Genomic DNA, 57,149 nt, shown 5'->3' with positions numbered 1-57,149 from the left:
CAAGGTTCGCTATTTCGGCCTCTCCGAAGCTGGTGTTGCCAATATCCGCCGCGCCCACGCCGTCTATCCCGTGTCGGCCGTGCAGAGCGAATATTCACTCTGGGAGCGCAATCTCGAAGCCGACGTCATCCCTGCTTTGAAGGAGCTCGGCATCGGCCTCGTGCCCTTCAGCCCACTCGGCCGCGGCTTCCTGACCGGGGAGGTCAAGCGTGCCGAAGACTATCCGGAAGGCGATTTCCGTCGCGGCGATCCGCGCTATCAGGGCGAAAATTACGATGCCAATGTCCGCGCAGCCGAGGCCGTCCGCTCGGTTGCATCCTCGCTCGGCGTCAAGCCGGGCCAGATCGCGCTCGCCTGGATCCTGCACAAGGGCAGCGACTTTGTGCCGATCCCCGGTACCAAGCGCCGCACCTACCTGGAAGACAATATCGCCGCGGCCGCCATTTCGCTCAATGCTGAGCAGATGAAGGCGCTCGATGTAGCGCTTGCCCCCGGCAGGGTTTCGGGCAAGCGCTACAACGACACGATCATGGCGACGATCGACCGCTGAGGGTGGCTCACGCGTCGATGTCGGTCGACAGCGTGATCTCCTTTTGCGCCTCCAGCTCGGCAAGCCGCTCGTTCAGAGCTTTGCGGATCGACTGATATGTCGTGCTGCCGAGCGCAAGTCTTTTGGGCGCCGGTTGTTTTTTGGCCGCCGCGATCATCGCGTCGGTCATCTTCACGGGGTCGCCCAGGATCTTGAACGAGCCGTCGGCAATGGCTCTGCGCACCTGGCCGGCCGGCGTTTCGTCATAGACTTCCATCTTCGGCGCCCTGACGAGGCCCTTGCCGAAATCGGTCCCCGCCGGCCCCGGCTCGGCAATGGTGATGTCAATGCCGAAGGGAGCAACTTCCTGCGCTACCGCCTCGATAAAACCTTCAATCCCCCATTTGGTGGCATGATATAGGCTGAAATTCGGATAGGCGATCTGGCCGCCTTCCGAAGCGACCTGCAGGATGCGACCACCGCCCTGCTGACGCAGATACGGCAAGGCCGCGCGGATCACCTGAATGGAGCCGATCAGGTTGGTATCGATCTGATGGCGGATCTGCGCATCGCTCACCTCTTCTGCTGCGCCAAACAGGCCGTATCCGGCATTGCTGACGACGACATCGATGCGCCCCATCTGCTCAAAGGCGGCGTCGACGACTGCATGAACGGCGCGGTCGTCGGTGACGTCGAGCGTCGTGACCCAGAGCCGGTCGCCATATTGCGCCTCGAGGTCAGCCAGAGCCTCCCGCTTGCGGAGAGTGGCGGCCACGCGATCGCCGCGCGCCAGCAATTTCTCGGTCATGATCCGGCCGAAACCGGAGGATGTGCCTGTGATGAACCATGTCTTTGTCATCGTCTCTACCTTTCTCACACCGCTGGATCGCGGCTTGATGACAGCAAAGATAGAGGTGATTATTGATGTGATAATCCATTCAAATCTGCATGAGCTGTTGAAAAATACCCATGAGTTATCGGCCGACACTTGATGACCTCAATGCCTTTGCGGCAATCGTCACCCACCGCAGCTTCCGCAAGGCGGCCGGCGAACTCGGCCTGTCGCCTTCGACACTGAGCCACATGATGCGCAATATGGAAGCGCGCATGGGCGTGCGCCTGCTGCATCGCACGACACGCAGCGTCGCAGCCACCGAAGCCGGCGAGATGCTTTTAGATAGGCTGAAACCGGTCCTGCGCGATCTCGATCTGGCGCTCGATGCCGTCGGCGAATTCGGCCGGCAGCCGAGCGGCACGCTGCGCATCAACGCCAGCGAAATTGCCGCCCGCGTATTGTTGAATGCCGCCATTCCTCTCTTTCTCGAGCGCTATCCGGAGATATCGCTCGATATCGTCACCGAAAACCGGCTGGTGGATATTGTCGGCGAGGGCTTCGACGCCGGCATCCGCCTGCGAGAATCCGTGCCGCTTGATATGATAGCGGTCGAATTCGGCGGCGAGGCACGTTTCCTTGCGATTGCCTCGTCAGCTTATTTGAAAGACCACAAGCAACCGAAAACGCCTGAAGACCTCAAGCGCCACCGCTGCATCCGCCTGCGTATGCCGAGTGGCAAACTCTACCGCTGGGAGTTCGAGAAACATGGCCAGGAAGTGACGATCGAGGTATCGGGCGCCCTGACGCTCGATCATGTAGAACTGATGGCGGAGGCGGCGGTCAAAGGACTTGGCATCGCCTATGTGCCGGAAAGGGTCGCCAGGCCCTACCTTGCCAGCGGCGATCTAATCTCCGTTCTCGACGACTGGTGCCCGTCGATCCCCGGACTCTGCCTTTATTATCCCGGTCACAGGCATGTGCCGCAAAGCCTCAGGGCCTTCATATCCGTGCTGACGGAAGTCGAGCGGCAAGGCGCTTAGGCCCCCCACTCATCACCTCTGCCCATTCTGTCTCGCCTGTTCCGCAGCGCGAAAGCGCGATGGCGTCATGCCGCGTCTTGCTTTGAAAGCCTTGCCGAATGCCGCTTCGGATTCATAACCGACCTCTGCAGCGATATCTGCAACAGTCCGGCGGGTCCTGAGCAACTGGTCGCTCGCCAGCATCATTCTGATATCGGTCAGGAATGCGCCAACCGTCATTCCGGCGCGCTCGCGAAATTGCCGGGCATAGGTGGCACGCGACATTGCCGAACGACGGGCAAGATCATCGATCGTCCAGTCAAAGGCCGGCGAAGACATCATTGCCACAATGGATTTGCCGAGCCTGGCATCCCCAAGCAATTGCAGCAGCCCCCCGGATGCGACGGGCGAAACCTTGCCAGCCCTCACCGCCATGATGAAAAGCGAGAGACAGGTCGCGGTAATGATCGCCAATGCTCCCGGTTTCTCCTCAGCCGTTTCCCTGTAAAGCATGGCGACCAACGTCTTCAGCAGCTCCTCCGTTTCCTCGGCGAGCGACACGTGAAAGACATCAGGCAGGCTATCGAGCAGCAAGGCGGACGATCCCGGGGCACAATCGAAATGGCCACAGAGCAGGTCGACATCGGCCTCGCCTTCACCGTTTTCGCGCAAGGGCAACATGCCACCCTTAGCGATGCGCAGAGGCTGTACTTCGCCACGTGGCCGCAAGCCGACGATCGTATGCGCATCCCCGCGCGGCAGCAGCAAGAAATCGCCGGAGCGCAAGGTGATTTGACGACCGGAGCCGAGGCGAATGAGGCAATCGCCGCCGAGGATCAAATGAAACGGTAGCGTACCTGTTGCAGCGGGTTCGTGGTCGATATGAAATGCGCCCTGCAGCCGGCAGCGAATGTCGAGCGTCGGCTGCAGGCGGGCAAGTTCGATAAGGCGGCTTAGAATATCCATGAGACGATCGAGCTAGAAAATGACTTTTTTGAGCATTCAAACTATCGACCTTCAAAGTCATAGTCACTTCCAACAGCCGAGGCAATCACGCCATCGCTGATGTGAGAAGGAATGATTTTCATGTTGGATTGGAAGGAATATCGCGGCGAACTCCTGGGTCGGATCGGCGAAATCGCCAAGATCGTGCCAGAGACGATCAAAGGCTATCAAACCCTTTCGACCGCCGGACAGAAGACCAATCATCTCGACCCCAAGCAGCGTGAACTGATCGCGCTTGCCGTGGCCGTCACCGTCCGCTGCGATGGCTGTATCGCCGTACATACGACCGAAGCCCAGAAGGTCGGCGCTACCAAGGAGGAAATTGCAGAAGCCCTCGGTGTCGCGATCTCGGTAAATGCCGGTGCTGCTCTTGTCTATTCGGCGCGCGTGATGGACGCCGCCGACGCCGTTGCAAAATAGAACATCCAACGTGAACCGCTTGCCGCACTGGCAGGATAAATGATCCTGCCGGACCAATTCGGAGAACCGAAATGTCGCTCCCACGCATACCCGCTGCATTCTTTGGCATTGTTCTTGGTGTTGTCGGGCTCGGCAACAGCTGGCGCGCCGCCGCTGCCATCTGGCCGGTTCCGGCCGGCGTGGGCGAAACCATCAGCCTTCTTGGCTTTGTGACCTGGCTCGTCCTCATCCTCCTCTATGCCGCGAAATGCTTTGTCGCGCCGAAGGAGGTGATGGCGGAACTTCAGCATCCCATCCAGTGCTGCTTCGTCGGACTGATCGGCGTCGCGACCATGCTGGCCGGACTTGCAATCCTTCCCTATTCGCGTATCACAACTGAAGTCTTGGCTCTGGCGGGGTTCGCTATCACCCTGCTTTTCCTGCTTTGGCGAACCGGTCTGCTCTGGCGTGGCGGGCGTGATCCGGTCACCAACACGCCGGTTCTTTATCTGCCGACTGTTGCCGGTTCTTTCGTCACCGCCATCGCGGCAGGCACGCTTGGTTATGCCGACTGGGGTCAGCTCGCCTTCGGCGCCGGTTTCTTTTCATGGCTGGCAATCGAATCCGTATTGTTGCACCGGCTGCTAATGGCGCCGGAGCTAGCCGCACCGCTGAGGCCGACTCTGGGCATCCAACTTGCCCCGCCCGCCGTTGGCAGCGCCGCTTATCTGAGTGTGACGACCGGCACGCCCGATATGTTCGTGCATGCCATGTTCGGCTACGCCATCCTCCAGGTCCTGATCATCGGCCGCCAGCTGCCCTGGATCATGCAACAACCCTTCGCCGGCTCCTATTGGGCTTTCACCTTCGGCCTTACTGCGCTTTCCACGACAGCACTGCGCATGACGGCGCGCGGCGACACCGGCGCGATCAGCGAGCTTGCGCCTGTTATCTTCGTGCTCGTCAACATCGCGCTTGCGATTATTGCAGTTGGCACGCTCTGGCTGCTGGTGAGAGGCAAGCTCCTTCCTGCTCCTGTCCGGGCCTGAAAGCCCACAGGGCGCTAAACACTTGCCACTTCCTGCTGTAGATCGACCACCGCCTTGATCGGCAGGTGGTCGGACGCCATGCGCGCGAGCGGGGTGTCATGCACCTCCACGGAAGAGATGATCCCTTTCCGGTTGGCAATGATGCGGTCGAGCGCCAGGACCGGCAAACCGGCAGGAAAGCTCGGAACGGCGGGCGGCAGCGGGCCGAAGGCCATCTGGAAAGTATTGAGGGACGAGCGGTCGCCGAGCCTCCATTCGTTGAGATCGCCTAGCAGGATGGTCGGCATTTCGTGACGGTCGCTGATGAGATCGACCAGCGTCTTTGCCTGTTGCGCCCGAGAATGGCGCAGCAGGCCGAAATGGGCGGCGATGATGCGCAGCTTCCCACCAGCTTCGAGCTCAATTTCCGCAACCAGGGCGCCACGCGGCTCCAGCCCCGGCAGCTTCACCTGGTGCACATCATGCACCAGGCCCTTTCGGACGAGCACCACATTGCCGTGCCAGCCATGTGCTTTTACCGCTCCCGAGATCGGAACAGGCACAAGGCCGGTTTCGCGTTCCAGCCTCGGCAAATCAAGGATGCCGGTGCGCTCGCCGAAGCGCGTATCAGCCTCCTGCAGGGCGATCACATCTGCGTCGATCTCGTGGATAACGCGGCTGGTACGCTCGGGATCGAAACGCCGGTCGGTGCCGACGCATTTGTGGACATTATAGGAAGCAATCAGCGTGCCCTCGCCCCGCGGCGCCGGCCCGGCGCTCCAGGTCTCGACGCGTTTCCTTCTGTTTTTGATGGAAGCGAGGATATTGGCGGGGAGACTATCTTTCTTCTTGGCTTGCATCGGAAGGAACGTCGGCTCCATTGCTCGAAAGCTCTTTTTCTTGCATTATAGGCAGCGCAGCAAAACTTGCCATGCTGCAATCACGAAATCCCGCTCAAAGATAGGGCGAACCCAGCCACAACACCTTTTCGAGAAGCCGCACCAGGAAGGGCCGCGACCAAAGCCCTTCAAGCGTAACCGGCGTTGCGGATTTGATGGCATCGTCGACGCGCTCGTCGATCTCAGCAGCAAAGCCGGCATTCAGCACTTCGAGATCGACCTCGAAATTCAGGCGCAACGAGCGCGGGTCGAGATTGGAAGAGCCGACATAGGCCCAGGTTCCGTCGATAGAGAGCAGCTTGGAATGGCTGAAGCTGCCGGTCGAACGCCAGATGCGGCAGTAGTTCTTTACGATCTGGTCGAATTGCGCCGTCATCGCCCGGTCGACCAGGACGAGATTATTGGCGGCAGGCACGACGATATCAACCTCCACCCCGCGCCGGGCCGCCGTCGTCAGTGCACTAATCAGCTCCCGATCCGGCAAAAAGTAAGGTGACATGATCCGGATCGACTGGCGCGCGATGGAAAATGCGCCCATCAGCATCTTGTGGTTGGTCTCCACACTCCGATCAGGTCCGGAAGCGACGACACGCAGGAAGACTGGATCGCCACGCCTGCGCTCCAGTCGATCGATGCGCCAGGCCTCGCCGTTCAGGACCTCGCCTGTCGTGAAACGCCAGTCCTCGGCAGCGACGTCGAAGAGATCGGCAACCGCCGGGCCGCTGATGATGAAATGCGTGTCATGGGCGAAACTCCCACCGACCGCTTCCTCGCTGAAACCTTCGCGGATATTCATACCGCCCGTCAAGGCAGTTTTTCCATCCGCAATCAGGATCTTGCGGTGGGTCCGCAGGTTGGCATAGGGCAGCCTCAGGCCCATGATGACGTTGCCGTTGAAGACATTGACCGTCACCCCGCCGTCCTGCAGATAGCCGAGAATGCTCGGCACCGAATAGCGCGCCCCGACTGCATCGATCAATACGCGTACCGCGACGCCGCGCTTGACGGCCGCAATCAGTGCGTCGGCGATGCGAAGGCCGATCCTGTCGCGGTCGAAGATATAGGTTTCGAGCAGGATGCTGCGCTCGGCACCGTCGATCGCCGTCTTCATCGCCGCATAGGCTTCGTCGCCATTTTCCAGCATATCGATGGAGTTGCCCGTCGTCAGCGGGTAACGCGTGACGCGATCGCCGAGCGTTTGCAAGGCGGCAAAACGCCGGCCGAATTGGCTGATGACGGCATCGGTTTCGGCGTCGAATTTTTCGAGCTCGTGCAGATCGGCGGCAGGCAGCAACACGTCGCGGCGAAGGCTGAGCGACTTGCGGCGGATGCGATTGATGCCGGCGATCATGTAAAGCAGCGCGCCAATGATCGGCGAGAGGATGATGACGCCCACCCAGCCGGTCGCGGCGCGGACCTCTTCCTTGGTCATGGTGGCATGGATCGCCGCCGCTGCCCCCATGGCAATGGAGATGACGAAGAGGATATGCGGCCAGTAGGTCGACAGCAGTTGAAACATCGCGTCCAGAAAGTGTGAGTGCCCTGCATCAATGCACGAAACCGGCTAAGTAGCGGTATTAACGCACCGATCCAGCGATGTGACGCAAAAATATCCAGGAAGTGCGATTTTCCATAGCTATTTGTGGAGGTCGATTTTTGCCGCCCTATCTGCGTCGGCCCTCGCACCGTCAGTGCTGTGCGGCGGCCGACCCCTCGCTGCCAAACTCCTGCTCACGACAGGTATAAGCGTACATGAACTGAATTCCGAATTCGAGCAGAAGCTCCGCCGTCTCAAGCTCGCATTTGGAAAGATCGTTCCCGCAGCCGCGGATCGTACAGGCAATCGCCTTCGAGTCTCGAGCAAACCGCTCGTCGCCGCCGTTTTCTGCTTCTTCCGCGAAAGCCTCGAGGGCTTCTACGACGACATCGGCCATATTGGTGCGTTCCTGCAACGTCATGTCTGCGAGCGACCTTGATAAAGTCTGCATGATTTAACCTCTTCTTTCGCGCGCATACAAAACACAGCGTTAAGCTGTCCGCCGCGGCGATGGAGTGGAAGACAAGGGAATAGATTTACGCGCTTATATGCAGCTCTCGGGCGACCGGCGCAATCACCGAGCTCTGCCAATTGGTCAAAGCAGCATAGAGTTATCTGCAGAGTATCGAAAACAGCGGAAGGGTTTTCAGGTTCGATAGCCGGCCCAAACTTTTCGTGTGCTGGCGCGTTAGCTTTCCCAGTCGGAGGATCCACTATGAATACGATGCCACAGGGATTTCGTTTCGACCTGCTTGCCAAGAGCGGCTATACCGCGCGCGGCATCGTCTTTCTTCTTGTCGCAGGCCTTGCCCTGTTCTCGGGCGTGTCGGGCGGCCGACCGGAGACGAAGTCGGCGCTGTCAACCCTGCTGCAGCAGCCGTTCGGCCGCGTCTGGGTCGGCCTGATCGGCCTGGGCCTGCTAGGGTTCGTCGTCTGGAGGCTTGCTCAGTCGCTTGCAGACAGCGATGGACGTGGCTCTGGAGCAAAGGCGCTGGTGATCAGGATCGCATGGTTTGGCAGTGCTGCGACATATCTCAGCCTCGCGGCCTTTGCTATTGGACACGCCCTGATTTTTGCAGGCGGAAGCGACGAGGCTGGCGAAAAGGATCTCGCCGAATGGATCATGTCGAAGCCGTTTGGATCCTATCTGGCCATTACCGTCGGCGCAGGTTTCATCATCGGCGGCGGGATCACCGCGGCCAAGGGACTGACGAAGAAATTCGAACGATACCTGCGGATCCCGAACAACAGCGGCGTCATCACTGCGATATGCATCTACGGGCTGGTTGCACGCGGCCTCGTCTTTGCAATCACCGGCATTTTATTTGCCTATGCAGGCTTGCGCGTGGATCCGGCTCAAGCCGGCAGCATGGCAGATGCGCTGCAGTGGCTGCGGCAGCTGCCCTTCGGGTCGGTCCTTTACGTTGCCGTCGCTATCGGTCTTGCAGCATTCGGGTTCTACAACCTAATCGAAGCGCGTTATCGCATCGTTCGGGAACCATCTCTGAACGACGTCAAGCGCGCATTGCCGACGCGCGGTCTTTAATTCGCGGCCTGGCTTCGCCTGCCAAGCAGACCAACTCGATTTAAAGTTCCATCTGCCCGCTGAACTCAATCGCGAAAATGACCGAATGCGGCGGCAACTCTACGTTTTCCGAGGCCTTTGCTTCCTTGCCGTAGCGCTCATAGATCACGGTCCCGGCGACCGGTGGCAGGATCAGCGGCTGTTCGGAGAGATTGGCGCGCAGCGCCAGTGTCCGGTGCGCAAACTTCCACCAGACGGCAACACCTCCTTCAGGTGCTTCCACCACGCCGCTTTCGATGGCCCAGCTCTCCCGCAGCAAGGGCACGATATGGGTCTTGCGTAATTTCAAGAGCTCCGCGACGAAAACCAGACTCTTTCGCCCGCCTTCGCTCTCCCGCCATTGCCAGTCGAGCTTTGAATGTTCGAAGGTTGAAAGCGCATTCGGATCGGGCAGATCGGCCGCGGTCTTGCAGGCCTTCAATCCGCCGAAACCCTCGGCTTCCGCCATGCGACCCTCGCGAACTATTTTGGCAAGCTCGCCGGTATAATCGGTGAAGAAATAGAAGGGCCGCCTCTCCCCATACTCCTCTCCCATGAAGAGAAAAGGAATGTGCGGTGAGAGCAGGAGTATCGCTGTCAAAGCATCCAGCATGTCGGGATCGGAAAGGCTCACCAGCCGTTCGCCGAAGGCGCGGTTGCCGATCTGGTCGTGGTTCTGCAGGAAATCCACGAAGGCGGTCGGCGGCAGATAGCGGCGCTCGCCGAGGGGTAGTGCGGGCGGATCGGTTCGATCAGGATAGATGAAGCCGTGCTGAAGCGCCAGGCGAAGCTTATGCCAGAGCTGATCGGCGAAAGGTTTATAATGACCGACGGTTTCACCTGTCGCGACGATATGCGCCACATGATGGAAATCATCGTTCCATTCGGCCTCGTAGGCGTTGACAGCGCCATTTTCGTCACGGACCAGCAGTTCTACGAGATTGCGCTGGTCTTCGACGACCAGATGCACCTGCCTGTCGGCGAAGGCGGTTTTCACCTCCTCGGCCAAGGCCGAAAGCACATGCTTTTCGGAGGTGTCATGGATTTGCTCCACGGCATCGAGCCTGAGCCCGTCCAGCTGGAACTCATCGATCCAGTAGAGCGCATTCTCGATGAAGAAGCGCCGCACCGGTTCCCGCCCGAAATCGATTGCCGCTCCCCAGGGCGTTTGCCGGTCTTTACGGAAGAAGCCCGGCGCATAGCCGTGGAGATAATTGCCCTCAGGGCCAAAGTGATTGTAGACGACGTCGAGCAGCACCATGATGCCGAGGCCATGCGCCGTATCAATGAAGGCCTTGAAATCGGCTGGCGTGCCATAAGCGGAGTGCGGTGCATAGTGGAGCACTCCGTCGTAACCCCAGCCGCGATTGCCGGCAAATTGCGCAACCGGCATCACTTCAATGGCCGTGATACCAGTTTCGGCGAGATGCTTGAGCTTCTGTGCCGCGGCGCGGAATGTACCCTCGGGCGTGAAGGCGCCGATATGGATTTCGCTGATGACGGCTTCTTCCCAGGGGCGGCCGCGCCAGCGCGAATTCTGCCATGGATAGCGCGGATCGACGATCAGCGACGGGCCGTGCACGTTGCCGGCCTGCGCGCGCGACGCCGGGTCCGGCACGGCTTTTCCATCCGGGAGGACGAACATGTACGCATCGCCGGCGGACGCTTCCGCCACCGTCAACTGGAACCAACCGCCGCCGGCATCGTGCATCGGAATATCCCGGCCGCGATGCCGCAACCAGATCGCGTTTTGACCCTGCGTCCAGAGGCGAAAACGCGCACCTCCGCCCCCAAGCAGCTCTGCGCCCCAGCGTCCCGTGCTTTCCGTATTCGTGCCGGTCTTTGAAATTTGGTTCATCCCGCAAGCCCTGTGTGATTTCCGATCAGCATCAAAGTCCCGAGGCTGCGGGTTGTTCCGAACGGACAGGAACAATCCGCGGCGCGATCGGTTGAGAGTGAAAGCCAAGGGTCTACCGCCAATGAACGTCGCACCGAAATTCGGTCCTGCCTTCACGCTTGAAAGCGCCGACGCCGCCGGCCTTGATCAGCTTAGACATCAGGCGGAAGGCTGCACGCGCTGCGAACTTTACAAAAACGCCACCCAGCTCGTCTTTGGCGAGGGATCGCAGAGAGCTGCGATCATGCTCGTCGGCGAACAACCCGGCGACAAGGAGGATATTGCCGGACGCCCTTTCGTAGGCCCGGCCGGACGTCTGCTGGACACCTGTCTCGAAGAAGCCGGGCTCGACCGCTCGCGCTGTTACGTCACCAATGCGGTCAAGCATTTTAAATTCGAGCCTCGCGGCAAGCGTCGCCTGCATTCGAAACCCAATGCAGGGGAGATCCAGCGTTGCGCCTGGTGGCTCGGGGCCGAGATCAAACTGGTGCGGCCGAATCTGGTTGTCGCACTCGGCGCGACAGCACTGTACTCTCTCCTCGGCTCGAAGGTGAAATTGACGCCGGAGCGCGGCCACATTCTTACGCCCGGCAACCACCCGCCGGTCCTCGTGACCATCCACCCCTCCTTCCTTCTGCGGATTCGCGACGAAGAGGATGTCGCGCGCCAGCGTGCAAATTTCATCGCGGACCTGCACCGCGCTGTCCAATATCAAGGCAACTAGAACGAGTTGTTGCCTATAAATACTGCAACCCAAAAATATTCCGGATTTACTTGGCAAATCCCCTTGAAACCGGACCCATTGTCTGGAACCTTTCCAACAGTATCGCGTTCGGACGACGGCATGTTGTGACTGGAGATCAGCGATGGCAGAAACTCGGGACGAGTGGATAAAAAAACGTGCATATGCCCTCTGGGAAGAAGAGGGACACCCAACGGGACGGGATTCGATCCATTGGGAGCAAGCACGGGTTGAGCATGACGCACTCAAGGGGGCTTCAAAATCCTCAAACGGTAAGGAAGTGAAACCTCGGGCGAAGCGAACAGCGGCGGCCAAGACGGGGGCACCCGCAGCAGCGGCTGAGGTTACGAATGGCGGTGAAGCCAAGAAATCTGCCAAACGGGCGGCGACAAACACAAAGGCTAGCGGCATCGTCAACCCGGCCCCGAAGCGCGCAGCCGTACGCAAGTCGGCTTCCTGACAGAGCAATATTCAAATTTAACGAAAGGGGCGCCTTCACGGCGCCCTGATGCGGTTTTGTCATAAGTTTGAATTAGTTGCGTGATAGGAGGATTATGGAGCGACAGCTTCTGCGCGGGGGTGAACACAAGCCGAATGAAACGTCCGTCCGGACAGCTTTGTAAAAAGCTGCGTCCACCCCTCGAAACGGGGAACAAGATTATCTTTCAGCTGTTTATGGGCAAGCAGGGGAAGTCGCCGTGAACCGCCATTTCGCTTATGCCCTCGTTACCCCAGTTCCCGCGGCTTTCGGCCCGGTTTTTTTGGCACTGGTGTGAGGATGGAGATGTCGCTTCTTCTAATCGCCGCTTTGCTCTATATCGGTTTCGCACTGGGGCTTATCCTTCTGGTTGATAATATAGTCGGCGTAGTTTTTCGCGATGCACGCAAACCGATCCAGCTTCGTTCCTTTGCCTTGAGCCGCGCTTTCATCACCTCGCAGAAACTGGACGAAGAATAACAAATATAAACAGCCTTTCTGCGAGTAATCGGACACTTTTCCCGGTTAACGATATTTGCAGCTCACCCTTTCCCTCCTGCCCGACGCCTCTATTTTGTCGACGGTGGACCGGCAGACCCGGCTCGGGTGATGCCACAGTAAGATTGAAAGCGATTTTGATGGCACGGGTTGGGGGCCGCTGGCCGGAAGGCGATAGCGAAATCGGGAACTTGCTGCGCCAGAACGGCTTGGAGGCGACCGGCATCGGGCCAGTCGAAGCATGGCCGAGTTCACTGCGGCATATTGTGGAGATGGTCGTCAATTCGCGTCAGCCGAAATTCGTCGCCTGGGGTCCCGAACTCGCCTTCATCTATAACGACGCCTATGTCGCGATCTTCCCCGAACGACATCCGGCCGCCCTCGGAAAACCGTTTCAGCAGGTCTGGTCAGATATCTGGCCGCAGTTCGAGCCGATCGTGAAGGCGACGCTCAACGGTCGGTCGCAGCTCTACAAGGAACTGCGCGTTCCCATGTGGCGCGAGGGGCAAACGGAAGATACCTGGTTCACCTTTTCCTACACACCGCTGCGGGACGACGACGGCAAGGTCGCGGGCATCCTCTGCGCGACAATGGAAGTGACGGACCAGGTGCTCGCCAAGCGACGGGAGCGCATCGCACTGGATGAGGCGCGGGAAAAATCAGCAACACTCGCTCTCGTCAACCAGGCCGGCTCGGCGATTACCGCCGAGCTCAATGTCGATCGCCTGACGCAGATCGCCGTCGATGCCGGCGTAGCGTTGACGGGCGCTGAATTCGGCGCCTTTTTCTACAATGTCGACGACGGCGAAGGCGGCAGCTACATGCTTTACGCGCTGTCGGGCGTCGATCGGAAACATTTCGAGAGGTTTCCGATGCCGCGTAATACCAAGGTCTTTGAGCCGACTTTCAGCGGCGAAGGCGTCGTGCGCTCCGACGATATCTTGCTTGATCCGCGCTACGGCCAGAATGCGCCGCATTCCGGGATGCCGAGCGGCCACCTTCCCGTGCGCAGCTATCTCGCCGTGCCGGTCAAGTCGCGCGACGGCGGCGTCATCGGCGGGCTGTTCTTCGGTCATAGCCAGCCCGCTCGCTTTTCGGATGCGGCAGAGGCAAGCCTCGTCAGCTTGGCTGGCCAGGCTGCCGTCGCAATCGACAATGCCCGGCTCATCCGCGCCGCAGAGATCGAAATCGCCCAGCGCCGCGAGGCCGAGGACCAGCTCCGCAAGCTGAACGAAACGCTTGAGATCCGTGTCGCTGCCGAAATTCTCGAACGACAGCAGGCGGAGGCAGCTCTCCAGCAAGCGCAGAAGATGGAATCGATCGGCAAGCTCACCGGCGGCGTCGCACACGATTTCAATAACCTGCTGCAGGTGATTTCAGGCAATCTTCAATTGCTCGGCAAGGATGTGATGAACAACGGCCGGGCCAAAGAACGCATTTCCAACGCACTCTTAGCCGTCGAGCGCGGATCGCGGCTCGCCAGTCAGCTTCTCGCCTTCGGCCGCCGCCAGCCTTTGGAGCCGAAGGTAATCAATATCGGACGCCTTGTCTCTGCCATGGATGACATGCTGCGCCGCGCGCTTGGTGAGGAAATCGAGGTAGAGACCATGGTTTCCGGCGGCCTTTGGAATAGTTTTGCCGACCCGGCCCAAGTTGAGAACGCACTGCTGAACCTTGCCATCAATTCGCGCGATGCAATGGATGGCACAGGCAAACTGACAATCGAAGTGGGCAATGCCTTTCTCGATGATTCCTATAGCCGCACGCATCCGGGGGTCGCAGCCGGCCAATATGTGGTTCTTGCCGTCACCGACACCGGCTCTGGCATGCCGCCTGAGATCGTCGAGCAGGCTTTCGAGCCGTTTTTCTCCACCAAACCGGAGGGCAAGGGCACCGGCCTCGGCCTTTCCATGGTCTACGGTTTCGCCAAGCAGTCCGGTGGCCATGTGAAGATCTATAGCGAGACCGGCGACGGCACCACAGTGAAACTTTATCTTCCCCGCTCCTTCCAGAGCGAGGACAGAATAGCCACTAGGGACAATGTCCCCGCAACCGGCGGCACCGAGACGATATTGGTCGCTGAAGATGATGAAGGTGTGCGTGCAACGGTCGTGGAGATGCTGACCGACCTTGGCTATTACGTGCTGAAAGCCAAGGACGCCCAGAGCGCGTTGACCGTGATCGAGAGCGGCGCGCATATCGACCTGCTTTTTACCGACGTGGTCATGCCCGGTCCGCTAAAAAGCCCGGAGCTAGCGCGGATGGCCCGCGAGCGCTTGCCGAATATCGCAGTGCTTTACACGTCAGGCTATACCGAAAACTCTATCGTCCATGGCGGCCGGCTCGACCCCGGCCTGGAGCTCCTTTCCAAGCCGTATACACGGGAGGCTCTGGCGCGGAAAGTCCGCCACGTCCTCGTCAATCAGGCTCAACGCCGCCAGACCAATCCGGTGCCATTGCCGGCCAACGGACAGCCGCGTGACATTGTCCAGCCCAGGCTGAAGCTTCTCCTGGTGGAAGACGATACCTTCATCCGCATGGATACTGCCGAAATCCTGCGAGATCTCGGGTATGACGTAATCGAAGCCGACAGCGGCGAACAGGGCATCGAAGTCTTGCGCGGCACAGATACGGATATCGATATTATCGTTGCCGATGTCGGCCTTCCCGGCATGTCCGGCCCGGCCTTCGCAGCGCTGGCGCGCGAAGCTTTCCCTTCGGTCGGCCTTATCTTTGCGACCGGTAACAGCAACCTTCCGGAGGCGAGCCGTTTTTCCGGTTCGGTGCTGCTGCCAAAGCCGTTTACGACCGCAGCACTCGAGCGCGCGGTAAAGGTTGCCGCGCAACAGCGCCCCATCGCCTAGACCCGGACCGCCCGGGCGCCGTCAAATTCCGCATATTTTTGAAACAGGACCTCGCGATTTGCGCAGCTGTCATCGCGAGCCCTCAGGCCGATCGACAGAGTGTCGCCGACATCGAGCCGGCCGCCAAGCGGTGATAGCGAAGCCGCGTAAATACAGCTTTGCTCCTGGTTTCGATCTCTTCGCCGCAGAACGGCAACGGGCCGGAACTTTTATGAAAGCCGGCAGTTGAATTTCATTCTAACCAGAGGAGGCAGTCATGCCGAAAGGTGACAAATCTTCTTACACAGACAAGCAAAAGAGGAAGGCCGAGCATATCGAGGAAGGCTACGAGGACCGCGGCGTTTCTCACGGAGAAGCCGAGCGCCGCGCCTGGGCAACCGTCAACAAGGAAAGTGGCGGCGGTAATAAATCCGGTTCGGGCCGCGGCAAGAAGGATACACACGAATCCTCCGAAAAGGGCGGCCGCATCGGTGGGCAGGCTTCTGCATCCCGTTCGAAGGAAGAGCGCTCAGCATCAGCCAAGAAGGCCGCTGCCACGCGCAAGCGTAACGAGCAACACGCCCACCACTAATAGATCTATTATCAGGGCAGAGCGGGAGGCAGTCCAGCTTGCCGCTCTTGCGAAGGATCTTCACGATGACGGAGAAGAAGAAAAAATGGTCGCAGGGCGTCACCGAAAACAGCGGCGCTATGGCCTCAAAGAAGGCGTCTTCAAATCCAACGATCCGAAGAGGATCGCCGATTCATTGAAGCAGTCGGCAGAGAGCAGCCATCGACGCAAGTCCAACCCCTTCCGATCGGCAATGTCGATGCTGAATTTCTACATCAATCGCGCCGGAGCTCAGTTGCCGAAGGAGCAGAAGGGCCACACTTGAAAGGCGAAGGACGAGTTGCGCAAGGATTTCGCACGCGAAACCAGGCACTGAGGACCACGAGGGCAGATGACCTACGAACTTTATTACTGGGACGGCATTCAGGGCCGTGGCGAATTCGTGCGGCTGGCACTTGAGGAAGCTGCTGCTGACTATATCGACATCACCCGCCAGTCGGGCCGCGGACGCGGCACCGGCGCGATGCTTGCCATCATGGAGAGCAACAACGAGACCCAAATACCCTTTGCGCCACCTTTCCTGAAAGATGGCGATCTCATTATCTCGCATGTGGCCAATATCCTCCTCTATCTTGGCCCCAAGCTCGGGCTTGCGCCTGACGACGAGGGGCTGCGTTATGTCGTCAACGGCCTGCAACTCACCATCACCGATTTCGTAGCCGAGGTGCATGACACACACCATCCGATCGCAACGTCGCTCTATTATGAAGATCAGAAAGAAGAAGCGAAGGCTCGTTCGGCCGCCTTCATCAAGGAGCGTGTACCGAAATTCCTCGGCTACTTTGAACGCGTGCTGAAACAGAACCCGAGAGGCCCGGGCTATATCGTCGGTGATACGCTCACTTACGCCGATTTGTCGCTATTCCAGATCATCGAGGGTCTGATCTATGCCTTCCCGAAAGCCATGAGCAACTATCGCCGCAAATATCCTCTGCTTGCCGCTTTGCATGACAGCGTCAAGCAGCGCCCCAACATCGCCCGCTATCTGAAATCCGACCGCCGGCTGGCCTTCAACACGGAGGGAGTTTTCCGTCACTATCCGGAACTCGACACGGACGTTTCCTGAGCTCTTTCTTCAATTTTCCGGGAACGATCAGGTGCGCTATCAGTTTTGCTTTTGATCCCGAATTCGAGACGAAGGAAAGGAGAAGCAATGCCTTCCATCAAATCTGCAAAAATCCTGATCCTGGCCACGGACGGCTACGAGCGCTCCGAACTGCGTGTGCCCTTCGACGAATTGCAGAAACGCGGCGCGTCCGTGAAGATCGCTTCTATCAAGGAAGGTGAGATCAAGAGCTGGGACGAGACCGATTGGGGCGATAGCGTTTCTGTCGACCTACAGGCTAAGGACGTAAAGATCGAAGATTTTGACGCGCTGGTGCTGCCGGGCGGCCAAATCAATCCTGACAAGCTGCGTATAGACGACAGCGCCGTGAGAGTCGTCCGCGAATTTGTCAAATCCGGCAAGGTCGTTGCCGCCATCTGTCATGCGCCCTGGCTGCTGATTGAGGTTGATGCCCTTCGTGGCCGCCAAGCAACCTCCTATTGGTCGATCAAGACCGATGTAAAGAATGCCGGAGCGACATGGAAAGACGAGAAGGTCGTTACCGACAAGGGCATCATCACCTCCCGCTCACCAGACGATCTTGAAGCGTTCGTTAACAAGATCGTCGAAGAGGTCGAGGAAGGTCGCCACGAGAAGCGCGCCGCCTGACGCTTACGCTCCTGTTAAACTTGATGCCCGCGGCGTCAGATCACAGCCGCGGGTTCTTTTCGTCATCCGGGGACGAGTGGCACTCTAAAAAATTCAGCATGCGATTTTCGTCTGCCCGAAGCCCGCGCAAGGGCTCGATATTGCTTTCTTCCAGCGTCTCGTCGGAACCTGACAGTGCGATAATTGACGGATGGATATAGCTGGAGCGCGAAATCGCGGGCGTGTTATGCAGCGCCTCTGCCGCAGCCTCCGACATTTCCTTCACGCTCGGCCGCCGTCCCTCTGATTTGGCTTTGCGTGCCGCGGCGAAAGCGGCAAGCGAGCCTGCCCAGGTGCGGAAGGTCTTGGCCGAAATGGCGACGCCCGAAATCTCGGCCAGATAGGCATTCAGCCGACCGGAATCGATTGGCTTCAGCGCGCCGGTCTCATCCTTCCAGACGAAGAGCTGCCGGCCCGGCAGGTCCGCGATCTCCTCCAGAATTTTCTGCAGGCGCGGGTGTTTGAGACTGCGCTGTACGCGCTTGCCGCCTTTGGCGCGGAACTTCAGCTCGATGCGGCCATCGACGATCTTCAGATGGCGCTTGAGAAGCGTCGTCGCGCCATAGGTATCGTTTTCTTTGACGTAGGCCTGGTTGCCGACACGCAGATGCGCTTCGTCAAGCAGGGTCGTCAGCGCCGCGAGTACGCCGTTGATATCATCGGCACCGGTGTCGAGATGATGCAGGACCGTTCGCCGGATCTTCGGCAGCGCCCGGCCAAACTCTATGAGCTGATGGAACTTGCCGGCGCTTCGGAAAGACTGCCAATCCTTATGGTAGCGATATTGTTTGCGTCCGCGCGCGTCATAGCCCGTCGCCTGCAAATGGCCATTCTCGTAGATGCAGATCCACACATTCTCATAGGCCGGCGGCAAGCCGAGCGCCTGTATGCGCGCCCGCTGGGATTCGTCGGTCAGTTTAGTACCGTCCGGGAGCTGATAGCTAAAACCCTTGCCTTTCCTTCGCCTGCGGATGCCCGGTTCGGTGTCGCTGACATAAACAAGGCCAAGCTCAGTGATGACTTCTGCATTCATTGCCGGTTATCGACCCATCACCTACCCCGCCGGCCGAAGTGGAACCATCTGCGTCGTTCCGCCTTGGTTGCGTCTTCTGGCGGTTTGGTTTGTCCCCTCGGTGCAAAGACTGCGATGCTTTGGGCATAAACCATGACGGGGCTCTCCTGCTCATGGAGCTTGAAAGCGTCGTCCTCGGCGCCTGTGTCAAGCACGCGCGCCCATTTCTTCAGCCCATTGACCTCCGGCAGATGCACCTCGCAGTCTCCACCGGCATTGAAGACTAGGTAAAGATCGTCCATCTCCTCGGTGTCGGGAGAATGCGCACTTTTCGACAGATAGACGCCAAGCACTTGAAGTGCGTCATCATTCCAGGCACCATCGTCCATGAAACTGGCGTCCGGCTTGTACCAGGCGATCTCGATACGGCCGTCCTCGGTACTGTCGCCGGTCAGAAAGCGCTCTTGCCTGAGCACCGGATGCGCCTTGCGGAAGGCGGCTATCTTGCGGCAGAAATCGAGAAAGGGATCATCGAGGCCGTCCCACTTCGTCCAGCCGATCTCATTGTCCTGACAGTAGGCGTTATTGTTGCCGCCCTGGCTGTTGCCGACCTCGTCGCCAGCAAGGATCATCGGCACGCCTTGGGAGAGCATCAATGTTGCCATCATGTTGCGGCGTCGGCGCGCGCGCAGCCTGTTGATGTCCTCGTTATCGGTCGCGCCTTCGGCACCCATATTGTCGGAATGATTGTCCGAATGACCGTCCCTGTTATCTTCGCCGTTTGCCTCATTGTGCTTGTCGTTGAAAGAAACGGTATCCATGAGCGTGAAGCCGTCATGAGCCGACAGGAGATTGATCGATGACGTCGCACCCCGATCCGAGTGGTTGAACTGCAGCGCCGAGCCGGTAATGCGCTGCGCGAGTTCCGACACCATGCCGCCGTCTCCCTTCCAGAAGCGGCGTACATCGTCCCGAAACTTATCGTTCCATTCGCGGAAGGGATGCGGAAAGCCGCCGACCTGATAGCCACCGGCACCGACATCCCAGGGCTCGGCGATCAGCTTGACGCCGGCAAGGATCGGGTCCTGACGGATGGCGCCAAAAAACAGGCCCTGCCGGTCGAACTCCAAATCCTGACGTCCAAGGGTACTAGCAAGATCGAAGCGGAAACCATCGATATGCATCACGCCCACCCAGTAGCGCAGACTATCCAGTACCATGCGCATGACCATGGGATGAGCGACGTTCAGCGTGTTTCCGGTGCCAGTCGTATCGAAGGTATGGCGCGGATCGTCGGGCGAAAGGATGTAGTAACTTGCATTGTCGAGGCCGCGGAAAGACATTGTCGGGCCTTTCTCACTACCCTCGGCCGTGTGGTTATAGACGACGTCCATGATGACTTCTATGCCGGCCGCATGGAACTTCTTCACCATGGTCTTGATCTCGGTGATCTTGTCGCCCGAGAGATAACGGGCCTGCGGCGCGAAGAAGCCGAGCGTCTGATAGCCCCAATAATTCGTCAGCTTCTTCTCTTCGAGATAGCGGTCGTTGGGGAAGAACTGGATCGGCAGCAGTTCGATTGCGGATATGCCGAGTTTGACGAGATGATCGATGATCGGATCGCTGCACATGCCAAGGAAAGTGCCTCGCAGTCTCTCGGGCACTTTGGGATGCAACATCGTCAGTCCACGGACATGCGCCTCGTAGATGATCGTCTCCGGCCACGGCCGTCGTATTGCTTCTTCACCAGCCCAGTCGAAATCCGGGTCCTGAACCACGCCCTTGATCATGTAGGGGGCACTGTCGCGCTCGTCGAAGGAAAGATCGTCCTGGCCGATCGTATAACCATAGAGCGCATCGTCCCATTTGAGGTTGCCGAGCACCTGCTTGGCATAGGGATCGAGCAGCAGCTTATTCGCATTGAAGCGATGGCCGTTCTTCGGATCGTAAGGACCGTGCGCGCGATAGCCATAGACCGTCCCCGGCCCGACGCCGGCGATATAACCCGACCAGATATCGCCCTCTCGCTTCGGCAGCGGCAGCCGGGCGACTTCCTTTTTGCCGTCGGGAGAAAAGAGGCAAAGTTCAATCTGCTCGGCATGGGCGGAAAAAACCGCGAAATGCGTGCCTGAACCGGTATATTCCGCCCCCAGCTCCGGTTTCAGGAAGTCGAGTTCGGAAAAGGAAAAGCTCATGACGCCCCCGCTTGATGAATGGCAAGCGGGAAACGTCATTGCGGCGCGAAAGTTCCGTAAACGACGATCTTTCCGGCCCGTCAGGGCATCAGTTGACCGCCATTGACTTCGATAATCTGACCGGTGATGTAGCCGGAGAGCGTCGGCGAGGCGAGGAAAAGATAAGCGCCGACACAGTCTTCCGACGTCCCGACGAAGCCCATCGGAATGGACTTGCGCTGCAATTCCATCTGCTCGTCATTCGTATAGCGCTCGTGGAAGGGTGTCGCGATGACCCCCGGCGCAACTGCATTGACGCGGATTTTGTCGGCGACGAATTCCTTGGCGTGGCCATGAGTGATCGTCGAGACGAAGCCCTTGGAGGCTGCATAGAGAATTGCGCCATTGCCGCCGCCGTTGCGCGCCGCAATCGAGGTCGTATTGATGATGAAACCGCCCTGCTTCTTCAGCCAGGGATGGGCAGCGCGTGTTGCTGCGAGTACCGAACGGGCATTGAGGTTCATGACCTTCTCATAATGCTCGTCGGTATATTCTGCGGTCGGCTTGCGGCCGAGCATGCCGCCGGCATTGTTAATGAGGCCGTCGAGATGGCCGAAGGTCTTCGCCGTCTCTTCGACGATGCGTTCCGTCTCCCCTTCCCGCGATACGTCACCATGCACCAGATGCACCGTGCCGCCGGCTGCCCTGATCTCATCGGCAAGCTTTTCGGCGGATTCGCGGCTGGAATTATAGTGCACGCCGACCTTGACGCCTTGCGCAGCGAGAGCGCGGGCGACGGCCGCACCGATGCCCGTCGAAGCGCCCGTAATTAGCACCGCCTTGCCGGCGAGGTCGGGAATTTTTATGGATGCAAGCGATTGTGCAAGATCTGCCATGACGACGATAGCCTCCCAAAAACCAAGGACATAGGTGATGAAACGATATGGGCCAGTTTTAGCAGGCGAGATTACAGAAGGGCAATGCACGAAAAAGCGAGATGGGGCGCCGGCGGAGCGGGTGCTGCCGCAGACCAACGGCCCGCAAGGCCCTCAGGGCAAGGGATAGCGCGCTTTGAGGGAAGGCAGGCTCAAACCTGAGATGGCCGCTTTTCCTGCCCCTTGCCCTCAGCGTTCCCGTTTGATCAGATGCTTACATCCGTGTCGCGCTGTCAGGCTTGGCGTCCCCTGCTTTCCCGCGATGCAGGCAGTGTCGTCCTTTCCCAATGCCATTCAACATTTCCGGGCACGAAACCGAGCTTGAGGTTCCTGCGACCAATAATTCGGCGACTTCCGGTGTTCGGCGCCAAGTGGTCGATATCCGTTAGAAAGGCGTCAAAACTGTCGCGCCAGCGTGGATCGATGTGGAGGTCGGACGCAAGCATGCGTCGATACTGTTCCCGAAGGAACTTGTGCTTATGGGTTTTTGGCATGGCGCTCAGATGGGAATGCTGGGAGGTGGGAGCAATAGTGAGCGGGCCGTATAATTTGGGTTTGCGCCCGTTGTAAAGTGGTTCTTGTCGGCAACGCAGATCATTCGTTGTTTTCATCCTGCTGGTCGCGCCTGGCCGACCCCGGCCGCGAAGCGACGTAAACAGCGCAAGCCAGGATCAGTGCGCCGACAATGATCGCAAGGGAAACCGACGGTTCCGATGTAAAGAGAAATATCGCGTATCCAGCGGTCATCCCGATAAAGGCTAAACTCTTGGATCTTCGAGAAATCGCTCCGTTCTCGCGCCAGTCGCGCAACGATCCGCCAAATCGACTGTTCATCAAATAGGCCTCCAGGCGCACGGACGATCGGCTGAAGAACCACGCGGCCAGGATAAGGAAGATCGTCGTCGGCATGAGCGGGAGGATGGCGCCGATAATTCCAAAACCGGTCATGAGCAGACCGAGACAAATGTAGACCGCCCGTTGAAACGACCTGTGCGGCGGGCCTGGCATAGAACTCAATTCACACGCTCCTTTCAGGTCGTCAGCCTCACGATGGCCTCGCAACGAAAAAATCGAAATCGTCCATTGCCTCACATCTCGAAGCCTCGACGCCATATTTCACCACCCCGCCTATGGAAACCAGAATATTTCGCGTCATCGGTCACGCAGGCGGCAAGCTCGCGCGCATGTGGCTGGAGTATCGTTACATCTGGAAAGCGCTGTCGCAGCGGAGCGATGAAGCGGGTTTCAAGCTCAACCAGCGTGAGGTTTCGCGCCGGCAGGCCGCGCTTCAGAGCGTGTCCGTGAAGACTCCCGTGCCGGGGCCGAGTTCCAATACCTTGCCTGTGGAAGGTTCAATTTCGCTGGTCATCAGTCGCGCCAGCCGCCCACCCGAGGGTACGATCGCGCCGATTTCCTGGGCTCAGCGAGAAGTGCACTAAAGAAGGCGGCCAGTGGCGGCTGTTGCATGCGGGTCTCCAACATCGATCAGTTGATGGCCGATATTCCGTTTTAAAATGATGCGAGCATGACATGTGCCGGCGCCACGCAAAAGATTCACGCGGGCTGAACTGTCGACTCGAAACTCATGTTGAAACTTGCCCCGCCGCCGGCCGCATCTGATACCCAGACGCGCCCGTGATGTATTTTGACGATTTCGCGCACCAAATGGAGCCCGAGCCCGATACCCTGGCTGCGCCCATTGGCGCGCTGGAAGGGCTCGAAGATCCGCTCTCGGTCTTCGGCTGCAATGCCCGGGCCTTCATCGCTGACGGAGATCTGCGCCGGCCGCTCCACGGCGATGGTAATCGTACCGCTCCTGCCGCCATGCTGGATGGCGTTCTGCACCAGGTTGGCGATCGCCCGCTCCAGCGCCGTCTCATCACCGAGAATACGCTCCGGCATTGAGCGCAACTCGAAATTTGCCTGATAGCCGGCGGCGATGATCAGCGGCGCAAGTTCCGCGGCCTGCCGGCGGGCGACCGTCGCAAGGTCGATGGAACAATCCGGCACCGGCTCCTGATTGAGCCGCTGCAGGTCGAGCAGCTGCTGGGCCAGTGTCGAAAGGCGGGCGACATCTTCCAGCAGCCGGTTGGTCGCCTCCGTCGGCGGCATAGTTTCCAGGCGATTTTGCAGGATGGCGATCGGCGTGCGCAGCTCATGAGCGGCGGCCAGCATGAAGCGCCGCTGTTTGTTGTGGTCATCGTCGAGACGCTGCAGCGTCTCGTTCATGGCAATCACCAGCGGGGCAACTTCTTCCGGCACGTTTTCGAGCGGCAAACGGTAGCCGCGTGTCGTCCCGTCGATGCCCTGTGCCGCGTGCGCCACCTCGCTCAATCCGCGGTGGATGCCTCGCGCCACGAAGGGTGTGACCGCCAGTGTTATCAGGCCCGTCAGCAAAATCACCGGCAGCACGATACCGGAAGCGATTGCCATGAAGACAACCAGCAGCTTGCCGGCAGAGAGGCTGCCTTGCCGACCGACAATGACGAGCAGATCGCCGTGATCCGTCTTTATTTTTTGCAGGCGTGCGGCAATTGTCGCCGGATTGTCCTCATCCCCATTGAAACGGGCTTCGGCGATATCGCTACCCGACGCGGCGATGGCGAGATATTGCGCCGGCACATTGCCTTCGCTGACCATGCGGCCCTGCTGATCGCGCACCAGAAACCAGAAGTCGGCCGCCTTATCTCGCTGGTAACCCAGATCATCGGTGTTGGTGATACGCATCGAACCGTCGGCGTTCCAGGCAATCGATTCCGAAACCGCATCGATTGCATGTTCGTCTGGAGCGAAAATGCCGCTCATGCCCGAAATCCAGAAGACGAAGGCGAAGGCGATCGCGATCAGCACCAGGGTTGCGGCCTGCAGCGCCACCAGCCGGCGTATCAGCCTCCATTTCAGCGAATAGAACTTCATCGTCTTCATGACCGGGCCTGCCGGATCAGATAGCCTACGCCACGGATCGTATGGATTTCGACGCCGGCGCCTGCGGCATCGAGCTTGCGGCGCACCCGCGAGACATGCGCATCGAGCGCGTTGGACTGGATCTCGTCATCCATGCCATAGACCGCTTCCTCGAGGCTTGAGCGCTCCACCGTGCGGCCGGCCCGGCGCATGAGTGCTTCCAGCACCAGCAATTCGCGACGCGGCAATTCGAGTGCCATGTCGCCGACACGCGCCTCACGGTTGCGCAGGTCGAAATGCAGCCGGCCGAGGCGCAGGCTCTCGATCTCGATATTGCCGGGGCGGCGCAAAATGGCCCGCAAACGGGCCATCAGTTCCTCGACCGCAAAGGGTTTGGCGAGATAGTCGTCGGCGCCGAGATCGAGGCCTTCGATCCGGTCCTTCAGATCGCCGCGTGCCGTCAACATGATGACTGGAACGGCGGGCTGGATGCGGCGCGCGTCGGCAATCAGCTCAAGCCCATCACCGTCGGGCAGGCTGCGATCGAGCAGCAGGGCATCATAGCTGTTAAGCCGCACGGCCTCCTCGGCCGCCTCGATGGTGGAAACGTGATCCGTGATGATATTGTTGCAGCGGAGCGCCGCCACAAGCACGGCGGCCATTTCCGGTTCATCTTCCGCCAGCAAGACGCGCATTCAACCGTCCAACTTCAAAAGCCGCTCTCTGCACAGGCAAGATTGCGTCAGCATGACGCGAAAGGCCAGCCCGGTCTGGCGTTCAGTCGGCAAAAGACTGGCCGAGCGCTTCCGTCCGCGCTTCAAGCGCGCGGATGACAGCCGCCATATCCTCGCGCCCGAATCCCAGGCTTTCGGTTTCGGCATAAAGTGTATGGCAGGCATCGAGCAGCGGCGAGGCAATACCTGCCTGCCGCGCCGCTTCGGCCACAAGCCTGTTGTTCTTCAACACGTCAGAGATCGCCGCCTGTACTGAGTAATCCCGATCCACCAGCTTACCACTCTTGATGCGCGAGATGCCGCTCGCCATCTGGCCGGCATCGACGACGGCTTTGAAAAGTCCCATGTCCAATCCCTGTTGGGCGGCAAAGTGCGCTGCTTCCGCCAGCCCCGTCACCGTCGTGATCAGAAATATATTGACGGCAAGCTTCATCAGGAGCGCATTCGGCACGGCACCGCAGACAACCGTTTCCATGCACATGGGTCTCAAAAGCGGACGAATCTTTTCGACAACATCCGCATCTCCCGCAAGCATGGCCACAAGCTGGCCTGCCTCTGCCGGCCGACGCGAGCCTGAAACAGGCGCCTCGACATAACGGCCGCCGGCGGCACGAATATCCGACTCAAGCGCTTTCGAATATTCGGGCGCGGTGGTCCCCATATGGATGACGACATGTCCGGCTACACGTTCGGCAAAACCTGGTGTGCCGCGCCCGAGAACCGTGTCGATCACCGCCGCCGTCGCAAGCATAAGGATGACGGTTCGGGCTTTGACAAACACTTCGTCGACATCCGCGGCAACCTCGGCGCCGGCTGTCCGTAGCGTCTCAGCGCTTTCCGGCGAACGGTTCCAGACGATGAGATCCGTGCCTGCCCGCGCGAGATTGAGCGCCATCGGCGTGCCCATAACGCCGAGACCGATGAAGCCTGTTGTCATTGCTTCCGCCTCTCTGGATGCCCAAGGGAACGATGCTACGAGCAAATGAGACGTCTGTCTTGAAGGTTCGTGCGCAGGCGCGGGTTAGCCTGAAATTCTCCAGCACCGCCGTGCGGATTGTCTCCATGAGGATCAAGAGCAGCAACGAGCGGGAGGCCGGCTGCACAGCGCGCAACCGTCGGTCCGACTGGTCTCTTCGTCTCGCTCGTATCAACCCCTGAGTTATTGGAAAGCCGGTAAATTTCACCTACTTAACCGGATCAACTCGCCCAATTTGCGCGTGGAGGAGATTTAAAGTGCAGTTTGCCAGTATCAACGGCGTAACGATCCACTACCAGCTCATCGGCGCGCCTGCTGACAGGCCGGTTATCGTCTTTACCAATTCACTTGGTACGGACTTCCGCATCTGGCGAGATGTGATCGTGCGTCTTGCCGGTGACTATGCCATTGTCCTCTACGACATGCGCGGCCATGGTCTCTCCGACATCGGCCAGGTGCCCTACGCCATGGAGGACCATGCCACCGATCTGGCCGGCCTCCTTGATCTGCTTTCGGTGAAGAACGCCGTCATCTGTGGGCTCTCGGTCGGCGGCCTGATCGCCCAGTCGCTCTACCAGCGCCGCCCGGATCTGGTGAAAGCGCTGATCCTTTGCGACACTGCCCACAAGATCGGGACAGCCGATAGCTGGAACAGTCGTATCGCCGCTGTCGAGAAGAATGGCATTGCCAGCATCGTCGACATGGTCATGGAGCGCTGGTTCACGCCGGCTTTCCGCCGGCCGGAAAACATCGCTTATGCCGGCTATTGCAACATGCTGATCCGCCAGCCGGTTGAAGGTTATGTTGCCACCTGTGCGGCGGTCCGCGACGCCGATTTCACCGAGGCCGCGGGCAGGATCAAGGTGCCGACCATCTGCATCGTCGGTGATCAGGATGGTTCGACGCCGCCGGATCTGGTGCTTTCAACGGCAAAGCTGATTCCCAACGCGCGCTACGAAATGATCACAGACTGCGCTCATATTCCGCCCGTCGAACAGCCGGAAGCGCTGACTGCGATCATCCGCGCCTTCCTCTCATCTATCGGAGACAAGAGCCCATGAGCAATGGTGCATCCGAACGTCAGGCCGGCGGGCAAGGCGGCCCGTCGCCACCAAGCGGCTCTCGGCCTTCCACCATTCGCTCGTCCATAAGGAGCAACCGGGTGCGGTCCCGATTGCTCGAATGGCTTGTCCTGCTGCCGATGGCGATGGCGACCGTCGCCTCGCTGCGCCTGGCAACGAAACTGGTCGGCAATATCAACGTCTGGGGACAAACTCATCGCCTCTGCACGGCAGCGGTCAAACCGGCTATGTAAGCATGTTGATTTCAGAGGGTGATCCCGTGACATTTCCGCTCTTCGATCTTTCCGGCCGCCGCGCGCTCGTGACAGGCTCCAGCCAGGGCATCGGCTACGCTCTGGCGCTCGGCCTTGCCGAACACGGCGCCTCCGTCATCATTAACGGCCGCAATGCCCAGAAGGCGGAGGCGGCAGCCGAGACAATCCGCGAGCAGAAACGCCATGCAGTCAGCGCCGCCTTCGATGTGACGGATGCTGAGGCCTGCCGATCGGCTATCACCTATATCGAGACGGAGATCGGCCAGATCGATATTCTCATCAACAATGCCGGAATGCAGTTCCGCACACCGCTGGAGGATTTTCCTGTCGAAAAATGGGACGAGCTTTTCCGCACCAATGTGTCCAGCATCTTCTATGTGAGCCAGCCGGTGGCACAGGCAATGATCGGCCGCGGCCGTGGCAAGATCATCAATATCGCCTCGGTACAGGCCGAACTCGCCCGTCCGAACATTGCGCCCTATACGGCCACCAAAGGTGCCGTGCGCAATCTCACCCGCGGCATGGCGACCGACTGGGCAAAGCGCGGCTTGCAGGTCAATGCCATCGCGCCTGGCTACTTCAAGACGCCGCTCAATCAGGCGCTCGTCGATGACCCTGAATTTTCCGCGTGGCTTGAGACCCGCACACCGGCTGGCCGCTGGGGCGATGTCGCAGAACTAGTGGGTGCCGCCGTCTTCTTGGCGTCGGACGCGTCGTCCTTTGTCAACGGTCATATGCTGATGGTGGACGGCGGGATCACCGCCTCGCTTTAAGAGCGGTCGCTATAACCGCCCTTGCGAGCGAAGATTCCGCATTGTGCTCAGAGCTGTGCCCACCTGACTGGACCTGTTCCGCGAAAATCTTCCGCCCGGATTATGGAATAGTGCAACGGCTTAACACCGCAGAAATGCAGAGATTTGCATTTTCGGTCGCGCGCAACCATTTAAGATGCACGATCCCGCGGGAAATATGGCGACCTCGCATATGCCGGAACGTTTACCGAAAACGAACCATACCGGCTTGCATTCTGAGCCAAAAGCCGATTGCTTAGGAAAATCTACTTCTTCTTCGGCTAGCCGTTGGAAGAGCGCGAGGGGATATAGGCAAACCCGTGGAATTCTGCAGCTTCGCATCGAGATCGATGGTGACTACGATGACGAAGCGGGAAAGCTGGTTTGAAGGAAAATGAGTAACGATCTGTTTCAGGTAAAATTTTGGGGCGTTCGGGGAAGCATTCCCGTGTCAGGCCCGGAATTCGACCAATATGGAGGCAACACCTCCTGCATAGAAATTCGCTGCGGCGAGCACCGGATGATCTTCGACGCGGGCTCGGGATTGCGGGAGGCTGGCCTTTCGCTTCTTGCGGATGAAGTCCGCGATGTCGATCTCTTCTTCAGCCACTGCCATTACGACCACATCATCGGCCTGCCTTTCTTCAAGGCGATCTACTACCCGTCGATCAATGTCAACATCTGGTCCGGCCACCTGGACGGCAAGATGAGCACGCGCGAAATGGTCGAGCAGTTCATCAGCCCGCCCTGGTTTCCGGTAAAGACCGATATCTGTCAGGCGACGATGAACTTCCGTGATTTCCACGCGGGCCAGACGCTGACCCCGCATGAAGGCGTCGAAATGCAGACCTACATGCTGAACCATCCGGGCGGCGCGATCGGTTATCGCATTCATTGGAAGGGCCGCATCGTGGCGTTGATCTACGACATCGAGCACATTCCGGGGACGCATGATCCGGTGGCGCTTGAGATGATGAAGGACGCCGATCTCGTGGTCTACGACTGCACCTATAACGAAGACGAGATGCAGCGCTTCAAGGGCTTCGGCCACTCCACGTGGCAGCATGGCACTGAACTTGCGAAAATGGCGGGCGCAAAGCGCTTCGCCTTGTTCCATCATGCGCCCTCGCGCACCGATGACCAGCTTGCCGTTATGGAAAGCGAGGCGCAGGCCGCCTTTGCCGGCGCCTTCGCCGCCCGCGACAATCAGGTGGTCGACGTCTGATCCTGCACCAACGCAGTTGCCGAGACCCATTCCACTGCAGGGTGGCCCGCCGTCTCCTCGAAGAGTTCGGCAAGGAAATCCCAGGCGGCCGCGTCATGCACCAGATGATGCCCGAGCACGCCGATCGGCTCGCTGCGACCCTCGAACCTGTCCTTTAGCTCCGCAACCAGTTCGCCGATCAGGTCTGCCGTCGGCCGGCCGCCGCGTGTGCCGTGCCAGTCCATCAGGTCGACATGGGAGTTGACGACGGCGAGTTGGCTTTCCCCCCTGACGCGTCCATAAGTGGAAAGGGATTCGAAGCCGAGTGCGGGAAGCTTGGGAACGAGCCCCTTGTCGATCCGGTTCCAGGGCGGAACCAGCATGGTCAGAAAGCGTGTCGGGTAGAGGTCCTTCAGCTTCAGGAAGCCTTCATAGAGCTCGTTGAGAACAGCTTCCTCCAGACGTGGCCCACCGAGTTCCTGCTTCTTCTCATCCGGCCCGGCATGGTTGTGATGCGCCCAGCCGTGAACCGCCACGCTGACATGCGCCTCATCTGCAAGCCGTCGGGCAAGCGGCGCGCCGGTAAAGGCTGGAATGACCGCCAGCGTCACGGGGATGCCGTAGTTTTTCGTCTCGGCGAGCAGTCGCTCCAGCGCCGCCGTCGGCTCGATTGCATCGTCATCCCGCAGCCAGAGCCGAGCCACGCGGCCAGCGGTACGCCAGCGCTCCAACTCCCGATACAACGGCTCGCGGATGCTGCTATCGATCATGTGCTGCTCCTGCATGATTGCGTAGGATCAAATCCAGTTGATGTGACGCGCCGGCAAGTGAGCGCTCATCGATGACGAAACGGCGGGCGGCGGATGCCATGGCGTCACGGCGCCCGCGCTCCTCCAGCAGTCCGGCAATGGCCCGCGCATAGGCTTCCGTATCGCCATCCGGCGTCAATAGTCCGGTCATGTCGGCCTCCACCACGGCAGGCACACCGGCCGTCTTCTGCGCCACGACAGGAAGGCCCGCCGCCTGCGCTTCGAGATAGGCAAGTCCATAGGCTTCGCCGCAGCCCGGCCAGACATAGATGCCGCTCATCGAAAGCAGGTCGGCTATTTCTTCGGGTTCCCGCTGGCCGAGCCAGTCGATACGACCGGGGGCAAAACCCGCAAACAGCGCTTGCACATCGGTCTTTAGGGGCCCGTCGCCAATGATGCCGAGTGTCCAGGGCCGATCCTCGATTGTGCGTAGTGCCGCAGCGAGCATCTTGTAGCTCGCCATCTTGTCGCCCGCCCGCATCATGGCCACGGTCATAAGGCGTTGCGGATCGGGAGTGGGCGTTATCGCCTCGAAGAGCGCTGTTTCGATGAAAGGTCTTACCTCGGCGATACGCGCTTTGGGAAAGACGTCTTCCAACCCTTTCCGATCGCGTTCGGTAAAGGCGATGTTGATCGCCGCCTGCCGGATGGCGTCAGCGACCCGTTTCTGAAAGGCGGCCCAGCCCATTCCGTCGCGCTTGCGCGAATAAGAGGCTTCCGCCGTGACATAGGGAATGGCGAATTGCGCCGCGATGGTGGGACCGAAGAGATCCGGAGACTTGTAATAGGGATGGTAACAGAACCAGAGTTCGGGCTTCGGCTCGTCCCGCCATTTGCGTTGCAACCGTTGAAGCTCGTCTTCCGCCGTCACCAGCACATCGGCCGCCGCCTCCGGCGTGCCGGCATGGATACGGAATTCGGACACGACCTCGACCGAATGCCCCGCCACTTCCAGCGCGCGGATCAACAGCCGCGCCATCAGCCGGTCGCCTGACGGCACCGGGTGATCGGGCGATTTCATCGGCGCATAGAAAGCGATCCGCATCGCGACACTCCGGTTGTGACAGTGTGTTTCCAATCGGCGCTCGCGCCGTAAGCGAAAATTTCCGCTATTGTCACTATCTTGAACGATACAGGCAGGCATACCGAAGCGATCGTGATTAGACGAGACGATAATTCCGCCCTTTTTCGTCTTCTCTAGTGCATTTGCGATTTGAGCTTCAAGAACAGGAATTGATGACCACGGTCTGGGCCACAGAGATTTTTTCGGAACGCGCGATCAGGAAGGCCAGGCTCGGCTCCGGCCTTGTGATGTTCGTCTTCATCATCCTGCATATGTCAAACCATGCGTTGGGGCTTGTTTCGCTGACAGCGGCCGATGATGCGCGCCGGCTGTTTCTGGCGATCTGGCGCAATCCGCTGGGCACGCTACTCTTTTACGGATCGGTCCTTGTCCATATGACGCTGGTGCTGCGTGGGCTCTATATGCGCCGCAGCCTCGTCATGCCGAAGAACGAGATGGCGCAGATCGTTCTCGGCCTTCTGATTCCACTGCTGCTCATCGACCATGTCATCGGCACCCGCATCGTCCATGCGCTCTACGGCTATGCCGACAATTACGAAACGATCGTTCGCACGCTCTGGATCAACTCGCCGCAGAACGGCGTGCGCCAGACTTTCGCACTGCTCGCCGTCTGGATCCATGGCTGTATCGGCATCCATTTCTGGCTTCGCTATCGGCCCTGGTACGACAATTCCTCATCACTGCTTTTGGCGATCGCCATCCTCCTGCCAGTGCTGGCGCTGCTCGGTTTCGTCGAGATGGGCCGCACACTGTCCGATCCCTCGTATATCGAGGCTGAAGCCGGACATTACGAAGAAATGATCAATACCCGCTATGACAGCGATCCCGACGCACGCGAGCACATCGCGACGATCCGCGCCGGGCTCTACGGCAGCTTCTCCGCAGCGCTTGCCCTCGTCATCCTGGCAAGGGCGCGCCGCAGGCTAAAGGAGCGGGCCAATCAAGTTGCGGTTCACTATCCCGGCGGCGAGACCGTGCGCGTGCCGCGCGGCTTCACTGTGCTGGAGGCAAGCAGGCTTGGCGGCCTGCCGCATTATTCGGTCTGCGGCGGCAAGGGCCAGTGCTCCACCTGCCGCGTGCAGATCCTCAGCGATTATTGGACCCTGCCGCCGCCCGACAAGCTGGAGCAGACGACGCTGAAGCGCATCAATGCGGCACCGGATGTACGCCTCGCCTGTCAGCTCCGCCCGGATAAGGACTTGACTGTCGCGCCGCTGCTCGTGCCGCAGACGGAGGCTGCCCTTCCCGCCAACAGCCAGGAAACCAGTCCCGGCCGCGAGCGCGAGATCGCTGTGCTCTTCTGCGACATGCGCCATTTCACCACGCTCACCGAAACCCGCCTGCCCTTCGACGTCGTCTTCCTGCTCAACCGCTATTTCGGAATCGTCGGCAAAGCGGTGGAACAGGCCGGTGGGCGGCTCGACAAATTCATCGGCGACGGCGCCATGGCACTCTTTGGCCTCAACACCACGCCTGAGGAAGCCTGCCGGCAGGCTATGGCAGCCGCAACAGCGATTGTTGCCGAGGTAGAGAAGCTCGCCGCCGAATTGTCCGACGAATTGCCTTTGCCGTTGCAGATCGTAATCGGCATCCACGCCGGCCCGGCCGTCGTCGGCACGATGGGCTATGGGCGGGTGCGCAGTCTGACGGCCGTCGGCGATACGGTCAATGTCGCAAGCCGCCTGGAGACGGCGGCAAAGGAGCTCAACGCTGCGATCGTCATTTCCGAGCCGGTCGCGATGCGCGCCGGCATCAATCCGGAAACGATCGAAAGCTGCGAAATCAATGTGCGTGGCCGGGCACTCCCCTTGAAAGTCTATGTCATTCCGAGAGAGAAAGCCGCCGAACCGCTCAAGGAAAGACAATAATGTCCGGCCAAGCATGGCTTACAGGCAAATATTGGAAGCGCCGTTTGCGCAAGGCACGCAATGCGCTGGCCACGCGTTTCTTCAATACCCGCTTTGGCCGCCGGCTGCTGATCGAGAATATCGGGCCGCGCGTGACCTCCATGACCGTCGATGCCGGCGATCACCTGATGAGTTTTTCACCCGCCGACTATATCGGCCGCAAGGTCTTCCGGAAGGGCCATTTCGAGCGCGAGGCAGTCGACCGGCTGCTCGTGATCCTGCGCCAGCGCGGCCTGCTGAAGAAGGACAGCATGCTGCTGGAGATCGGCGGCAATATCGGCACACAGACAGTCTATTTTGCGCTCGCCCGCGCATTTGCAGGGATCGTCAGCGTCGAGCCCGACCCGCGCAATTTCCGCCTTCTGGAACAGAACATCCGCCAGAACGGTCTTATCGACACGGTGCGCCTCGTCAATTGCGCTGCCGGCGAAGGCGAAGGCAAGATCGACTTCTTTTTGAACAGCGCTAATCACGGCAAGAGCAGCGCCATCCGCCAGAGCGCCAGCGACCGGAAGATCACAGTTCCGGTGCGGTCCGTGACCGGCATTCTCGACGGTCTCGGCATCGACCAGACTGCCATCGGCCTCGTCTGGATGGATATTGAGGGTTATGAGCCGGTAGCCTGCCGCTCGATGCAGCCGTTGCTTGCCCGCCGCGCTCCTCTTTATATGGAATTCACGCCGCTCTTTTATGGCCCGGAGGGCACGACGGCCTTCATTCGCACGCTCGCCGGCTTCTACGAGGATTGTCTCGTTGTCTTCGAGGACGGCGAGAAGGAGATGAAAGTCCGTGATCTGCCGGGTGCATTCGATCAATATAACGTGCTGTTCCTGCCTTAGACCGAAGAAGAACTATCGGGCCCGCATTGCCAGCGATTGATGGCAATGCACGCCTGCGAGCACGCCCGAGGCGGAAGCGAGCGTGGCGTTATGCATGGCGCTTGCCGCATCGCCGGCGGCAAAAACACCGTTGACGGTGGTTTCCTTATTATCGCCGGTCCGGATAACCGGGCCGAACGGACCGTCGTCGAAGACACAGCCGAGCTGTTCAGCAATCGGGCTCGCCATCGCCGTTTTCGGAGCGACGAACACGGCGTCCAGCTGCACGACCCGGCCATCGGCAAGGCGAACGGCCTCAAGCCTGGGACTATCGCCTAGCAATTCCACGACAGGGCTGCGTTCGATCCTTACGCCACGAGCGGTCAGGCGTACGAGTTGCTCTTCATCGGGCTCGAACAGCGCCTGCGTGAAATAGGTCGTCTCTCCCCAGTCGGGAATGAGTATGGCCGCATGTGCCGACTGCGGATGGTTTGCGAGCACACCGAGCTTACCGCCGCTCACCTCATAACCGTGACAATAGGGGCAGTGCAGCACGGAGTGCCCCCATCGGTCTCGCAGCCCGGAGATTTCAGGCAGTGTGTCGCTTATGCCGATTGCCAGAACGATGCGCGTGGCCCTTTCTTGGCCACCGCCCTTGATGTCGATCACGAATTCATCGCCATCCGCACGCGCCTGAACAACTTCTCCGTCGCGAATGGTGATGTTCGGATAAAGCGAAAGCTGCCGCTTCCCCTCCCGCATGACCGCCGCGGGCGTCTGACCGTCCTGGCCCAGGAAGCCATGCGACGCCGGCGAAAACCGATTGCGTGGCGTGCCTGCATCGACAAGCAGAACCCGTCGTCGCGCCCGGGCAAGCTGCATGGCCGCGGACAGGCCCGCGAAGTTTCCGCCGATGACGATGACTTCGAATGACATAAAACTCTCCTTTAATGGCGTCCTCATCATGAAGCAACATAAGTTACATGAAGTGTTACGGTCAAGCATCATGTTACTTGTCTTGTTACGATCTGCTTGTGATAATGGGGCCACTCGATCGACAGGAATAGGACCCCATGCGCAATGACAGCCGCCTTTCACGCATGCTGCACGTGCTGATCCACATGGATCGGCATGAACATTCGGTGACCTCGGAAATGATTGCAAAGATGCTGAACACCAATCCCGTCGTCGTCCGCCGCACCATGGCCGGCCTTCGAGAACAGGGCTATGTCCGTTCCGAAAAAGGGCATGGCGGGGGCTGGACGCTGGTGCGCCCGTTGTCGGAAATCACGTTGCTTGATGTCTACAACGCCATCGGCGAACCGCATCTTTTCGCCATCGGCCCGGCCGATGACCAGCCGAAATGCCTTGTGGAACAAGCCGTGAATGCCGCCCTCGAGGACGCGATGAAGGAGGCCCAGGCCCTGCTCCTGAGACGGTTGGGCGACGTGACGCTGGACAAAATCGCGGCCGACTTCGAGGCAAAATTTTCAGCGCTGTCGGCTACGCCCTATTCCTGCGCTTCATAAGCGCGGATCATTTCCTGCGGTAGAGAAAATAGCGCCCCTCCTTGATGCCGCCGGGCAGAGGCAGGGGCAAAAGCTCGGGATGTTCCAGTGGCAGGCCGCTCACGGCGATGCCATGGTGGGTAAGCACGCCAGCCATCAATTGTGGCAGCCAGGTCAACGTCACGGCATCGATCTCGTCATGGCCGGTGCCGATGTCGGCATGGGCGAGTGCGGCATTGGTTCCGAGGAAAACCTGGCCGGTGTCCCGGATATTGCCCGTCACCATATTTTCGGCCGGCGGCGTAGAGGCGGAATAGGCGCGTATCTCCCAATCGAAGGCGATAATGCGTCGATCGGGAAAATGTTCGCGCAGGTGGTCGTAGGTGCGGCCATTGCCGAGACCGAATTCGAGCACCGGCCCCTCCACCTCTTCTACCAGGTCAATGATCGCGTTGAGAATATCGCGTTGAGCCGTCAATCGGCGAATGAAGCTGTCGAGGCGGCTCATCTTGTCCTGTCCATCATAAAATATGTCAGCGGTGCTACCATATCGACGCAGTGTAAGTCGATTGCCGGAAACGCAAATTGCCGTTGCAGCGGCAACACGGGTCTGTGATAAACTCAGCCTCATGAACGAGATGTCCAACGACGCATTCTTCGCCGACGTGCCTGTCTTCAGCGACTTCGAAGGCGTGACCGATGAGAGCAATTACCAGCCGCTGCCCGAAGGGTGGGTGCTGGCGATGGCCGATATCGTCGGCTCGACGAAAGCGATTTCCGGTGGCCGCTACAAGGACGTCAATATGGCCGGCGCCAGCGTCATTTCCGCGGTGCTGAACGCCGTCGGCAAAGGCGACTATCCCTTTGTCTTCGCGGGCGACGGCGCGCTGCTCGCCTTGCCAGCCTCGTTTGAGAATGAAGCGCGAAAAGCGCTCGCCGCGACACAGGTCTGGGTGAAAGAGGATCTTGACCTCAATCTGCGTATCGCCATCGTGCCGATCGCCGATATCCGCGCGGAAGGTCTCGACGTGCGCGTCGCCCGCTATTCGGCAAGTCCCTATGTCACCTACGCGATGTTCTCCGGCGGCGGCACGATCTGGGCCGAAAAGAACATGAAGATGGGCCGATATGGCGTGGAAAAGGCCGCACCCGGCACCCGTCCCGATCTGACGGGCCTATCCTGCCGCTGGAGCCCGATCGAGGCCCGCAACGGCGAGATCGTCTCTGTCATCGCCGTCCCCGGCGAAGCTGGTTCCGGCCCGGAATTCCAGGCTCTCGTCGCCGGCATCGTTTCGATCACAGCCGAGCAGAACCGCAATGGCCATCCAGTGCCGGAAGACGGGCCGGAATTTGCCTTTTCGATGACGGGTATCAATCGAGAGGTGAATGCGACGGCGCCCAAAGGCAAACGGCTGCGGCAAAAGCTGTTTATTTTCCTGCAGACCGGCTTGATCGTTTTCCTGCACAAACTCGGCCTCACCTTCGCTCATTTCGACGCTCGCCGCTATAAGAAGGACATCGCGGGCAATTCGGATTTCCGAAAGTTCGATGACGGACTGAAGATGACTATCGACGTGGATGCCGCTCATCTCGCCCGCATCGAGACGCTGCTGAAGCAGGCGCAGGAACGAGGCGTGGCTCGCTACGGCCTGCACCGCCAGTCATCGGCACTGGTGACATGCTTCGTGCCGACGCCGCTTTCGCGCGACCACATGCACTTCATCGATGGTGCCGCCGGTGGCTATGCGGTCGCTGCCAGCCAGATCACCGGCAAGCGGCTTTCCGCCGCGCTCGTTACGCCTTGATGACGTGATCGGCCGAAAGGCCGAGGCGGCTTAAAACATTTCGGGTATCGACAATCAGTTTGGCGTTCTCCAAGAGAGTAAGGTAGTCAATCATGTCATGATCGGTCGCAATGAGAACCGCGTCATATGCCGCAATGGCTTCCGGCGTCAGGTCGATGGATTGCCGGCCCTTCAGCGCCTGATATTCACGGGTCGGCGGAATCTCGGTGACGAATGGATCATGATAATCCGCCTTGCCGCCGCGCTCCTCTATGATTTCAATCAGGCGCAGTGATGGACTTTCCCTGATATCGGCGACGTTCTTTTTGTATGCCAGGCCAAGTACGAGGACCCGCGAGCGGCTGAGCGCTTTTCCGGCACGGACATCGAGCGCCTCGGCCAGCTTGCCGACGACATAACGTGGCATGGCCGAATTGATCTCACCGGCAAGCTCGATGAAGCGGGTCGGCAGCTCGTATTCGCGCGACTTCCAGGTGAGGTAGAAAGGGTCGATCGGAATGCAGTGGCCGCCGAGACCAGGGCCGGGATAAAAGGGCATATAACCGAACGGCTTGGTCTTGGCAGCGTCGATGACTTCCCAGACATCGATGCCCATTGCCGCATAGACGGTCTTCAGCTCGTTGACGAGCGCGATATTGACCGAGCGGAAGATGTTTTCGGTGAGCTTGACCGCTTCCGCCGTCGCATTGGAAGAGACGGGAACGACGGTCGAGACGGCAGCACCGTAGAAAGATTTCATGAGCGATAGGGCTTGCATGCCGTCGCCTGCAACGACCTTCGGGATCGTCGCGGTGTGGTAATGCTGGTTGCCGGGGTCCTCACGCTCCGGCGAGAAACCGACGAAGAAGTCAGAGCCGGATTTTAACCCCGTTCCTTCGAGGATGACCTTCACGATATCGTCGGTCGTGCCGGGATAGGTTGTCGATTCCAGCACGACGAGCTGGCCCGGCCGCAGATGGGCGGCGATCGACCGCGAGGTCGCTTCCACGAAGGAAAGATCGGGATCGCGATGCTTGGTGAGTGGCGTCGGCACGCAGATGACGATTACGTCGCAATCCGCAAGTCCGGCGAAATCGGTCGTCGAGGAGAATCGCCCCGCATCGATCTCTGCCGTCAGCGCCTCATTCGTCACCGCATCGATATAGGAGCGGCGGGCATCCAGCGCGACGATCTTCTTAGGATCGATATCGAAGCCGGTCACGGCAAAGCCGCTGCGCGCCACGGCCATCGCCAGCGGCAGACCGACATAACCGAGACCGATGATGCCGGCACGTGCGGTGCGCGTCTCAATCTTCTTTGAAAGTGTCCCGAAGGTGGAGGAACGTGCGTCCAAGGCCATGCCTCTTGCGAAAAGTGAATCCGAACGCTGATCTAATGCATGATCGCGGCAAATTAAACCCGGCCTCTTCATGGCGCCTGACCGTACCAAGCTCCGGCTTCATTAACCGGCTGTGACGGAGCGCCAATTTGGCAACCGGGGCGCACAAAAAAATTCTTGATGCCATTGTTTCGCACTTTCAGCGTGCCTATTTTGGCAGATGATAATGAACCACTTTGCAAAGATTGCTCGCCAGTTTCCAGGAGGTCGGAAGCCGGCGGGTGTCACAGCCGGCCGTTGGCAATCGTTGACACGATAATACCGCTCGTACATCCTGATTTCTTTGTGATCTGCTCGTCGTGAATGTGCAGGTCTGGGTCGTTTTTGCCTTTCGGGATGGACGTGCGACATGAGGATAATACCAAGAATGAGCACGATCGAATCCAGCGTATCCTCCATTTTGTTGGACCGTGTTGCTGAGTGGCTGACGAATTCTTCGCTGGCCGGTGACGACCTTGAAAACATCGTGCGCGGTTTCTGCGAGCGGCTTGCTGCCGCCGGTCTACCACTCGCGCGCGTGCACCTGACCTTCTCGATGCTGCATCCGCTCTACGACGCACTGAGCTTCACCTGGAAGCGCGCGAGCGGCGTAACCATCGAAGGCTTTCGGATGCCGGCTGGCCAGAAGCAGGATCGTTTCCTGCAGAGCCCCTATTTCCATCTTCTCGACAATAATCTGCAGCATATCCGTCGCCGTATCATGCCTGAAGGCCCGAATGAATTCCCGATTTTCGAGGATCTGCGGCAGGAAAAGATCACCGATTACCTCGCCTTCGTGCAGCCGTTCGGTGACGGCTCGGTGCAGGGCATGATGGGTTCATGGTCGACCGACAGCCCGGTCGGTTTTTCCGACGACATGATCGACGCGCTGCTGCGCATGCAGAACCACCTGGCGGTCGCCGCCAAGATGGCGGTGCTTGCCAAGCTCGCCAACAATATGCTGACCACCTATCTCGGCGGCGATGCCGGCAAACGCGTGTTGAACGGCCAGGTTCGTCGTGGCGACGGTGAGACGATCCGTGCCGCTCTCGTCATGGCGGATATGCGCGAATCGACCATGTATGCCGAGAAGGAAGGCCGGCAGGCTTATATCGATACGCTCAATCAGTTCTTCGATGCGATCGCCGCACCCTTCAACCGCAACGGCGGCGAAATCCTGAGCTTCCTCGGCGACGGCTTCCTGGCCGTCTATCCCTGCGGCCGCCACAAGGACCCCTCCAAAATCGCCTGTGAGGCGGCGCTTTCCGCGGTGCATCACGCTCAAGCGCGGGTTGCCGAGCTGAACAAGGATCGCGAGGCGAAGGGGCTTCCGAAGATCGGCTACGGCATCGGCCTGCATGTCGGCAACGTCATGTTCGGCAATGTTGGCCTGAAGGACCGCCTTACCTTCTCCGCCTTCGGCTCTGCAGTGAACGAGGTGCAGCGCCTGCAGGTATTGACGAAGAAATACAGCCGCGAGGTCGTCGCGAGCCAGGCCTTTGCCGGCTATTGCGGCGGCGAATGGATCACGCTCGGCGAGGAAAAGCTGCGCGGAATCCGCCAGAAGGTGACAGTGCTGCAGCCGCGCGCGCCCGCATCTGCCATTCATGTCGACGACGGTTTCCGCGAATCCGTTCAGAACGGCCTCTCGGAAGCCGAACAGGTCATCATGCTTCACCGCGACAAGAAACAGGTAAAACGTACGCCGATCGAAAAATTCATTCAGTAATTACGCGCAAACATTGCAGCCGCTTTAGCAGCTGCACCGTATATCAGAAGCCTCGCATCACGCGCCTTCAACACAGGTGCCATGCGCCGCTTTTCCCCATGCCTGTCATCAACTGGACACCCCGTTTACGGTACGGTAGTGTGCCTTAACGGGAACACATAAAGACTGGGGAATTTCATTGGTATGGCGTCAGCAGCCGATTTGTTGCGTATTGAGAATCTGGACGTCGCCTTCTCCGTTTTCGGCGACCGGCTGCGTGTCGTAAAGGAAGCCAATCTCCGCATTCTGCCGGGCAATGTGACTGCCTTGGTTGGCGAAAGCGGCTCCGGCAAATCCGTCATCAGCCAAGCGATCATGGGCATCCTGCCGGCACCCGCTCATGCGAGCGGTCGCATCCTGTTTACCGACCCGCTGGATGGCAAGGCGACCGATATTCTCTCCCTGTCGCGCGACAGCGCCGATATGCGCGACCTGCGCGGCCGGCGCATGGCGACCATCTTCCAGGAGCCGATGACGTCACTCTCGCCGCTCCACACGGTCGGCAATCAGATCAGCGAGGTTTTGCTGATCCACACGGATGCCGACAAGAAGGAAGCGCGCCAGCGCACCGAGGAAATGCTCGGCCTCGTCGGCTTTTCCAATCCGAAACGCACCTACGACATGTATCCGTTCGAGCTTTCAGGCGGCATGCGCCAGCGCGCCATGATCGCCATGGCGCTGATCTGCAAGCCGGCGCTGCTGATCGCCGACGAGCCGACCACGGCGCTCGACGTGACGATCCAGGCCCAGATCCTCGAACTCTTGCGCGATCTGCAGGCCAAGCTCGGCATGGCCATGTTGCTCATCACGCACGATCTCGGGGTCGTCGCCAATATGGCCGATGAAGTGGTGGTGATCTATCACGGCGAGATCATGGAAGCCGGTCCGGTCGAGGCGATCTTCCGTAATCCGCAGCATGCCTATCTCAAGGCTCTGATGGCCGCTGTTCCGCATTTCGATATGAAGCCGGGTGAGCGGTTGAAAGCCCTGAGGGAGGTTCCGGTCAATCTGGAATCGCTGATCGGCAAGAAGAAGCCGGTCGAAAAGGAAGCGCCCAGCACGCTCCTTTCCGTCGCCAACCTTTCCAAGACCTACAAAACGCGCAAGCGTAGCTTCTTCGGCGGCCAGGAGGCCACCATCGTGCACGCTGTCGACGATGTCAGCTTCGATATCCGCCGCGGCGAATGTCTCGGGCTCGTCGGCGAATCCGGCTGCGGCAAAACCACGGTCAGCAAGATTCTGATGCGCGCGATCACGCCTGATAGCGGTGCGGTCGTCTTCAACGACGGCAAGGATGTCATCGACGTCCTCTCCGTAAAGGGTTCGGAACTGCAGGATTTACGCACCAAGATACAGATGGTGTTTCAGGACCCCGTTTCTTCGCTTTCGCCGCGCATGACGGTGCGCAATATTCTCAGCGAGCCGCTCGAAATCCATGATCGCGGCGACAGTGCCGATCGCAAGGCCAAGGTCGAGGCGCTGATGGGCGCGATCGGCCTCGACCGGCGCTATCTCAACCGCTATCCGCACAGTTTCTCCGGCGGCCAGCGTCAACGCATCGGCATCGCCCGGGCGCTTGCGCTCGGTCCCAAGCTCGTCATTCTCGACGAACCGGTCTCGGCTCTCGATGTCTCGGTGCAGGCTCAGATCCTCAATCTGCTGAAGGATCTGCAGAAAGAACTTGGGCTCACCTATCTCTTCATCTCGCACAATCTCGCCGTCGTCGACTACATGGCTGATCGCATCGCCGTCATGTGCAAGGGCCGTATCGTCGAGATCGCGCCGCGTGAAATCATCCTGCGCGATCCGGTTCACCCCTATACGAAGTCATTGCTTGCCGCCGTTCCCTTCCCGGATCTTGACCGGCCGCTCGACTTCAAGGCACTGCAGGAAAATGGCGCGGCCGACAAGCAAAATTGGGGCCGTGTCTTCAGGGCCGACCATGACGATGCCTCCGAACTCGCCTATGCCGATCTCGGCGGCGGCCATCTGGTGCGCGCCCGCAAGGGCGCCGATGCGAAGGAGCTGGTCTGATGGTGACGCGCCGCGTATTCCTTGGCGGCCTGATCGGCTCGACCATCGCCCCTTCGGTGCTCGTGGCCCAGCAGATCGCCGAGCCCGAATTTTTGAAGGCGAAGCTCGCCGACGGCAGCCTGCCGCCGATGGCCGAGCGCATTCCTGCGCAGCCGCGTATCATCAACCTCAAGGAGATGGGCCGTGTACCCGGCACCTATGGCGGTAGCGTGCGCACCATCATCGGCGGCGTGCGCGACATCCGCTACATGACCGTCTACGGCTATTCGCGGCTGGTCGGCTACGACACGAAGCTGCTGTTCCAGCCCGATATCCTGCGCGACTTCACCTCGGAGAATGATACGGTCTTCACCTTTCGTCTGCGCGAGGGACATAAGTGGTCGGACGGTCATCCCTTCACGGCCGAAGCCTTCCGCTACTGGTGGGAAGACGTCATCCTCAACAAGGAACTGACGCCCGGCGGCGGCGCGCTTGAGCTGCGTCCCCACGGCTCCCTGCCGCGCTTCGAAGTGCTCGACGAACTGACCGTGCGCTACAGCTGGGACAAGCCCAACCCGGTCTTCCTGTCATCGCTCGCCGGACCTCTGCCGCTCGTTATCTACGGCCCCGGCCACTATTTGAAACAATTCCACAAGGGTTTTCAGGACAAGGCCAAGCTGGAAGAGCTGATGAAAAAAAGCCGCGCCAAGAAATGGGCCGACCTGCACATCAAGATGGCGCTCGCTTCACGGCCGAACAATCCCGACCTGCCGACGCTCGATCCCTGGCAGAACCGCACGGCTCCGCCGGCCGATCAGTTCATCTTCGAGCGCAACCCCTTCTTCCACCGCGTCGACGAAAACGGCGTGCAACTGCCCTATCTCGACCGCTTCATCCTCAACGTCTCGTCTTCCTCCATCATCGCCGCCAAGGCGGGTGCTGGCGAATCCGACCTGCAGGCGACCGGTATCGACTTCAACGACTACACCTTCCTGAAAGAGGCGGAAAAGCGCTTCCCGGTGAAAGTCGATCTCTGGAAGATGGCACGCGGCTCGCGCGTGACGCTCTTGCCGAACCTCAACGTCGCCGACGAAGCCTGGCGCGTACTCTTCCGCGACGTGCGCTTTCGCCGGGCCTTGTCGCTGGCAATCGACCGGCATGAGATCAACATGGTCGCCTTTTACGGTCTCGGCAAAGCGAGTGCCGATACGGTGTTGCCCGAAAGTCCGCTCTTCAGGCAGGAATATGCCGATGCCTATGTGAATTTCGACCCCGACACGGCCAATAAGCTGCTTGACGAACTCGGCCTCGACAAGCGCGACAGCGACGGCATCAGGCTGCTGCCGGACGGTCGGCGCGCCGAAATCACCGTTGAGACTGCCGGTGAAAGCAATCTCGACACGGACGTTCTGGAACTCGTGCACGATCACTGGGCCAATGTCGGCCTGGCGCTCTTTACCCGCACTTCGCAGCGCGACGTCTTTCGCAATCGCGCCATGAGCGGTTCGATCATGATGTCGATCTGGTACGGGCTGGATAACGGAGTGCCGACAGCCGACATGTCTCCTTATGGACTGGCCCCCACGCTTGACGACCAGCTTCAATGGCCGCTTTGGGGCATGTACTATCTTTCGGCCGGCCAGGAGGGCGAGGCGCCTGACCTGCCGGAGGCGGCCGAGCTTGTGGATCTTCTGAACCAATGGGGCGCCAGCGCCAAGATGGAAGAGCGTGAGGTTATCTGGCACAGGATGCTGTCCCTCTATACCCAGCAGGTCTTTTCGATCGGCCTGATCAACAGCACGCTGCAGCCGATCCTTAGATCAGCCAAGATGCGGAATATGCCGGAGCATGCACTCTACGGCTTCGATCCGACCTCGTTCCTCGGCGTCTACATGCCGGATACGTTCTGGTTCAAGGAGGCCTGAGCGATGATCCGCTATATCCTCTGGCGCATTGCCGCCATGGTGCCGACCCTGCTCGTGATATCGGCTCTGGTCTTCGTCATCATAGAATTGCCGCCCGGCGACTTCTTCGAAAGCCAGATCGCCGAACTGCGCGCCCAGGGCGAGACCGCAAACCTGCAGGAAATCGAAGAACTGCGCCATCAATACGGCTTCGACCAGCCGGAGATTGTGCGCTACTTCTACTGGGTCGGCGGCATGCTGCACGGCGATTTCGGCTATTCCTTCGAATATCAGCTGCCGGTTTCCGACGTGGTGGGCGACCGCCTGTGGCTGACGATCCTCGTCTCTTTCTCGACCATCCTTCTGACCTGGCTGATCGCCTTTCCGATCGGCATCTATTCGGCGACCCATCAATATAGCTGGAGCGATTACGGACTGACCTTTCTCGGCCTGCTCGGAATCGCCATCCCCAACTTCATGCTGGCGCTGATCCTCATGTATTTCGCCAATGTCTGGTTCGGGCTCTCGATCGGCCATCTGATGGACCAGCAATATCTCAATCAGCCGATGAGTTGGGAAAAGGCCCGATCGATCCTCGCCCATCTCTGGATACCGGTCATCATCGTCGGGACGGCGGGGACAGCCGGCATGATCCGCCGCTTGCGCGCCAACCTGCTCGACGAGATGCAGAAGCAATATGTGACGACGGCACGCGCCAAGGGCCTGCATCCGGTAAGGGCGTTGGTCAAATATCCGCTGCGCATGGCGCTCAACTTCTTCGTCGCCGATATCGGCTCCATTCTGCCGTCGATCATTTCGGGCGCCGAGATCGTCGCCATCGTCCTGTCGCTGGAGACGACGGGACCAATGCTGATCAAGGCGCTGCAGAGCCAGGACATGTACCTCGCAGGCTCGTTCCTGATGTTCCTCGCGTTCCTGAACGTGATTGGCGTACTCATTTCCGATGTCGCGCTCGGCTTCCTCGATCCGCGCATCCGTCTGCAAGGCAGGAGCACCAAATAATGTCGCCCCTACCCGCTCCCGGTGCGCCGCTGCCGCATTATGTCTCGACCGCCCCGTTCGATCCGATCGCAACGGAAACGATGACCTCGGCCCAGTCGCGGATCCATCTCGCCTCGCAGAAGCAACTCATGTGGTGGAAGTTCAAACGCCACAAGCTGGCGCTTGCATCCGGAATTTTCCTTGCCGCCATCTACCTTATGATCCTTATCGTCGAGTTCCTGGCGCCTTATGGGCTTCATACGCGCAACGTCGATTTCATCCATTCGCCGCCGCAGCGCGTCCATCTTTTCGACAGCGAGGGCAATTTTGTCGGCCCCTTCGTCTATGGCCGGCAGATGACGCTCGATATCGATACCCTGCACCGGCTCTACAGCGACAAGCAGAACGACATCCAGCCGATCCGCTTTTTCTGCCGCGGCGATGACTACAAGTTCTGGGGGCTTGTCTCTTCCGACTATCATCTGATTTGCCCGGCGATCGGCGGACAGATGTTTTTGCTCGGCACTGACCGGCTCGGCCGCGATGTGCTTTCACGCATTCTCTACGGCGCCCGTATCTCGCTGACCATCGGGCTGATCGGCATTGGCATCAGTTTCGTGCTCGGCATCGTCATCGGCGGTCTCGCCGGTTACTGGGGCGGCATCTTCGATCTCATCGTGCAGCGCCTGATCGAAGTGTTGCAATCACTGCCCTCGCTGCCGCTCTGGATGGCGCTTGCCGCCATCATGCCGGTGACGTGGAGCCCGATCGTCATCTATTTCGGCATCACCGTCATTCTCGGCATCATCGACTGGACGGGGCTTGCCCGCGCCGTGCGCTCCAAGCTTCTGGCATTGCGGGAAGAAGACTATGTCCAGGCAGCCCAGCTCATGGGCGCCAGCACGCCCCGTATCATCGGTCGGCATCTGGTGCCGGGCTTCATGTCGCATCTCATCGCATCCGCAACCATTTCCATCCCCGGAATGATTCTCGGTGAGACGGCACTCTCCTTCCTCGGCCTTGGCTTGCGACCGCCCATTACCAGCTGGGGCATCCTGCTGACGGAGGCCAAGAGCGTGAGCGTCATCGCCTTCTACCCGTGGCTGCTGTTTCCGATCGTTCCGGTAGTGCTGGTAATTTTGGCGTTCAATTTTCTGGGAGACGGCTTGCGCGATGCGGCAGATCCCTACAAATAGCGTCGAGTTCGGCGGCGCGCTTCGCGTCCGTCGAATCGTGGCCTCCGATTTCCGGGGGTGGTAGAAGTATGTCGTCCACCTCAGAGGGCACACCTATGGCCAGACGTCTCGAAGATGCACGCATCCTCATGTACAGCCACGACACATTCGGCCTTGGCCACCTGCGCCGTTGCCGCACGATCGCCCATGCCCTCGTTGAGGATTATCGCGGCCTGAACATCCTCATCATATCAGGTGCGACGATTGCCGGTGCTTTCGACTACCGTGCCCGCGTCGATTTCGTGAAAATCCCAAGCGTCATCAAGCTTCGCAACGGGGAATACACGTCTCTCGCCAGCCATATCGACCTTCAGGATACGCTGAAGATGCGCGAAGCGAGCATTCGTCACACCGCCGAGACCTTTCAGCCCGATATCTTCATCGTCGACAAGGAGCCGATGGGTCTGAAGGGTGAGATTGAGGAGACGCTTGCCTATCTGAAGGCGCGCGGCACCACTCTGGTGCTTGGTTTGCGCGAGATCATGGACGCACCGCATCTGCTCGAAGCCGAGTGGAAGAGAAACAGCGTCATGCAGAAGATCGACCAGTATTACGATAGCATTTGGGTCTATGGGCCACCGGATTTCTACGATCCGCTTGTTGGCCTCGACGTACCGCCCAGTGTTCGTCGCAAGATGGATTTCGTCGGCTTTCTGCAGCGCAGCGTTTCCAAGGGCAAGAACTCAGTGAACGCCCGCAAGGACGACTACATCCTGGTCACGACGGGAGGCGGCGGTGACGGCTCGGATCTCGTTCACGATGTCATGAACGCTTATGAGGCCGATGAGACCCTGAGACAGAAGGCGCTCGTCGTGCTCGGACCCTATATGCCGGCGGCAGAACGCGCAAAGCTTGTCAGGAAAGGCGAGAAAATCCCCTATATCGAAGTGATCGAGTTCGACAACCACATGGAAGAGCTGATCGACGGCGCCACCGCCGTCGTCGCCATGGGCGGCTACAACACCTATTGCGAGATCCTCTCCTTCGACAAGCCGGCGTTGATCGTGCCCCGCGTCGCCCCCCGCGAAGAGCAGCTTTTGCGCGCCCGCCGCGCCAGTGAGCTTGGCCTCGTCGACATGCTGCCGCCCGAGCAATCAGCCGACCCAGCCATCATGGCTGAAACGCTCAAGCAGCTGCCGTCACGACTGCCGCCGTCGAAAAGCGGCAGCAATATGCATCTTGAAGGACTGAACCAGATTTCCCGCACCGTTGGCGGATGGCTGGACAGCCGCGGACGCCACCTTTCGCTTGTCGGCGCAGAATAAAGAGCCGTCCTTTGCCGCCACGCCGCAAGATTCTCGTCGTGCTGAAAGGCTATCCCCGCCTTTCAGAAACCTTCATCGCCCAGGAATTGCTCGGTCTCGAAAAGGCCGGCTTCGACCTGACGCTGATCTCCATGCGCCGGCCGACCGACAAGAAGCGCCACCCCGTGCATGACGAGATCAAGGCGCCGATCGTCTATTTGCCGGAATATTTGCACGAAGAGCCGATCCGTGTGCTGAAGGGCGTTTTTTCCGGTTTTTCGAAACCGGGCTTCAGCGCGCTGATGAAGCGTTTCTTTTCTGATCTGCCGCGCGATATCTCCCGCAATCGTTTCCGTCGACTTGGCCAGGCGCTGGTGCTGGCACGCGAATGGCCCGATAAGGGCGAATGGCTGCATGCCCATTTCATCCACACACCCGCCTCGGTGACGGAGTATGCGAGCATCCTGACCGGCACGCCATGGACATGTTCCGCTCATGCCAAGGATATCTGGACATCACCGGACTGGGATATCAGCCAAAAGCTCAAAAACGCCCGTTGGGCAGTGACCTGCACGCGCGCCGGCTATGAGCATATGAAAACGTTGACGGACCGCAAGGATGCCGTGCATCTGAGCTATCACGGCCTCGACCTCGCCCGCTTCGGCCATTTCGCAGGCGAGCACTCCAGCCGCAATGGCAGCGACCCTACCGACCCCGCCTTCATCCTCAGCGTCGGCCGTGCCGTGGAAAAGAAGGGCTATGATATACTGCTGCGTGCCCTTGCCTTGCTGCCGAAAGAACTGAATTGGCGCATGGATCATATCGGGGGCGGCGAGGCGCTTTCGACACTGAAGAAGATCGCCGCTGAACTCGGCCTTGCCGAGCGCATCACCTGGAAAGGCGCACTGGCACAGGAAGACGTGCTCGACCATTATCGCCGCGCCGATCTCTTCGCGCTTGCCTGCCGCATCGCCGCCAATGGCGATCGCGACGGCTTGCCGAATGTGTTGGTCGAAGCCTCCAGTCAGCGGCTCGCTTGCCTTTCAACCAATGTCTCAGGCGTGCCGGAACTGTTGAGCGATGGCGAGAACGGCCTGGTCGTGCCGGCGGAAGATCCGGCAGCTCTTGCAAAAGCGCTCGAGACGGCGATCCGCGATCCCGATCTGCGCAAGAGGCTCGGCGACGCTGCCGAAGAGCGCGTGCGCGGTCATTTCGATTATCACTCCAGTATCCGGCAGTTGAGCGCCCTGTTCGAGGCAGAATGGCAGAAGGCGTCATGACGGCTCCCCGCATCTTCTTTTATGTCCAGCATCTGCTCGGTATCGGCCATATGGCGCGCGCGAGCCGTATCGCCAATGCGTTGGTGAAGGACGGTTTGGAGGTGACGATCGTCACTGGCGGACTGCCCGTACCGGGTTTTCCGGGCGAGGGTGTCAGAACAGTCGAATTGCCGCCGGTCGTCGCCAGCAATGTCGGCTTTTCCGGCCTGGCCGATGCCGATGGACAGGCGGCGGGCGAGGAATTCCTTTCCAGACGGCGCGACCTGCTTCTGCAAGCCTTCGAGGAAACGAAGCCAGACGTCGTCATCATCGAGGCTTTTCCCTTCGGCCGCAGGCAGATGCGCTTCGAACTGCTGCCGTTGCTCGATGCGGTCGAAAGGGCCAGTCCGCGGCCGAAGCTTTTGAGTTCCGTACGCGACATCCTGCAGGAAAATCGCAAACCCGGCCGCGACGAGGAAACCGTCAAACTCATCAAGGACCATTTCGACGCCGTACTCGTCCATGGCGACCCGGACTTCGTACGTCTGGAGGATACCTTTCCGCTGACGGCAGAGATCGCCGGCCGGCTGCGCTATACCGGTCTCGTTGCTCCGCCGCCCGCGCCGGAACCGGCCGAGACGTTCGATATTATCGCGTCGGCAGGCGGCGGCGCCGTCGGGCTGGAACTGATCCGCGCCACGCGCGGTGCGGCAGCATTGCTGCCTGCCGATATCAGCTGGCTGCTGATTACCGGCCCCAATCTTCCCGCGGCCGATTTTTCAACATTGTCGGAAGATGCGCCTGCTAATGTGACGATGGTGCGCTTTCGCAAGGATTTCCCCTCCCTCCTGGGCGGCGCTAAAGTCTCGATCTCGCAGGCCGGCTATAACACGGTGGGTGATCTCCTGCGCACACAATGCCGCCCGATCCTCATCCCTTTCGTGGCCGCCGGTGAGACGGAACAGACGGTGCGCGCCGAACGACTGCAGGCGCTTGGCCTTGCCGAAATTCTGCCGGAGGAGGGGCTGACGTTCGAGGATCTCAAGGCTGCGGTCGAACGGGCACTTGCAGCACCATTGCGTCCGGCCACGTCCCTCGATCTCGACGGGGCTGCCAAAAGTGCAAGCATCATTCGTTCAATGATCGGTTGAAACCCTCGCCTATTCCAAAATTCATGTGATATAAGAAAAATTCCGGCGAGAATCGGCGTTTCGACATTAGTCCGCTCCGCCTTGTTTTCGTTGCGATATCGGCGGTCTGACTGCATGGTCCTGTACTCGAAGATTCCCTCTTCCTCAGCATCAGGGTCGCTGTCCGGACTTTTCCAACAGTCTGACGGTTAGCCATGGAAAAAAGCCTCGCGCGCTACATCTGGAAGAACACGCGATTGCAGCAGCTCTGGATTCTGCTGGTCGTCGCAGCTTCCATGGTGCCCTATTTCCTGTCCTTCGACCTGCCGAAGCAGATCGTCAACGGACCTATTCAGGGTGACGGCTTCGAAGGGCCGGGCGCAAGACAGATCTTCATGCACATCGCTTACGACATACCGTTCATCGGTCATGTCGAATTCTTCAGGGGCCTGGAGCTTAACCGCCTTCAGATGCTGATGGCGCTGAGCCTCGTCTTCCTGGCGCTGGTGGTGCTGAACGGCCTCTTCAAGTTCTATATCAATACCTATAAGGGCCGGCTCGGTGAGCGTATGCTGCGCCGCATCCGCTTCGAGCTCATCGATCGCGTGCTGCGCTTCCCGCCCGCCCATTTCAAGCGGGTGAAGTCTGCTGAAATCGCCACCATGATCAAGGACGAGGTGGAGCCGATGGGCGGCTTCACCGGCGATGCATTCGTCTCGCCCGCCCTTCTCGGCGGCCAGGCGATTACCGCGCTTGCCTTCATCATCATCCAGAATTTCTGGCTGGGCATGATCGCGGCTGCCATCGTCGGCGTGCAGGCTGTGGTCATCCCCCGCATGCGCAAGCGCCTGCTGGAACTCGGGCGTCAGCGCCAGCTGACCGCACGTGAACTCTCCGGCCGCGTCGGCGAGATCGTCGACGGTATCGGCACGATCCACGGCAACGACACCTCCAACTTCGAACGCGCCGATATCGCAACCCGCCTCGGCCGTATCTTCTCTATCCGCTACGACCTTTACCAGTGGAAATTCCTGGTCAAATTCATCAACAACTTCCTCGCCCAGGTCACGCCCTTCCTCTTCTACGCGATCGGCGGTTACCTGGCACTGCAGGGCCGGCTAGACATCGGTCAGCTCGTCGCCGTCATTTCCGCCTACAAGGACCTACCCGGCCCGCTGAAGGAATTGATCGATTGGGACCAGATGCGCCAGGACGTGCAAGTCAAGTATGCGCAGGTCTACGAGCAGTTCAATGTCGAGCCGCTGATCGACAGCCGCATTCAGGAACTCGCCACAGCGCCGGTCGCACCGCTGACAAGCGCCCTCGTCGTCACCAATCTCTCCGTCAGCGACGACAGCGGCGCGCGCCTCGTCGATCATGTCTCGGTCGAGATCAAGCCGAACGAGACGGTTGCGATCGTCGGGCCGAACGGGAGCGGTGCGGAAGCCTTCGCCGAAGCGCTCGGCCGTCTCGTCTGGCCGGATTCCGGCCGCATCACCATCGACGGACAGGATCTGCTGGATCTGCCGGAATCGGTCACTGGCCGGCGCATTTCCTATGCCTCTGCCGAGAGTTATTTCTTCCACGGCACGCTGCGCGACAATCTGGTCTACGGCCTCAAGCATGCGCCGATGAAAGAACCCGAATATGACGGCAAGGCAGCGCAGGAATACAAATGGCACGTTGCGGAATCGCAGAAGGCAGGCAATCCCACGCTCGATCTCAACAGTGATTGGGTAGACTACAACGCTGCGGGCGCCAACGGACCTGAAGATCTTCTGAAGGCGATCCGGCCGGTGCTCGACGCCGTGATGATGTCGCAGGACATTCTGGATCTGGCGCTGCGATCCACCGTCAATACCGAGGTTCACACGGCACTCGGCAGCCATATCGTGGAACTCAGAACATCGTTGCGCGAACGTCTGACCGCGGAAAATCTCGACGCCATCGTCGTGCCATTCGATTTCGACACCTACAACACGCAGGCGACCGTCGGCGAAAACCTGCTCTTCGGCACGATGAAGCGGCCGCTGATGAACAACCGGCGGCTTGCCGGCCATCCCTATTTCCAGCAGCTCTTCCGCGAAACCGGGCTGAGTACCGACCTCTACACGATGGGGCTGGAAATCGCCGAAAACGCAGTGGAACTCTTCCACGACCTGCCGCCGGACCACCCTTTCTTCCAGCAGCTTACCTTCATGACGGCGGATGACATTCCGACCTATCAGGCACTGCTGCAGAAGCTCCAAGGCAAGCGCTTCGAGGATGCGACGCCGGAGGACCGAGCAAGCATCATCCGCTTAAGCTTCGCCTATATCGAACCGCGGCATCGCTTCGGTCTCTTGACCCAGACGCTGACGGACAAGATTGTCAGCGCCCGTAAGCAGTTCCACGAGAACATCCCCAGCGATCTGGCCGAGCTGATCGAGCGTTATGACATCAATCGCTTCACGGCCTCGGCGAGTCTAATGGACAATGTGCTCTTCGGTCGCATCGCCTATCAGCAGGCCGATGCCTCCGACCGCATTCGCCTCATCATGGGAGAACTCTTCGATGCGCTCGATCTCTATGACGACGTACTGTCGATCGGGCTGGAATTCGATGTCGGCACCGGCGGCAAGCGCCTGACCGGGGTGCAGCGTCAGAAGCTCAATCTTGCCCGGGCTCTGCTCAAACGCTCCGACTACTTCATCTTCAACCGGCCGATCCCGGCGCTCGACCAGCGTATCCAGGATCAGATCACTCACAACATCATCGAAGGTCTGCACGAAGAAGGCAAGCGCCCGGCAATCATCTGGGTGCTGTCCAACGCCAAACTGGCGGAAATCTTCGATCGAATTTTGCTCTTCGAGCGCGGCAATCTTGCCGAGGCGGGCAACTATCCGGAACTTTCCGAGAAAAACGGGATGTTCAAGGAACTGTTATCGTAATATTCTATTGGGGCGGCACGGACGGCGCCCGCAAGGCGCTTGAGTTGGTTTTTAGCGCATGATCAAGGACCATGCGGCAGGGAGTTGTAACGCTCATGCTGTTGAGAGATGAAGTCGAAATGCTGCGGCGGGTGCCGATCTTCTCGAGGATCGCACCAGCGAAGCTCAAACTCTTGGCTTTCACCTCCGACCGTATGACATACCGGGCCGGCCAGAACCTGTTTCGTCAGGGCGATGTCGGCGACGCCGCCTACGTGGTTCTGTCAGGCACGGCCGATATCATCGTTGCCTCTCCTGCCGGCGAGATCAAGGTTGCCGATGTCGAAGTCAATTCTATCGTCGGGGAAATCGCCATCCTCTGCGACGTCTCGCGTACCGCGACCGTGCGCGCCACTTCACCGCTCGAAGTCCTGCGTATCAGCAAGGAACACTTCCTCAAGCTTCTAAGCGATTTTCCGGAAATGGCGGTAGAAATCATGCGAGTGCTTGCTGACCGTCTCAACCACACGACCGCCGAACTGACCGCTGCGCGCGCTTCTAAACAGCCCCAGATGGCGCAGTGAACTTCAAAAGAGATCCCAAATGAAAAGGCACGCCGGGTTTCCCAAGCGCGCCTTTCTTTGTGCTTCCTGCACTATTCGCGCTGTTCCAGCGCCCTGTTGAAGGCGAGAGCCGCCAGCGTGCAGATCGCTCCCGAGAGCAGGTAATAGCCGACGAAGGTCAGGCCGAACTGGCTGGACAGGCTGAGCGCCACCAGCGGCGCGAAGCCCGCACCGACCAGCCAGGCAAGATCCGACGTGAATGCGGCACCCGTATAGCGATAGCCGCGGCCGAAACGCGACGAGATCGAGCCTGTCGCCTGGCCGAAGGAGAGGCCAAGCACGCCAAAGCCGATGATGACGAAGGCATCGTGGCCGCTGTTGCCGGCACCGATCAGAAGCGGCCCGACGAAGCTGAAGATCGCGATCAGAATGGCGCAAATCGCCAGTTGCTTCCGCCGGCCGATGCGGTCGGCAATCATGCCCGAGGCTATGATGGCAACGATACCGACCATGGCGCCGATGACCTGTACCACCATGAAGGCACCGATCGGTTGGTTGCCGTAAAGGCTCATCCAGCCGAGCGGGAAGATGGTAACGAGGTGGAACATAGCAAAGCTTGCGAGCGGCACGAAGGCCCCGATCAGGATATCGCGGCCGTGGACGCGCAGCACGTCGAGGATCGGCGCTGCTTCAAGCTCATGCTGCTCCAGCAGCGTGCCGAACTCTTTGGTCATGACAAGCCGAAGGCGGGCAAAGAGAGCAACGACGTTGATCGCGAAGGCGACGAAGAACGGGTAACGCCAGCCCCATGAGAGGAAGTCTTCCGAAGAAAGGTTGGCGACGAAGTAACCGAATAGGATGCTTGCCAGCGCAAAGCCGATAGGCGCGCCGAGCTGCGGGATCATTGCATACCAGCCGCGATGATTCGGCGGCGCGTTGAGAGCAAGCAGCGACGCAAGGCCATCCCACGCTCCGCCGAGCGCAAAGCCTTGGCCAAGCCGGAAGAGGGCCAACAGCGCGATCGCCCAGTAGCCGATTTCATCATAGCCCGGCAGGAAGGCAATCGATGCAGTTGAGCCGCCGAGCAGGAAGAGCGCGATGGTGAGCTTAGTGCCACGTCCGTAGAAGCGGTCGATCGTCATGAAAACGACAGAGCCTACGGGACGAGCAAGGAAGGCCAGCGAGAAAATCGCGAAAGAATAGAGCGTGCCCGTCAGCCGGTCCGGCGCGAAAGGAAAGATGAGCTGTGGAAAGACGAGTACGGATGCGAGGCCGTAAACGAAGAAATCAAAAAACTCGGACATGCGACCGATCACCACGCCGATGGCGATGCTACCGGGCGAAACCGGCTTGTCATCGTGAATGCGCCGCGCATCCCGCTCCAGCGATGATGATGATGGTCCTAAATGTGTGGCAGTAGCCATATGAAACGCCTCCCTCGTTTAAGGTGCCCTTTGCAAAGCACCTCAAGCTGATCTTGTTCCATATTTGCAGCTTATCAAGTCCTGATGGCGCAAATAGTTGGCGCGAATTCTCAAAAATCGATGCGATGGAAACATCGCGTGATACCTGCGTCAACTTATTCCAGAGTTTCATTGGGCAAGGTCTTGCTTTTCGGCTATATACGTGGCGGCGCCGGAAATTTCCTTCTGACTTTTATCAGGATTTGTGGGCGCCGTGGAAGCTGACTTCTCCCGCGGTGCAAAATGCATGTTGCACTGCGACCAAAGACCTCATATCGCTCATTGTGCCAGTGCTTTAGTCGGCAATCGAACGAAACAAAAAGAGCTTAGAGACGTGCCAAAACTGCAGAAGTTTTCCCGCCTTCTATTAATCTTGCCGCTGTTTTTTTTGGCAGGATGCAACATGGTGGTCATGTCGCCTTCGGGCGACATCGCAGCCCAACAGCGCGACCTCATCGTCGTGTCGACGGTCCTGATGCTTTTGATCATCATTCCGGTGATCTTCCTCACGCTGTTTTTCGCCTGGCGCTACCGGCGCTCGAATACGGCCGCGACCTATGCACCGGAATGGCATCATTCGACCCGCCTCGAAATCGTGATCTGGTCGGCGCCGCTTGCCATCATCATCGCGCTCGGCGCAGTCACCTGGATTTCCACGCATAAGCTCGATCCCTACCGTCCACTTGACCGCATCGATGCGGACCGTGCCATTCCGGCCGATACCAAGCCGTTGACCGTCGAGGTCGTGGCACTCGACTGGAAGTGGCTATTCTTCTATCCCGACCTCGGCATCGCGACCGTCAACGAGCTCGCAGCGCCGGTCGATGTGCCGATCAATTTCAAGATCACCTCCTCTTCGGTGATGAACTCCTTCTACATCCCCGCCCTCGCCGGTCAGATCTACGCTATGCCGGGTATGGAAACGAAGCTGCACGCCGTCATCAATAAGGAAGGCGAATATGATGGCTTCTCCGCAAATTACAGCGGCGAAGGCTTCTCACATATGCGCTTCAAGTTCCACGGCCTGAACCAGCAAGGCTTCGACGCTTGGGTGGCGCAAGTCAAGCAGCAGGGCACGATGCTGAACCGCGACGCTTACCTGAAACTCGAAAAGCCAAGCGAGAAGGAACCGGTGCGCTACTATGCCGGCGCCGATGCCGAGCTCTACGACGCGATCCTCAATATGTGCGCCACGCCCGGGAAGATGTGCATGAACGAGATGATGCACATCGACATGATGGGCGGCGGCGGCAAGGAAAGCGAAGAAAACCGCGAAAAGCTGACCTACGACAATCGCCATGCGGACGAAGGGATCGTCGCGCCCGCGGCCACCGTGCCTGCAACGGGCGCACCCGCACGCAGCGAGCCGGCCGAAAGCATTGATGGCAACAGGATGCAGAACATGCCCGGAATGGACATGCAGCATGAGGGTCATTCGATGCCCGGCTCGGGCAATGGCGGCGATCCGGCGCCGGCACAGCTCAACAATAACAATTAACCTGGCGCTTTGCGTCGCAAGACATAATGAACGGGTTGTTCCATGTTTTCCAATCCTGACCTCCTGAAGTTCATCTTCGGCCGGTTGACCCTCGATGCGATCCCCTATCACGAGCCGATCCTGGTCGTGACCTTCATCGGCGTCGTCATC

52 protein-coding genes and 1 pseudogene (2 of these 53 only partly in view) are annotated in these 57,149 nt (G+C 59.4%); 34 read left to right on the top strand and 19 right to left on the bottom strand.

The window, feature by feature from the left end:
- Positions 1–550: the 3' portion of an aldo/keto reductase gene (locus FHT78_RS08965; RefSeq protein WP_183742678.1), read on the top strand. It extends 446 nt beyond the left edge of the window; 550 of the gene's 996 nt are visible here — the last part of the coding sequence; its start codon lies off the left edge, out of view; the stop codon is at positions 548–550.
- Positions 551–557: 7 nt separating this feature from the next.
- On the opposite strand, the gene FHT78_RS08960 is transcribed toward FHT78_RS08965, so the two are convergent.
- Positions 558–1,388 (bottom strand): SDR family oxidoreductase, encoded by an 831-nt coding sequence (locus tag FHT78_RS08960; protein WP_183742676.1) that lies wholly within the window; start codon positions 1,386–1,388, stop codon positions 558–560.
- 110 nt (positions 1,389–1,498) lie between these two features.
- Here FHT78_RS08960 and FHT78_RS08955 point away from each other — a divergent pair, with 110 nt between their 5' ends.
- Positions 1,499–2,404, top strand: coding sequence for a LysR family transcriptional regulator (locus FHT78_RS08955; protein WP_183742674.1), 906 nt, complete (start codon positions 1,499–1,501; stop codon positions 2,402–2,404).
- Positions 2,405–2,416: 12 nt separating this feature from the next.
- Here FHT78_RS08955 and FHT78_RS08950 read toward each other — a convergent pair whose 3' ends face one another.
- Entirely contained in the window at positions 2,417–3,349 is a 933-nt protein-coding gene (locus tag FHT78_RS08950) for an AraC family transcriptional regulator (RefSeq protein WP_183742672.1), read from the bottom strand.
- 120 nt (positions 3,350–3,469) lie between these two features.
- Between FHT78_RS08950 and FHT78_RS08945 the strand changes: the two genes are divergently transcribed.
- Both FHT78_RS08945 and tehA read left to right on the top strand, forming a co-directional pair.
- Entirely contained in the window at positions 3,470–3,808 is a 339-nt protein-coding gene (locus FHT78_RS08945) for a carboxymuconolactone decarboxylase family protein (RefSeq protein ID WP_183742670.1), read from the top strand.
- A 71-nt stretch (positions 3,809–3,879) separates the two neighbouring features.
- Positions 3,880–4,836 carry a dicarboxylate transporter/tellurite-resistance protein TehA gene (gene tehA, locus FHT78_RS08940; protein WP_183742668.1) on the top strand — a complete coding sequence of 319 codons (957 nt, stop codon included), beginning with the start codon at positions 3,880–3,882 and terminating at the stop codon, positions 4,834–4,836.
- Positions 4,837–4,850: 14 nt separating this feature from the next.
- Here the strand turns inward: tehA and FHT78_RS08935 are convergent, their stop codons facing one another.
- From FHT78_RS08935 to FHT78_RS08925, 3 genes are all read right to left on the bottom strand, one after another.
- A complete protein-coding gene (locus FHT78_RS08935; RefSeq protein ID WP_183743464.1) occupies positions 4,851–5,675 on the bottom strand; it encodes an endonuclease/exonuclease/phosphatase family protein in 825 nt (274 codons plus the stop codon).
- 94 nt (positions 5,676–5,769) lie between these two features.
- Positions 5,770–7,233: a phosphatidylserine/phosphatidylglycerophosphate/cardiolipin synthase family protein gene (locus FHT78_RS08930; protein ID WP_183742666.1), complete on the bottom strand. Its 1,464-nt coding sequence runs from the start codon at positions 7,231–7,233 to the stop codon at positions 5,770–5,772.
- Between the two features lie 169 nt (positions 7,234–7,402).
- Positions 7,403–7,702: a hypothetical protein gene (locus tag FHT78_RS08925; RefSeq protein ID WP_183742664.1), complete on the bottom strand. Its 300-nt coding sequence runs from the start codon at positions 7,700–7,702 to the stop codon at positions 7,403–7,405.
- Positions 7,703–7,975: 273 nt separating this feature from the next.
- On the opposite strand from FHT78_RS08925, the gene FHT78_RS08920 reads away from it, so the two are divergent.
- A complete protein-coding gene (locus FHT78_RS08920) occupies positions 7,976–8,797 on the top strand; it encodes a DUF1206 domain-containing protein (RefSeq protein WP_183743463.1) in 822 nt (273 codons plus the stop codon).
- A 40-nt stretch (positions 8,798–8,837) separates the two neighbouring features.
- On the opposite strand, the gene treZ is transcribed toward FHT78_RS08920, so the two are convergent.
- Positions 8,838–10,673, bottom strand: coding sequence for a malto-oligosyltrehalose trehalohydrolase (gene treZ, locus FHT78_RS08915; RefSeq protein ID WP_183742663.1), 1,836 nt, complete (start codon positions 10,671–10,673; stop codon positions 8,838–8,840).
- A gap of 121 nt (positions 10,674–10,794) precedes the next feature.
- Here treZ and FHT78_RS08910 point away from each other — a divergent pair, with 121 nt between their 5' ends.
- The 8 genes and pseudogenes from FHT78_RS08910 to FHT78_RS08875 all read left to right on the top strand — a co-directional run bounded on the left by FHT78_RS08910 (position 10,795) and on the right by FHT78_RS08875 (position 17,618).
- Positions 10,795–11,436, top strand: coding sequence for a UdgX family uracil-DNA binding protein (locus FHT78_RS08910; protein ID WP_183743461.1), 642 nt, complete (start codon positions 10,795–10,797; stop codon positions 11,434–11,436).
- Positions 11,437–11,578: 142 nt separating this feature from the next.
- Complete coding sequence (locus FHT78_RS29620) at positions 11,579–11,914, top strand: DUF2934 domain-containing protein (RefSeq protein WP_183742662.1); 336 nt, start codon at positions 11,579–11,581, stop codon at positions 11,912–11,914.
- A 324-nt stretch (positions 11,915–12,238) separates the two neighbouring features.
- Positions 12,239–12,412, top strand: a complete 174-nt coding sequence (locus tag FHT78_RS08900; protein WP_183742661.1) for a hypothetical protein — start codon at positions 12,239–12,241, stop codon at positions 12,410–12,412.
- Positions 12,413–12,570: 158 nt separating this feature from the next.
- Complete coding sequence (locus FHT78_RS08895) at positions 12,571–15,294, top strand: response regulator (protein ID WP_183742657.1); 2,724 nt, start codon at positions 12,571–12,573, stop codon at positions 15,292–15,294.
- A gap of 256 nt (positions 15,295–15,550) precedes the next feature.
- Positions 15,551–15,865 carry a plasmid stabilization protein gene (locus FHT78_RS08890; RefSeq protein ID WP_183742655.1) on the top strand — a complete coding sequence of 105 codons (315 nt, stop codon included), beginning with the start codon at positions 15,551–15,553 and terminating at the stop codon, positions 15,863–15,865.
- Between the two features lie 65 nt (positions 15,866–15,930).
- Positions 15,931–16,169: pseudogene (locus FHT78_RS08885) on the top strand (DUF3175 domain-containing protein).
- A 66-nt stretch (positions 16,170–16,235) separates the two neighbouring features.
- Positions 16,236–16,970: a glutathione S-transferase gene (locus tag FHT78_RS08880; RefSeq protein ID WP_183742653.1), complete on the top strand. Its 735-nt coding sequence runs from the start codon at positions 16,236–16,238 to the stop codon at positions 16,968–16,970.
- Between the two features lie 87 nt (positions 16,971–17,057).
- A complete protein-coding gene (locus FHT78_RS08875) occupies positions 17,058–17,618 on the top strand; it encodes a type 1 glutamine amidotransferase domain-containing protein (protein WP_183742651.1) in 561 nt (186 codons plus the stop codon).
- Between the two features lie 40 nt (positions 17,619–17,658).
- Here FHT78_RS08875 and FHT78_RS08870 read toward each other — a convergent pair whose 3' ends face one another.
- The 4 genes from FHT78_RS08870 to FHT78_RS08855 all read right to left on the bottom strand — a co-directional run bounded on the left by FHT78_RS08870 (position 17,659) and on the right by FHT78_RS08855 (position 22,786).
- Positions 17,659–18,690: a DNA topoisomerase IB gene (locus FHT78_RS08870; RefSeq protein WP_183742649.1), complete on the bottom strand. Its 1,032-nt coding sequence runs from the start codon at positions 18,688–18,690 to the stop codon at positions 17,659–17,661.
- 17 nt (positions 18,691–18,707) lie between these two features.
- A complete protein-coding gene (gene glgX, locus FHT78_RS08865) occupies positions 18,708–20,864 on the bottom strand; it encodes a glycogen debranching protein GlgX (RefSeq protein ID WP_183742647.1) in 2,157 nt (718 codons plus the stop codon).
- An 80-nt stretch (positions 20,865–20,944) separates the two neighbouring features.
- Complete coding sequence (locus FHT78_RS08860; protein ID WP_183742645.1) at positions 20,945–21,739, bottom strand: SDR family oxidoreductase; 795 nt, start codon at positions 21,737–21,739, stop codon at positions 20,945–20,947.
- Between the two features lie 633 nt (positions 21,740–22,372).
- Positions 22,373–22,786, bottom strand: a complete 414-nt coding sequence (locus FHT78_RS08855; RefSeq protein WP_183743459.1) for a YbaN family protein — start codon at positions 22,784–22,786, stop codon at positions 22,373–22,375.
- A 122-nt stretch (positions 22,787–22,908) separates the two neighbouring features.
- On the opposite strand from FHT78_RS08855, the gene FHT78_RS08850 reads away from it, so the two are divergent.
- A complete protein-coding gene (locus tag FHT78_RS08850; RefSeq protein WP_183742644.1) occupies positions 22,909–23,217 on the top strand; it encodes a hypothetical protein in 309 nt (102 codons plus the stop codon).
- A 115-nt stretch (positions 23,218–23,332) separates the two neighbouring features.
- On the opposite strand, the gene FHT78_RS08845 is transcribed toward FHT78_RS08850, so the two are convergent.
- The 3 genes from FHT78_RS08845 to FHT78_RS08835 form a co-directional block, all read right to left on the bottom strand.
- Positions 23,333–24,703, bottom strand: a complete 1,371-nt coding sequence (locus FHT78_RS08845; protein WP_183742643.1) for a HAMP domain-containing sensor histidine kinase — start codon at positions 24,701–24,703, stop codon at positions 23,333–23,335.
- On the bottom strand, positions 24,700–25,377 hold the full coding sequence (locus FHT78_RS08840) for a response regulator transcription factor (protein ID WP_183742642.1): 678 nt from the start codon (positions 25,375–25,377) through the stop codon (positions 24,700–24,702). Before FHT78_RS08840 ends, FHT78_RS08845 begins: the two co-directional genes overlap by 4 nt.
- Positions 25,378–25,459: 82 nt before the next feature.
- Complete coding sequence (locus tag FHT78_RS08835; protein ID WP_281412837.1) at positions 25,460–26,398, bottom strand: NAD(P)-dependent oxidoreductase; 939 nt, start codon at positions 26,396–26,398, stop codon at positions 25,460–25,462.
- A 251-nt stretch (positions 26,399–26,649) separates the two neighbouring features.
- Here FHT78_RS08835 and pcaD point away from each other — a divergent pair, with 251 nt between their 5' ends.
- The 4 genes from pcaD to FHT78_RS08815 all read left to right on the top strand — a co-directional run bounded on the left by pcaD (position 26,650) and on the right by FHT78_RS08815 (position 29,744).
- Positions 26,650–27,453 carry a 3-oxoadipate enol-lactonase gene (gene pcaD, locus FHT78_RS08830; RefSeq protein ID WP_183742640.1) on the top strand — a complete coding sequence of 268 codons (804 nt, stop codon included), beginning with the start codon at positions 26,650–26,652 and terminating at the stop codon, positions 27,451–27,453.
- Positions 27,454–27,554: 101 nt separating this feature from the next.
- Positions 27,555–27,707 carry a hypothetical protein gene (locus FHT78_RS08825; RefSeq protein ID WP_183742639.1) on the top strand — a complete coding sequence of 51 codons (153 nt, stop codon included), beginning with the start codon at positions 27,555–27,557 and terminating at the stop codon, positions 27,705–27,707.
- A 26-nt stretch (positions 27,708–27,733) separates the two neighbouring features.
- A complete protein-coding gene (locus FHT78_RS08820) occupies positions 27,734–28,501 on the top strand; it encodes an SDR family oxidoreductase (RefSeq protein WP_183743457.1) in 768 nt (255 codons plus the stop codon).
- 412 nt (positions 28,502–28,913) lie between these two features.
- A complete protein-coding gene (locus FHT78_RS08815; RefSeq protein ID WP_183742637.1) occupies positions 28,914–29,744 on the top strand; it encodes an MBL fold metallo-hydrolase in 831 nt (276 codons plus the stop codon).
- Here FHT78_RS08815 and FHT78_RS08810 read toward each other — a convergent pair.
- Both FHT78_RS08810 and FHT78_RS08805 read right to left on the bottom strand, forming a co-directional pair.
- Positions 29,726–30,493 (bottom strand): polysaccharide deacetylase family protein, encoded by a 768-nt coding sequence (locus FHT78_RS08810; RefSeq protein ID WP_183742635.1) that lies wholly within the window; start codon positions 30,491–30,493, stop codon positions 29,726–29,728. The two genes, FHT78_RS08815 and FHT78_RS08810, sit on opposite strands and share 19 nt — an antisense overlap.
- Positions 30,483–31,577: a glycosyltransferase family 4 protein gene (locus tag FHT78_RS08805; RefSeq protein ID WP_183742633.1), complete on the bottom strand. Its 1,095-nt coding sequence runs from the start codon at positions 31,575–31,577 to the stop codon at positions 30,483–30,485. The genes FHT78_RS08810 and FHT78_RS08805 overlap by 11 nt, the downstream gene beginning before the upstream one ends.
- Positions 31,578–31,768: 191 nt before the next feature.
- On the opposite strand from FHT78_RS08805, the gene FHT78_RS08800 reads away from it, so the two are divergent.
- Both FHT78_RS08800 and FHT78_RS08795 read left to right on the top strand, forming a co-directional pair.
- The gene (locus FHT78_RS08800; RefSeq protein WP_183742631.1) at positions 31,769–33,484 is read left to right on the top strand and encodes an adenylate/guanylate cyclase domain-containing protein; all 1,716 of its coding nucleotides are present in this window, start codon (positions 31,769–31,771) and stop codon (positions 33,482–33,484) included.
- Positions 33,484–34,362 carry an FkbM family methyltransferase gene (locus FHT78_RS08795; protein WP_183742629.1) on the top strand — a complete coding sequence of 293 codons (879 nt, stop codon included), beginning with the start codon at positions 33,484–33,486 and terminating at the stop codon, positions 34,360–34,362. Before FHT78_RS08800 ends, FHT78_RS08795 begins: the two co-directional genes overlap by 1 nt.
- A 12-nt stretch (positions 34,363–34,374) precedes the next feature.
- Here FHT78_RS08795 and FHT78_RS08790 read toward each other — a convergent pair whose 3' ends face one another.
- Positions 34,375–35,277 carry an NAD(P)/FAD-dependent oxidoreductase gene (locus FHT78_RS08790; protein WP_183742627.1) on the bottom strand — a complete coding sequence of 301 codons (903 nt, stop codon included), beginning with the start codon at positions 35,275–35,277 and terminating at the stop codon, positions 34,375–34,377.
- Positions 35,278–35,414: 137 nt separating this feature from the next.
- On the opposite strand from FHT78_RS08790, the gene FHT78_RS08785 reads away from it, so the two are divergent.
- Positions 35,415–35,870 carry an Rrf2 family transcriptional regulator gene (locus tag FHT78_RS08785; protein WP_183742625.1) on the top strand — a complete coding sequence of 152 codons (456 nt, stop codon included), beginning with the start codon at positions 35,415–35,417 and terminating at the stop codon, positions 35,868–35,870.
- A 7-nt stretch (positions 35,871–35,877) separates the two neighbouring features.
- Here the strand turns inward: FHT78_RS08785 and FHT78_RS08780 are convergent, their stop codons facing one another.
- Positions 35,878–36,357: a class I SAM-dependent methyltransferase gene (locus tag FHT78_RS08780; protein WP_183742623.1), complete on the bottom strand. Its 480-nt coding sequence runs from the start codon at positions 36,355–36,357 to the stop codon at positions 35,878–35,880.
- Positions 36,358–36,478: 121 nt separating this feature from the next.
- On the opposite strand from FHT78_RS08780, the gene FHT78_RS08775 reads away from it, so the two are divergent.
- A complete protein-coding gene (locus tag FHT78_RS08775; RefSeq protein WP_183742621.1) occupies positions 36,479–37,654 on the top strand; it encodes a DUF3095 domain-containing protein in 1,176 nt (391 codons plus the stop codon).
- Here the strand turns inward: FHT78_RS08775 and FHT78_RS08770 are convergent.
- Positions 37,644–38,993 carry a nucleotide sugar dehydrogenase gene (locus FHT78_RS08770; protein WP_183742619.1) on the bottom strand — a complete coding sequence of 450 codons (1,350 nt, stop codon included), beginning with the start codon at positions 38,991–38,993 and terminating at the stop codon, positions 37,644–37,646. The genes FHT78_RS08775 and FHT78_RS08770 overlap by 11 nt on opposite strands.
- 406 nt (positions 38,994–39,399) lie before the next feature.
- Between FHT78_RS08770 and FHT78_RS08765 the strand changes: the two genes are divergently transcribed.
- From FHT78_RS08765 to FHT78_RS08720, 10 genes are all read left to right on the top strand, one after another.
- Positions 39,400–40,740: an adenylate/guanylate cyclase domain-containing protein gene (locus tag FHT78_RS08765; RefSeq protein ID WP_183742617.1), complete on the top strand. Its 1,341-nt coding sequence runs from the start codon at positions 39,400–39,402 to the stop codon at positions 40,738–40,740.
- A 183-nt stretch (positions 40,741–40,923) separates the two neighbouring features.
- Positions 40,924–42,813, top strand: a complete 1,890-nt coding sequence (locus FHT78_RS08760) for an ABC transporter ATP-binding protein (RefSeq protein WP_183742615.1) — start codon at positions 40,924–40,926, stop codon at positions 42,811–42,813.
- Positions 42,813–44,717 carry an ABC transporter substrate-binding protein gene (locus FHT78_RS08755; protein WP_183742613.1) on the top strand — a complete coding sequence of 635 codons (1,905 nt, stop codon included), beginning with the start codon at positions 42,813–42,815 and terminating at the stop codon, positions 44,715–44,717. Before FHT78_RS08760 ends, FHT78_RS08755 begins: the two co-directional genes overlap by 1 nt.
- A gap of 3 nt (positions 44,718–44,720) precedes the next feature.
- On the top strand, positions 44,721–45,719 hold the full coding sequence (locus tag FHT78_RS08750) for an ABC transporter permease (RefSeq protein WP_183742611.1): 999 nt from the start codon (positions 44,721–44,723) through the stop codon (positions 45,717–45,719).
- Positions 45,719–46,894, top strand: coding sequence for an ABC transporter permease (locus FHT78_RS08745; RefSeq protein ID WP_183742609.1), 1,176 nt, complete (start codon positions 45,719–45,721; stop codon positions 46,892–46,894). Before FHT78_RS08750 ends, FHT78_RS08745 begins: the two co-directional genes overlap by 1 nt.
- A 95-nt stretch (positions 46,895–46,989) precedes the next feature.
- A complete protein-coding gene (locus FHT78_RS08740) occupies positions 46,990–48,198 on the top strand; it encodes a glycosyltransferase family protein (RefSeq protein ID WP_183742607.1) in 1,209 nt (402 codons plus the stop codon).
- A gap of 11 nt (positions 48,199–48,209) precedes the next feature.
- Positions 48,210–49,457, top strand: coding sequence for a glycosyltransferase family 4 protein (locus tag FHT78_RS08735; protein ID WP_183742605.1), 1,248 nt, complete (start codon positions 48,210–48,212; stop codon positions 49,455–49,457).
- Positions 49,454–50,587: a glycosyltransferase gene (locus tag FHT78_RS08730; RefSeq protein WP_183742603.1), complete on the top strand. Its 1,134-nt coding sequence runs from the start codon at positions 49,454–49,456 to the stop codon at positions 50,585–50,587. Before FHT78_RS08735 ends, FHT78_RS08730 begins: the two co-directional genes overlap by 4 nt.
- A 194-nt stretch (positions 50,588–50,781) precedes the next feature.
- On the top strand, positions 50,782–53,496 hold the full coding sequence (locus FHT78_RS08725) for an ABC transporter transmembrane domain-containing protein (protein ID WP_183742601.1): 2,715 nt from the start codon (positions 50,782–50,784) through the stop codon (positions 53,494–53,496).
- Positions 53,497–53,591: 95 nt separating this feature from the next.
- Positions 53,592–54,059, top strand: a complete 468-nt coding sequence (locus tag FHT78_RS08720; protein WP_183742600.1) for a cyclic nucleotide-binding domain-containing protein — start codon at positions 53,592–53,594, stop codon at positions 54,057–54,059.
- Between the two features lie 71 nt (positions 54,060–54,130).
- On the opposite strand, the gene FHT78_RS08715 is transcribed toward FHT78_RS08720, so the two are convergent.
- Positions 54,131–55,462, bottom strand: coding sequence for an MFS transporter (locus FHT78_RS08715; RefSeq protein ID WP_183742598.1), 1,332 nt, complete (start codon positions 55,460–55,462; stop codon positions 54,131–54,133).
- A 373-nt stretch (positions 55,463–55,835) separates the two neighbouring features.
- On the opposite strand from FHT78_RS08715, the gene cyoA reads away from it, so the two are divergent.
- On the top strand, positions 55,836–56,999 hold the full coding sequence (cyoA, locus tag FHT78_RS08710) for a ubiquinol oxidase subunit II (protein WP_183742596.1): 1,164 nt from the start codon (positions 55,836–55,838) through the stop codon (positions 56,997–56,999).
- Between the two features lie 42 nt (positions 57,000–57,041).
- On the top strand, positions 57,042–57,149 hold the start of the coding sequence (gene cyoB / locus FHT78_RS08705) for a cytochrome o ubiquinol oxidase subunit I (protein ID WP_183742594.1). It continues 1,896 nt past the right edge of the window; only the first 108 of its 2,004 coding nucleotides appear in the window; the start codon lies at positions 57,042–57,044; the stop codon falls past the right edge of the window.

The organism is Rhizobium sp. BK196 (assembly GCF_014193255.1).
Lineage (GTDB): Bacteria > Pseudomonadota > Alphaproteobacteria > Rhizobiales > Rhizobiaceae > Rhizobium.
This window is presented reverse-complemented; position numbering and strand designations above follow the sequence as displayed.

Excerpts from the sequence above, each read along its gene's own strand:
- FHT78_RS08960 (WP_183742676.1), bottom strand. The coding sequence starts at position 1,388 with ATGACAAAGACATGGTTCATCACAGGCACATCCTCCGGTTTCGGCCGG.
- FHT78_RS08955 (WP_183742674.1), top strand. The coding sequence starts at position 1,499 with ATGAGTTATCGGCCGACACTTGATGACCTCAATGCCTTTGCGGCAATC.
- FHT78_RS08950 (WP_183742672.1), bottom strand. The coding sequence starts at position 3,349 with ATGGATATTCTAAGCCGCCTTATCGAACTTGCCCGCCTGCAGCCGACG.
- FHT78_RS08945 (WP_183742670.1), top strand. The coding sequence starts at position 3,470 with ATGTTGGATTGGAAGGAATATCGCGGCGAACTCCTGGGTCGGATCGGC.
- tehA (WP_183742668.1), top strand. The coding sequence starts at position 3,880 with ATGTCGCTCCCACGCATACCCGCTGCATTCTTTGGCATTGTTCTTGGT.
- FHT78_RS08935 (WP_183743464.1), bottom strand. The coding sequence starts at position 5,675 with ATGCAAGCCAAGAAGAAAGATAGTCTCCCCGCCAATATCCTCGCTTCC.
- FHT78_RS08930 (WP_183742666.1), bottom strand. The coding sequence starts at position 7,233 with ATGTTTCAACTGCTGTCGACCTACTGGCCGCATATCCTCTTCGTCATC.
- FHT78_RS08925 (WP_183742664.1), bottom strand. The coding sequence starts at position 7,702 with ATGCAGACTTTATCAAGGTCGCTCGCAGACATGACGTTGCAGGAACGC.
- FHT78_RS08920 (WP_183743463.1), top strand. The coding sequence starts at position 7,976 with ATGCCACAGGGATTTCGTTTCGACCTGCTTGCCAAGAGCGGCTATACC.
- treZ (WP_183742663.1), bottom strand. The coding sequence starts at position 10,673 with ATGAACCAAATTTCAAAGACCGGCACGAATACGGAAAGCACGGGACGC.
- FHT78_RS08910 (WP_183743461.1), top strand. The coding sequence starts at position 10,795 with ATGAACGTCGCACCGAAATTCGGTCCTGCCTTCACGCTTGAAAGCGCC.
- FHT78_RS29620 (WP_183742662.1), top strand. The coding sequence starts at position 11,579 with ATGGCAGAAACTCGGGACGAGTGGATAAAAAAACGTGCATATGCCCTC.
- FHT78_RS08900 (WP_183742661.1), top strand. The coding sequence starts at position 12,239 with ATGTCGCTTCTTCTAATCGCCGCTTTGCTCTATATCGGTTTCGCACTG.
- FHT78_RS08895 (WP_183742657.1), top strand. The coding sequence starts at position 12,571 with ATGGCACGGGTTGGGGGCCGCTGGCCGGAAGGCGATAGCGAAATCGGG.
- FHT78_RS08890 (WP_183742655.1), top strand. The coding sequence starts at position 15,551 with ATGCCGAAAGGTGACAAATCTTCTTACACAGACAAGCAAAAGAGGAAG.
- FHT78_RS08880 (WP_183742653.1), top strand. The coding sequence starts at position 16,236 with ATGACCTACGAACTTTATTACTGGGACGGCATTCAGGGCCGTGGCGAA.
- FHT78_RS08875 (WP_183742651.1), top strand. The coding sequence starts at position 17,058 with ATGCCTTCCATCAAATCTGCAAAAATCCTGATCCTGGCCACGGACGGC.
- FHT78_RS08870 (WP_183742649.1), bottom strand. The coding sequence starts at position 18,690 with ATGAATGCAGAAGTCATCACTGAGCTTGGCCTTGTTTATGTCAGCGAC.
- glgX (WP_183742647.1), bottom strand. The coding sequence starts at position 20,864 with ATGAGCTTTTCCTTTTCCGAACTCGACTTCCTGAAACCGGAGCTGGGG.
- FHT78_RS08860 (WP_183742645.1), bottom strand. The coding sequence starts at position 21,739 with ATGGCAGATCTTGCACAATCGCTTGCATCCATAAAAATTCCCGACCTC.
- FHT78_RS08855 (WP_183743459.1), bottom strand. The coding sequence starts at position 22,786 with ATGCCAGGCCCGCCGCACAGGTCGTTTCAACGGGCGGTCTACATTTGT.
- FHT78_RS08850 (WP_183742644.1), top strand. The coding sequence starts at position 22,909 with ATGGAAACCAGAATATTTCGCGTCATCGGTCACGCAGGCGGCAAGCTC.
- FHT78_RS08845 (WP_183742643.1), bottom strand. The coding sequence starts at position 24,703 with ATGAAGACGATGAAGTTCTATTCGCTGAAATGGAGGCTGATACGCCGG.
- FHT78_RS08840 (WP_183742642.1), bottom strand. The coding sequence starts at position 25,377 with ATGCGCGTCTTGCTGGCGGAAGATGAACCGGAAATGGCCGCCGTGCTT.
- FHT78_RS08815 (WP_183742637.1), top strand. The coding sequence starts at position 28,914 with ATGAGTAACGATCTGTTTCAGGTAAAATTTTGGGGCGTTCGGGGAAGC.
- FHT78_RS08810 (WP_183742635.1), bottom strand. The coding sequence starts at position 30,493 with ATGATCGATAGCAGCATCCGCGAGCCGTTGTATCGGGAGTTGGAGCGC.
- FHT78_RS08805 (WP_183742633.1), bottom strand. The coding sequence starts at position 31,577 with ATGCGGATCGCTTTCTATGCGCCGATGAAATCGCCCGATCACCCGGTG.
- FHT78_RS08800 (WP_183742631.1), top strand. The coding sequence starts at position 31,769 with ATGACCACGGTCTGGGCCACAGAGATTTTTTCGGAACGCGCGATCAGG.
- FHT78_RS08795 (WP_183742629.1), top strand. The coding sequence starts at position 33,484 with ATGTCCGGCCAAGCATGGCTTACAGGCAAATATTGGAAGCGCCGTTTG.
- FHT78_RS08790 (WP_183742627.1), bottom strand. The coding sequence starts at position 35,277 with ATGTCATTCGAAGTCATCGTCATCGGCGGAAACTTCGCGGGCCTGTCC.
- FHT78_RS08785 (WP_183742625.1), top strand. The coding sequence starts at position 35,415 with ATGCGCAATGACAGCCGCCTTTCACGCATGCTGCACGTGCTGATCCAC.
- FHT78_RS08780 (WP_183742623.1), bottom strand. The coding sequence starts at position 36,357 with ATGAGCCGCCTCGACAGCTTCATTCGCCGATTGACGGCTCAACGCGAT.
- FHT78_RS08775 (WP_183742621.1), top strand. The coding sequence starts at position 36,479 with ATGAACGAGATGTCCAACGACGCATTCTTCGCCGACGTGCCTGTCTTC.
- FHT78_RS08770 (WP_183742619.1), bottom strand. The coding sequence starts at position 38,993 with ATGGCCTTGGACGCACGTTCCTCCACCTTCGGGACACTTTCAAAGAAG.
- FHT78_RS08765 (WP_183742617.1), top strand. The coding sequence starts at position 39,400 with ATGAGCACGATCGAATCCAGCGTATCCTCCATTTTGTTGGACCGTGTT.
- FHT78_RS08760 (WP_183742615.1), top strand. The coding sequence starts at position 40,924 with ATGGCGTCAGCAGCCGATTTGTTGCGTATTGAGAATCTGGACGTCGCC.
- FHT78_RS08755 (WP_183742613.1), top strand. The coding sequence starts at position 42,813 with ATGGTGACGCGCCGCGTATTCCTTGGCGGCCTGATCGGCTCGACCATC.
- FHT78_RS08750 (WP_183742611.1), top strand. The coding sequence starts at position 44,721 with ATGATCCGCTATATCCTCTGGCGCATTGCCGCCATGGTGCCGACCCTG.
- FHT78_RS08745 (WP_183742609.1), top strand. The coding sequence starts at position 45,719 with ATGTCGCCCCTACCCGCTCCCGGTGCGCCGCTGCCGCATTATGTCTCG.
- FHT78_RS08740 (WP_183742607.1), top strand. The coding sequence starts at position 46,990 with ATGGCCAGACGTCTCGAAGATGCACGCATCCTCATGTACAGCCACGAC.
- FHT78_RS08730 (WP_183742603.1), top strand. The coding sequence starts at position 49,454 with ATGACGGCTCCCCGCATCTTCTTTTATGTCCAGCATCTGCTCGGTATC.
- FHT78_RS08725 (WP_183742601.1), top strand. The coding sequence starts at position 50,782 with ATGGAAAAAAGCCTCGCGCGCTACATCTGGAAGAACACGCGATTGCAG.
- FHT78_RS08720 (WP_183742600.1), top strand. The coding sequence starts at position 53,592 with ATGCTGTTGAGAGATGAAGTCGAAATGCTGCGGCGGGTGCCGATCTTC.
- FHT78_RS08715 (WP_183742598.1), bottom strand. The coding sequence starts at position 55,462 with ATGGCTACTGCCACACATTTAGGACCATCATCATCATCGCTGGAGCGG.